Below are 57,671 nucleotides of genomic sequence, written 5' to 3'. Positions count from 1 at the left end.
CAGGGAGGTAAGCGATGTTGACGCAGGCGCCGGGCGCGAACTCGGGGACGTGCGTGGCCGGGCCGTCGATGTGGACGCTGAGCTCCTGCGTGGCGTCGCACTGGAGGTTGCCCGCCTGACAATCGGCGGAGACCGTGCACTGGCGGAAGAGCAGGGTCTGGTCGTCGGGCTTGCCGGTGAACACGGCGTTGACGACGCTCCCGAGGTCGTTGCCGCAAGTGGCCGGCGCCGGCGCGTGGGTGATGCGGACGGCGAGATCGGGGACGTCGGGGATCGTGCACATCGCCGGGTCGTCGGTGGTGGACGAGTCGGTGCCGGTGGTGGTGTCGCTGGTGGTCGAGGTCGGGTCGCTGGTGGTGCCGGTCGTGGTCGTCTCGCCGATCGGATCGGTGGTGCCGGTGGTCGACGTCGTGGTGGTGCCGGTCGGCGGATCGAGGGTCGAGCCGGTCGACGTCGTGGTGGTCGCGGTGGTCGCGTCGGTGGCCGCGACCTGCGGTTGATAGAAGCAGCCGCCGATCGCGAGGACGGCCAGCGCGCCCGGGCGGGCGCGGGGGTTCAGAACCGCTGCTCCCATACGAGTCCCACCATGGTCGGGCCGACCACCGGAACCATCGCGTGGGCCTTCGCGCGGCGCTTGAGGCCGATCGCCAGCATCGCCGCGCCGGCGCCGAGGAGCACGGGGGCGGCGACGAGGCCGACGGTGGCGAGGGTGTTCATGGAGCGGCCGGTGCGATCGAACTCGGCGCAGGCGCCGGTCGCGTCGCTCGGGGGGCACATGTTGGCCGGGTCCTCGTAGCTGCGCTCGGCCTCGCGGGCGCGCACGAGGCCGCCGATGAACAGGCCGAGCGAGGCGACGCCGCCGGCGAGCACGACGCCGCCGCCGATGGCGAGGCCCTTCCACGCGAGGGCGGGCGCGGCGTCGGGTGGTCGTGTACCGGCGGAGACGACCGGGGCGGGCTCGGCGGGCCTGTCCGGCTCGGGGGGCGGGTCGACGGGCTTGGGCTCGGCCGCCTCGACGGCGGCGCGGAGCTGCTGGCGGACGTCGTCGATCTGGGCCCCGAGCGCCTCGCCGGGGTAGGCGGCGGCGTATCCGGTCGCGTAGGCGTCGAGCACCGCGAGGCCCTCGCGCAGCACGCTCTGGCCGGCGCCGTTGACGAGCGTGTGGCGGTAGGACTCGGCGATGTAGTCGAACACGGCCTGGCGGTTGTCGCGGTTGGCGGCCGTCTCGCTCAGGAGGTCGGCGGCGGCGGTCCAGGTGCGCGCGGCGTCGAGGTAACGGCCGCGGTTGTACTGCTCCTGGCCCTCGCGGAACTTGCGGTCGAAGCCGACGAGGTCGTCGGCGGCCGGGGCCGCCCGCGCGGTCGCGTGGGGGCCGAGGGCCGTCGACAGGACGAGGAGTGCGGCGAGGGGCGCTCGCGCCCACCGGTTCACCATCGCCGCACTCTAGCACGCACACGCGGACGTGTGGGCCCGGCGAGTTCGCGCGCGGCAAAATCGCCCGGCGCAGGATCGCGCGCCGGGGTCACATGTCTTTCGCAGCCTGTCGCAGAGAACATGCTGGTATGGGCATGTCCTGATGAACATGCTCATGCGGGCATGTCCTCAGGGCCGGATCTCGTCGGCGATCCAGATCCAGTCGAACTCGCACTGCGCGGGGGCGACGGCGTACGAGCGCAGGTTGAACAGGCTGCCCGCGACGTCGCCGATCTTGTTGTTCTGCTTGTCGAGCAGGGGCAGCTTGAGCGGCTCCTCGGTCTGCATCGGCACCGTGGCCTCGACGCCGGCGGCCTGACCGACGAGGTCGTGGTTGCCGGTGGGCTGGCCGCAGACCTCGCCGCCGAGGCACGGCGCGACCAGCTCGGCGGTGACGGACAACCCGAGGATCTCCGGCCAGGGGGCCGGGAGCGCGCCGGTGGCCGGGACGCCGCCGGCGGCCGCGTACACGCTGGTGGTCTTGATGTTGGCGCCCGTCTTGCCGATCCGCACGAGGGAGCTGCTGCAGGTGCTGGCGTCGGCGAGGCCGGTCGCCTGGTAGGCGAGGTTGATGCAGGTGCCCGGCGCGAGGTCGGGGACGTGCGAGGCGGGGCCGGCGATCTTCAACGTGACGCTCTGCTTGGGCGCGCACTGCTTGTTGCCGGCGAAGCACTCGTTGGTGGCGAGGCACTCGCGGAACTTGAGGGTGTGGTCGTCGGGCTTGGCCTCGACCACCAGGGTGAGCGCGGTGAAGCCGAGGCAGTTGGGCATGGGGCTGTGCTGCACGGCGAGGCCGAGGTCCGGCGCGGCCTGCAGCGAGCAGAGGTCCGGCATGCCGAGGTCGAGGTTGGGCCCGAGGGTGTCGCTCGCGGCCATCGAGGTGGCGTCGCTGCCGTCGCCGGTCGAGGTCGCGGCGGCGGTGTCGTCGGTGGTGCCCGGGCTGGTGGTCGCGGTCTGCGTCGTCGCGGCGGTGTCCTCGGTGTCGCCGCTGGTGGCGGTGTGGCTGGTCGGGGTCGTGGGGCTCGCGCTGCTGTCGGTGCCCTGGCTGTCGCCGTGGCTGGTGGTCGGCTCGCCGGTGGCGCTGCCGGGGCTCTGCGTCGCGCCGTCGGTCGCGCCCGGGGTGTCGCCCGAACTGCTGTCGGAGAGGCCCTGGGTGACGTGGTAGGCCGGGTTCGGCACCGTGCAGGCGGCGAGGAGCACGACGCACGAGCCAGGCGAGCGAGGGGGGCGACGCATGACGCGAGGCTAGTCGGCGCGCGCGTGCGCCCGCAAGGGGTCCGGCAGGGCGGCGGGGCGCTGCGCGAGGCGCGTCAGGACGGGCCCGCCGGGGGGTCCTGGAGGAAAGGACATGGCTGAAAGGCCAGGTGCTTCACGGGGCCGAGCCCGGATCGGCGAAGGCGAGGTGCAGGACCATGCGCGCGCCGCCGGTGTGGCGGGTGTCGAGCGCGAGCCGACCGCCGCTGCCCTCGGTGAGGCCGCGGGCGATCGCAAGGCCGAGGCCGGCGCCCTCCTGGTTCTCCCCGCCGGCGCCGCGGAAGAACGGGGTGAAGATGTGCGGCTGATCCTCGACCGGGATCCCCGGGCCCTGATCGACGACGGCGAGCTCGACCCCGCTCTCGACGACGACGACCTCGATGCGGACCTCGCCGCCGGGCGGGCTGTGCACGACGGCGTTGTCGATCAAATTGCGGAGGGCGCGGGCGAGGTCGGCCGCGGCGCCGCGCACTTCGACGGGAAACTCGGCGAGCGCGTGCGGGACGGTGATCGTGACCCCGCGATCGTCGTCGTGGCCGCGGGCCATCCGCACCGCCTCGCGCACGACGTCGGCGACGCGGGCGCGAGCGCGGGTGGCCGGGGCGCCGCCCTGCGCCCGCGCGAGCCGCAGCAGGTCCTCGGCGAGGGCGATGAGGGCGTCGACCGACGACAACATCTCGGTCAGCGCGGCGCGGTACTCCTCGGCGGTGCGATCGCGGCGCAGGGCCAGCTGCAGCTCGCCGCGCAGCGAGGCCAGCGGCGAACGCAGCTCGTGGGCGGCGTGCGAGATGAAGCGCCGCTGCGACGACACGACCTCGTCGAGGCGGCTGATCATGTGATCGAGGTCGGAGGCGAGGGCGCGCGTCTCGTCGGCGCCCATGGTCCGCGGGTCGCCGAGCCGCGCCGCGAGGTCGCCCTCGGCGACCAACCGGGCGACGCGCGCGACCGAGTGCACGTCGCGCGCGAGGCGTTCGCCGAGGATGCGGGCGATCACGGCGGTGGCCCCGACGGCGAACACGAAGATGGCGAGCAGGAGCTCGAACAGGGTGGCGGTGTCGTCCTCGACGGTGCTCTTGCTGACGGCGTAGAGCAGGGCCTCGCCCTGATCGCCGGTCGGCATGACGACGCCGCGGAGGCGCGTGTCGCCGACCTCGAGGTCGACGGCGACGCCGTCCCACGGGACCGGGCGACGCAGGCCGAGCGCCTCGAGCGAGGGCGGGGCGCGGCCGTCGAAGCTCTCGGAGGCGGTCTCGAGCTCGTGGCCGGGGCCGTACACCGCGGTGTAGCGCGGGGTGGGATCGATGCTCTCGGGCACGTCGGCGTGGCCCTCGTCGAGCGGGTGCCCGGCGGCGTAGGTGCCGGGCAGGTGCTGGGCGAGCGCGGTGGCCTGGCGGAACAGGGCGTGGTCGAGGTCGGAGGTCTCGAGCGCGCGGACCAGGATGTAGAGCGGGACGAACGAGAACGCGAGGGCGACGACGGTGACGCCCGTGACGACCGCGACCAGGCGGTTGCGGAGCTTCATGCCTCGTTCTGCCAGCGGTAGCCGACGCCGCGCACGGTCTCGATGCGGGCGGCGTGCTCGCCCAGCTTGGTGCGCAGGTTCTTGACGTGGACCTCGACGACGTTGGAGCCGGGGTCGAACGACAGCTCCCAGACCTTCTGCAGCAGCTCGGTGCGCGGGACGACGCGCCCGGCCTCGCGCACGAGGTAGCTGAGGAGCAGGAACTCGCGCGGGGTGAGATCGAGCCGGCGGCCGGACAGCGTGACGGTGCGCTCGTGACGATCGATCCGGACCGGCCCGACCTCGAGGTAGCGATCGCCGTGACCGCGGCGTCCGAGCGCGCGCACGCGGGCCAGCAGCTCGCCGAGGTCGAACGGCTTGGGCAGGAAGTCGTCGGCGCCGGCGTCGAGGCCGGCCACGCGCTCCTGGATCTCGGCGCGCGCGGTGAGCATGAGGATCGGCATGGTCGCGCCGGCCGAGCGCAGGGTGCGGCACACGGTCAGTCCGTCGACCGAGGGCAACATCCAGTCGAGGATCACGAGGTCGTAGCTGATGCTGCGGCTCTGGGTGATGGCGACGCCGCCGTCCTCGACGAGGTCGACGACGTAGCCTTCCTCGGCCAGGGCGCGGAGCAAAAAGCTGGCGAGCTTCTTGTTGTCCTCGACGATGAGGATCTTCATCGCGCGGATGATAGCGCCGGTCGTGGCGCGCGTCGGGGTGGCGCGACCGCAGGCGCGGCCGAGGCGCGACCCGGGAGGACCAACCGAGGTGATGCGTGGGCGCGAGCGCAAACTGCGCAAATGGCGGTGAGACCTGACTCGGGCAGCAGCGGGTCCGACTCGCGGCGGCGGTCAAAGCGAGTATGCTTGCAGCCGTGACGCGCGCCTCCAGACGTCTCGCGCTCGCGCTGCTGCTCGCGAGCGCCGCCTGTATCCCCTCCGGCGAGCTCGTCGCCATCGACGGCGGTCACCGCATGGTGGCCCGCGATCCGCAGTCGGGGATCAGCGTGGTGCTGACGACGGGCGCCTGGCAGGGGATCCCGAGCGACCTCGACGAGCAGGTCACGGTGCTCCACGTGCTGGTCGCCAACCTCGGCAACCGGCCGATCCGCCTGGCGCCCGGCGACATCGACCTGATCGACGAGCGCGGATTCCGGCGCGATCTCCTCGACGCCGGCGGCTCGTTCGTCCAGGCCGGGCAGAACGACAACGGCTACCACCCCGGCCGCCAGCTCGACTTCGGCCGCATCGAGTGGGTCGGCGGCGACGTGGCCTCGTCGGCGCTGCCGTGGGGCGTGCTGGTCCCGGGCACGTCGATGCGCGGCTACGTCTACTTCGAGCGCGTCGACCGGGCCAACGCGGCGACGCTGACCTGGCACTTCCACGACAGCGACAGCCGTCCGGTCGTCGACCTCACCTTCGACCTCTACGTCGCCCGTGGCTCGTGAGGCCGACGCTCGCGGCCGCTCGAGCCGCACGCCCCGGGCCTGTCTCTCGGGACTGGTCGTCGTCGGCGCGCTCGCCGTCGGCCTGCCGGCGCGCGAGGCCGCGGCCGGCAACCGCGAGACCAACCCGCTGAGCAACGAGGCGGCGCTGGCCGGCGGGGCGGTGACGGCCCTCGGGCGCGACACCGGGACCATCTACTACAACCCGGCGGGGCTCGGTGCGGTCCGTCGCACGCAGTTCAACCTGTCGACCCAGGCCGGCCAGTTCCGCGCCCGCATCGTCCCGTACGCGGCGGTCGCCGACCTGCCGGGCGGGACGCGCGACGCGGCGACGCTGAGCAGCCTGCAGGCGCTGGTGATGCCGTCGTCGCTGGCGGTCACGCGCCACCTCGGCCGCGGGGTCACGGTCGGCGTCGGCTACTTCGCGCCCGACTACGACTACTACGACTACAACGCGGTGCTGCGCGGGGCCGGCGGGACCACCGAGTACGACGCGCGGGTGCAGGTCGACGGCTGGATCTACCGCTACCACGCCGGCCCGGCGATCGGCTGGCAGCCGCACCCGCGCTTCCGCATCGGCATGACGCTGTTCGGCACCTACGGCTGGCAGCGCGAGGAGACGCGGATCTGGATCGACACGGCCTCGGGCACGCCGGAGTCGCGCACCGACGCCACGCGCACCTACGACTACGACAGCAAGCGCTCGGTGTTCGGCGGCGAGGTGGTGGTCGGGCTGCAGTGGGAGTTCGTCAAGAACCTCCACCTCGGCCTGACCTTTCGGACACCTCGCTTCGTCGCCTTCGAGGCGAGCCGCAGCTACGAGCTCAACACCTCCAACGTCGACCGCCCCGGCGACGGCGACGACGAGTACAAGTTCGAGTTCGACGACTCGCCGGAGCCGTCGGCCCGCGGGCGGGTGGCGCCGATGCGGCTCACGGCCGGGGTGGCCTACGCGCTGCCGCGCCGGCGCGGCTGGATCAGCGGCGAGATGGACTACAGCCCGGGCCTCAAGCTGAGCGCGCGCGACATCAACATCCGCCCGCTGTGGAACGTGCGCGCCGGAGCCCGCCTGCGCACCGCGGAGCGGCTGTACTTCGGCATCGGCGTGTTCTCGGACCGCGACGACGAGGTCCACACGCACAAGTTCCCGCACTTTCGCATCAACTATTACGGGCTCACCACCGGGGTCGAGTTCTTCTCGCCGGTCCGCCTCGGCAAGGGCGAGCGGGCGCGCAGCATCGTGTTCAGCACCTGCATCGCGGTGCGCTACAGCTACGGCCAGGGCTCGGCGGCCCAGATCGCCTTCGATCTGCGCGACGCGCCCGCCGGCAATGTCGGCTACGAGATCGGCACGGTCAACCGGGTGGCCTTCCACCTGTTCGCCGGCCACCTCGGCATGGGCACGTACTTCTAGTCCGGGGGCCAGGTTTCTCGGGACATGTTCCGAGAAACCTGGCTCAAGGGGAAGGCCTGTTCACTTCTTCTTGGCGCCCGGCTGCAGCACCTTGTCGATGACGTGGACCATGCCATTGCTGGCCGGGAGGTCGATCTCGAGCAGCTTGGCGCCGTCGATCGTCATCTCGGAGTCCTGGCTCTGCACGATCGGCAGCTCGGGGCCGGCGGCGGTCGGCGCGGTGCGGTAGTTGCCGATCTTCGCGGTGTCGTTGATGCCCGGGATGAAGTGGTACTTGAGCGCCTTCTGCAGCTGATCCTTGTTCTTCTTCCACTTGTCGAGGGTGCCCTTGGGCAGCTTGGCGAACGCCTCGTCGCTGGGGACCAGCACGGTGAGGTTGACCTCGGGGCTGGCGAGCTCCTTGTCGAGCTCCGCCACGACCAGCAGCTCGGCGAAGGTCTTGCCCTTCTCGAGGCCGCCGACGACGCCGATCAGGTCCTTGGCCGCGGGCGCCGGGGCGGGCTCGGGCTCGGGCTCGGCGGCGGCGGGCTCGGGCTCGGGCTCGGGCGCGGTCTCGGGGGCCGCCTCGGCCACCGGCTCGGGCGTCTCGGACGCGGAGTCCTTCTTGCACGCGACGTTGGTGGTCGCGGTTGCGCTCGCGACGAGCAGGGACAGTGCGATGAGTCTCAAATTCATGGCCGAGGGCCCTCCGAGGTCACGGTAAACCGCGGACGCGGGGGCGGCAACATTTTATGTCGGGCCCCGCTTGACGGGCACGCGACGGGTGAGCTGTGCTGTTGACGATGTTTTGCTCGTCTCGCTGTATTCCTCTCGTGCTCTCCGGTGTGTTCTCTGCGGGCCTCGTGCTCGCGGCCTGCGGTGACTCCGGCGACGGTACGGCGACCGCCGGCGTGACGGCGACGACGCCGACGAGCGAGTCGATGACGGGCGTGACGACGGTCGAGCCGGGCCCGACGAGCTCGAACAGCGACAGCGAGAGCGACGGCACGAGCGAGGGGACGGGCTCCCAGTCGGGGACGACCACGGGGGCTGTGAGCACCTCCGGCCCCGAGCCGACCACAGGCCCGACGACGACGGGGACGACGACGCTGACGACCACGACCTCGCCGTTCACCACCGGCGAGGACACCGACACCGGCTGGTGGGAGACGACCACCAGCGGCGACATGTGCAAGCCCAACATCGACATCGTGTTCGTGATGGACGTGTCGACGTCGATGTCGGCGATCTTGCAGAAGCTGGCCCAGGAGATCCTGGTGGTCGACCAGGCGATCGCGAACCTCGACGTCGACACCCAGCCGAACTACGGCCTGGTGGTGTTCGTCGACGACGCGACGCTGATCAACAACGGCACGCCGTACGCCGACGCGGCCTCGCTGCAGGCCGACTTCATCCAGTGGAGCAACTTCACGCAGAGCAACTCGCAGACCGACGGCAACGGCTCCAACGGCGACTGGCCGGAGAACACGATCGACGGGCTGTACCTGGCCGCGTTCGGGTTCCAGTGGCGGCCCGTCGAGTCGACGCTGCGGATGATCATCCACACCACCGACGACACGTTCGGGGACAAGGGGGCGGTCCAGAGCGGCGAGGTGGTCCAGCACAGCTACGACGAGACGGTGCTCGGCCTGCAGGAGCGCGAGATCCGCGTGTTCAGCTTCGTCGACAACGACAAGACCGGGGGGCCCGGCAACAACCAGGACGTCAGCATGGGCTTTTTCACGCCCTACCAAGGGAAGACCCCGATCCCGCAGGCGACCGACGGCGGGGCGTTCAACATCAACGACGTGTACGAAGGTCAGCTCAGCCTGTCGGCCGCCATCAATCAGTCGGTCGAGGACAGCCTGTGCTCGCAGTACATCCCGATGTGAGGCCGTGCTATAAGCGGCGGCGATGACGGCCGCCGCGATCGCCACTCACCCGCGGATCGACCCCAGCCTGTGCGGCGCGCCGGTCACGGTCGCGCCCGGGCGGGCCGAGGTGCGGCTGGTGGCGACGCCGGTGATGGCCGCCGACGACCACGGCCTGTGTCACGGCGGCTTCGTGTTCGGCGCCGCCGACTACGCGGCGATGCTGGCTGTCAACGACCCCAACGTCGTGCTCGGCTCGGCGACGGTCAAGTTCCTCAAGCCGGTGCGGGTCGGCGAGGCCGTGCTGGCCCGAGCGACATGTTCCAGCGAACATGGCCGAAAGCGCATGGTCGCGGTCGAGGTCGTGCGCGAGGCCGGCGGCGAGGTCGTGTTCAGCGGCGAGTTCGTGTGCTTCGTCCTCGACAGGCACGTGCTCGCCGCGCCCTGAGTTCCACCCGACGAGTTCGAGAGCCGAAGGAGAGCGACGATGGACGGAGGAGACCGGATCGCCGAGGTGCTGCGCCGACACGGCGTGCAGTTCCTGTTCACGCTGTGCGGCGGACACATCTCGCCGATCCTCGTCGGCGCCAAGCGCCGGGGGATCCGCGTCGTCGACGTCCGCCACGAGGTCAACACGGTGTTCGCCGCCGACGCGGTGGCCCGCATCACCGGCGTGCCCGGGGTCGCGGCCGTGACGGCCGGGCCCGGGCTCACCAACACGATCACGGCGGTGAAGAACGCCCAGCTGGCGCAGTCGCCGGTGATCCTGCTCGGGGGCGCGGCGGCGACGGTGCTGAAGGGCCGCGGCGCGCTGCAGGACATCGACCAGATGGCGCTGATGCGGCCGCACGTGAAGTGGGCCCACGCGGCCCGGCGCGTGCGCGAGCTGGTGCCGGCGCTCGAGGAGGCGTTCCGCGTCGCCCAGGAGGGCGTGCCGGGGCCGGTGTTCCTCGAGTGCCCGGTCGACCTGCTGTACAGCGAGGACGTGGTCAAGAGCTGGTACGTGGCCAAGACCAAACCCGGCCAGGCGCCCAGCCTCGGCGAGCGCGCGCTGGCGACCTACCTCGGCTTCCACACCTGGCGGATGTTCGCCGGGGCCGACGACGCCCGCCCGCAGACGCCGAAGCCGGTGCCGCCGCCGCCGCTGGCCCGCGACGAGCTGCGCGCGGCCGCGGAGGCGTTCGCGCGCGCCGAGCGGCCGGTCATCGTGGTCGGCAGCCAGGCGATGAGCATCCCGGGCGAGGCGCGCGGGATCGCCTCCGCGCTCGAGGCGATCGGCGCGCCGGTCTACCTCTCGGGCATGGCCCGCGGCCTGCTCGGTGCCGGCCACCCGTTGCAGATGCGGCACGCCCGCAAGGCCGCGCTCAAGCAGGCCGACCTGGTGGTCCTCGCCGGCGTGCCGTGCGACTTCCGCCTCGACTACGGGCAGAACATCAGCCGCAAGGCGGTGCTGATCGCGGCCAACCGCAGCGAAGAAGAGATGCAGAAGAACCGCAGCCCGGACGTGCCGGTGCTGGCCGACGCCGGGCGGTTCCTGCAGGGGCTCGCCGGTCGCCTCGCGGCCGCGGGGCAGGTCCGCGATCGCACCGGCTGGGTCGCCAAGCTGCGCGTCGCCGACGACGCGCGCGACAACGACATCGCCGCGCAGGCCGCGGCCGCGCCGACCGCCCCGGAGGCGCTGGTGAACCCGCTCCACCTGTGCCGCCGGATCGAGGCCAACCTCGACGACCACAGCCAGCTGGTCGCCGACGGCGGCGACTTCGTCGCCACCGCCTCGTACATCGTTCGCCCGCGGGCGCCGCTGTCCTGGCTCGACCCGGGGGTGTTCGGCACGCTCGGCGTCGGCGCCGGCTTCGCGCTCGGGGCCAAGCTCGTGCGCCCCGAGGCCGAGACCTGGATCTTCTACGGTGACGGGTCCGTCGGTTACAGCCTGAGCGAGTTCGACACCTTCGTCCGCCACAAGGTGCCGGTCATCGCGGTCGTCGGCAACGACGCCTGCTGGGCCCAGATCGCGCGCGAGCAGGTCGAGATCCTGGGCGACGCCGTGGGCACCGAATTGAGCCGGACCGACTATCACCGCGCCGCCGCGGGCTTCGGCGCCGTGGGGCTCGAGATCCGTGAGGCCGCCGCCGTCGACGGCGTGATCGCCGAGGCCAAGGCGGCCGCCAAGGCCGGCTCGCCGGTGCTGATCAACGTCCACCTCGCGGGCACCGACTTCCGCAAGGGCTCCCTGTCGATGTGACGACCGCCGGCACTCGCGCGTTCGCGAGTGCCGATGCTCCGTCGTGAGACGCACGCGGGCGCCGCCGCGGAGCGCCGCGGGCCGGCGCTCATGGGGCTTGCTGTGTGCATGAACCTGCGCAAAAGTTCATGCCAACATGCTCTGTCGCCTCGCTCCTGTGACTCGCGCGCTACTCGTCTCGCTGCTCGTCGCCTGCAACCCCGCCGACTCGGGGCCCTCGGGCGACACCACGGGCGACACGGGCGACACCGGCGACCTCGGCGATCCGGAGGTGTTCCCGGGCCTGTCGGCCCCGGTCGACATCCACATCGATGTGCGCGGCGTGCCGCACATCTACGGCGAGACCGACGCCGACGTGTTCTTCGCGGCGGGCTACCAGGTCGCGGTCGATCGCCTGTTCCAGATGGACCTGATGCGGCGCCGCGCGTACGGGCGCGGGGCCGAGGTGCTGGGCGAGAGCAAGGTCGACGAGGACCGGATCTCGCGCCTCTTCAATTTCCCGCGGTGGGGCAAGCTCGACGCCGAGCGGCTGCTGGCCGAGAGCCCCGAGGACTACCGGCTGTTCGCCGCGTGGATCGCCGGCGTCAACCGCCGCATCGAGGAGGTCAACTCGGGCGCGGCGCCGCTGCCGTACGGGTTCGGCAAGGCCGAGCTGAACTACGCGCCCGAGCCGTGGGAGCCGGTCGACGCGCTGGTGATCGGCAAGATGATCAGCTTCGGCAACTCGAACGTGCTCGAGTACGAGTTCCTCGCCACCGTCGTCTCCCGCTTCCTGCCCGCGGTGCTCGAGATCGTCCAGCTGCCGCGCCCGGGCTGGGAGGCCTACACGGTGCCGCCGGAGGATCGGCCGTCGTCCGGCGCCGCGCCGGCCCCGGGGGCGCCGGAGCCGAACAAGTCTTCGGGACAGGTCGCAAAGAGCAGGTCCCATGAGCCAGACCGCGCGCTGCCGGCCGACGCCGCCGTGCAGCTGCGTCGCCTGCACCAGGCGCTGTCCGGCTTCCGCGTGGTCGGCAGCAACAACTGGTCGGTCGACGGGCGGTTCACCGCCAACGGCAGGCCGATGATCGCCAACGACCCGCACCAGCCGCTGCAGAGCCCCTCGGTGGTCTACGCGGTGCACCTCAACAGCGCCGACGCCGGCGGCGAATTCGACGTCGCCGGGTTCGGCTTCGCCGGCCTGCCGGGCGTGCAGCTCGGCCACAACCGCAAGGTCCAGTGGGCCGCGACCACCGGCTTCGCCGACTGCATGGACCTCTACGAGGTGCTGCTGGCGCCCGACGAGACGACGATCGACATCGGCGGCAAGAAGGCGCCGGTGGTCTGGCGCGACGAGGTGATCAAGGTCGCGGGCATGGGCGACCGCAGCTTCCGCGTCGGCGACGTCGAGGGCTACGGGGTGCTCACCGGCGACGCGCTGCCGCTCGACCCGGCGCTGGTGGTCGCGTCCAACCGCCGGCTGCTGATCAACTGGACCGGCTTCCGCGGCACCAACGAGGCGCAGGCGTTCCTCGGCATGGGCAGGGCGCAGTCGATCGACGAGTGGGAGGAGGCGGTCGACCTCATCGAGGTCGGCACGTTCAACTGGATGGCCGCCGACGCCAACGGCATCACCTACCACCTCAACACCAACGTGCCCGACCGCGGCGCGCCGGGCGGGCGCAAGATGCCGGTGACGGTGGTGAGCGGCGACGACCCCGACTTCGTGTGGACCGGGGCGTTCCTGCCGGCCGACAAGCTGCCGCGCAGCCGGGCGCCGCAGACCGGCTTCATCGTCACCGCCAACAACGACCCGTGGGGCTTCACCGGCGACGGCGACCTCAGCAACGACCCCTGGTACTACGGCGCCTACTACGACCCGGGCTACCGGGCGGGGCGCGTCGAGCAGCGGCTGCAGGAGCTCACGCAGGCCGGCAAGGTCACGGTCGCCGACATGCAGGCGATCCAGTCCGACACGCACAGCCTGGTGGCCGACAAGATGTTGCCGGTGCTCGCCGAGGTGTACGCCAAGGTCGCGACCGACGACACGCTGCTGGCCTACCGCGGGCGCAAGGACCTCGAGGTGCTGAACGAGCTGCTGACGAAGACGTGGAACCGCCGCATGGACCGCCGGGAGTCCGGCGCGCTGGCGTTCCACGCGTTCGCCCACTTCCTGGTCAAGCGGATCTTCGAGGACGACCTGGCGCTGGTGTTCCCGTCGATCATGGACGCGTCGCCGGTGTACGCGCTGAAGTTCGCGGCGCTGGCGGCGACCGGCATGTACCCCAACGCAAACGAGCTGATGCAGCAGGGCCGCGACATCCTCGTGATGGAGGCGCTGGTCGACGCGGCCGACTGGCTGACCGCCGAGTTCGGCGCCGTGTCGCCGCACCGCTACCGCTGGGGCGACCGCCACGGCACCGGCTTCCGCAACGCCTACGGCGGCGAGCTCGACGGCGGCTGGCACCCGACCGACGGCGGCGAGGACACGGTCAACGTCTCGGGCAGCTCGTTCTTCGACGAGAACCTCGACGTGCAGCCGCGGTTCGAGTCGAACGACGGCGCGGTGTTCCGCGTGGTGACGAGCTTCGCCGCCGACGGCGTGCCGCAGGCGGTGGTCAACTTCCCGCCGGGCAACAGCGCCGATCCGGCGAGCCCGCACTTCGCCGACACGCGGTCGGACTGGATCGAGGATCGCTATCACCACTATCCGTTCCGTCGCCACGAGGTCGAGGCGGCCACGGCGGAGACGGTCACGCTCGAGCCGTGAGGGTCGCGCGCGCCCGCGTGTGCGCGCCGGCGGGCGCCCCGCGGGTCGCGCGGGCGCGGGGGAATGCGGGTATAGTCGGCCGGTGTCGTTCCCCCGGACACTCCGTTTGTTCGCCGCCGCCGCGCTGCTGGCGTGCACCCCGAAGGGCCAGACCGACTCGACGCCGCCGGGCGACGTGGCCGGCGAGGACGAGCGCCTGCCCGAGGCGCCGCCGATCGAGCGCAGCGGCCAGCTGATGCACGCCGGCAAGACCGCCGAGGCGATCGCGGTGCTCGACGAGGCCCTGGCCAAAAAGCCAGGTGACAAGGAGCTCCACTACGCCCGCGGGATCGCGCTGGCGCAGGCCGGCCGCCCCGAGGACGCGGTCGCGGCGTGGCAGGAGGCGGTGCGCATCGACCCGAAGTTCTACCCGGCGCACAACGGCATCGGCGCGATCGCGCTCGACACCGGGCGCTTCGACGAGGCGGTCGCGGCGTTCGAGGCCGCGATCGCGGCCAAGCCCGACTTCCCCGACGCGCACTACAACCTCGGCCGGGCCGCGCACGCGCGCGGGCAGAACGATCGCGCCGCGGCGGCGCTGGTCGAGGCCAACCGGCTGGCCCCCGAGGACGTCGACGTGCTGTTCCTGCTGGTCCAGGTCGACCGCGAGCTCGGCAAGCGCGACGAGGCGCTGGCGGCGGCGACGAAGGCGGCCTCGCTGGCCCCCGACGACGCCGAGGTGCGGCGCACGCTCGGGCACCTGTTGATGGAGGCCGACAAGGTCCGGGAGGCGCAGGTCGAGTTCTCGGTCGCGCTGCAGAAGCGACCCGACGACAACGACGCCAAGCTCGGCCTGGCGCGCGCGTTGGTCAAGCTCGAGCGCCCCGACGAGGCGCTGGTGCACCTGGCCGACCTGGCGGCGCGCCTGCCCGATCAGGCGGTCGTGTGGAGCGAGTGGGGGGCCGCGCTGGCCAAGCTCGGGCGGCTCGACGGGCCCGACGGCGCGCTCGGCAAGCTCGACAAGGCGCTGAGCCTCAAGCCCGAGCTGGCGTCGGCGCACGTCCGCAAGGTCGGCGCCCTGGCGCAGGCCAAGCAGTGCAAGCCGGCCAAGGAGGCGCTCAAGGCGTTCGCCGCCAAGAGCCCCAAGCCCGACGCGCTGGCCCAGGCCAAGGCGGCCCTGGGCGCCTGCGGCAAGTGAGCGGGCGCCGGCGCGGCCCGGGTGCGCCGTGGCGGCCCTGGACCGGGTCACGCGTGGGTCGCGTCGCCAGGCTGTCCGTTCGGGCATGATGCTTCGCGCATGTCGCTCCGGACATGTTTGAGCGAGCATGTCGGAAGGGGCATGGCACCAGGGCGGAGAAAGCGGCACAGCCGCCTCCCCGTGGGGAAGGCGGCTGCGACGGCGGGGGCGGGCAGGAGCCCGCGGGGGCTCACTGCGGGATGCCGCAGAAGCCGACGTTCTCGTATCCGGGAGGCGCGGTGCCCTCCTCGTAGAGGGCGATGCACTCGGCGTTGGCGCCGTTGCAGGTGTTGGCCGCGGACAGGTCGCAGAACGGGAGGCAGCAGCCGGCCGAGTCGGGGCTGCACTCGACGGCGTACGGGGAGTTGAAGCAGTACAGGCCCGGGTCGCACGCGTTGGCGTACTCGCACGGGTCGAACTCCTGGCCCTCTTCGCCCGACGCGTCGAGCACGCAGATGAAGTCACCCGTGTCGTTCGGGATGCACAGGTCGCCGCCCTCGCAGTTCTGGATCAGCGGGTCGCACGACGGCAGGCAGAGGATGAGCACGCCCTCGTTGACGATCGTGCACGTGGTGTTGGGGACGTCGCAGGTCGGGGCGTCGGGCGAGCCGCTGCAGAAGCGGATGCAGCTGCCTTCGCCGGTCTCCGGGTCGGTGTTCCAGCACATGTGGCCGACGTCGCAGCTGTCGATGCCGCTGACGCCGTTGCCCTCGACGGTGCACGGGTCACCGGTCTGGCCGGGGTTCTCCATGACCGGCGTGCACTTGAGCGACTCCCACGAGAAGTCGCCGTCGCCCGAGTAGGGCATGCACTTCTCGCCGGCCGGGCAGTCCTGGGTCCACGGATCGCACTCCTTGGTCCCGCCGCCGCCGTCGGGCGGCGTGATGAAGGAGCCCTCGGTCGTGTCGCCGGTGGTGGCGTCGCCGGTCGGGTCCGTCGACGGCATCGTCGGGTTCGTGCCCGGCGAGGTCGACGTGGGCGACTCGGTGGCGTTGCCCGACGACGTGTCACCCTCGGTCTCGTCGCCCGTCTGGTTGGTGTCCATCGTCGTGGGGTTGGTGGCGCCCGTCGCCCCGGGCTTGCCGTCATCGCCGCAGCCGAACACCAGCGCGGTACAGAGCAGGCTAGAAACCAAGCTGAACTTCTTCATGGGTCCCTCGTGAGGTCGTTTTGGAGCTGTCGGGGCGCGGCCCACAGTGTGAGGGGCGCGCACATGTTCGAGTTGGCGGTTGGGCTCGCTCTGGGAGAAATCCTTACCCGCCGATCCTCATTTCCGTGCGGCCAGCATGGCATATCCTACGGAACAAGCGCAACTGGCTAATTGGCTTCGCATGCCTGCGTATGACCGGGTTCGCCCCACTCCGTCGCACGTTTGCGTCCAGCATTGGCGGGTGACGGGCGTTGTTTCAGGGCCCGCTGCGGGCCCGCCGAGGGGGCGAGAACGTCGATCTGGCGGGGCAAGGCCGCGCTTCCGGGCCAGCGGACACGACAACGGCCTGGCGGGTACGCCGCCAGGCCGTTGAATTTTTCGGAGATCGCTCTCCGGGGTGCGAGGTCCGACTACTTGCGGATGTCCACGCCGGGCAGCTGGCGACGCAGGTGGTCGTCGAACAGCACGATGCCGGGGATGGTGACGCCGCCTTCGAGCATCGCCGCGCCCTGGCGGCGGATGCCGTCGAGGCCCAGGCGGCCGATCATGCCCCCGACGTCGTCGCCCTCGACCGCCTGGACGAGCCGCCCGAGGTGGCCGTGGAGCTGGCGCGACAGCGCCTTGGCGGCCGGGCCGTCCCACGGCGACTGGTAGACCATGCGCGCGAGGGCGTCCTGCAGGGCCCGCAGGTGCATGTCGGCGGCGACTTGCAGGCGCAGGCGCAGCACGTCGAGCGGGTCGCGGCCGGTCTCGGCGGCCACCCGCAGGGACGACAGCGCGCCGGTGAGGTGCTCGATCCGCGCCAGGCGGCCGGCCAGCGCCGGGGCGAAGCCGGCCGACTCGAACTCGTGCGCGCGCGCGTGGAGCAGCGGGATCTGGCTGGCGGGCAGGGCGTGCTCGACGTGGTCGAGCAGCTCGCGGGCGCGATCGATCGTCCGCTGATCGATCGAGGCGTAGGCGTCGGCCTCGAGCAGGACCACGGTGGTCTCCTCGAGGGCGGCCTCGACGACGTGCATCGCGCGGTAGACCGCCTCCTGGCGGTTCTTGTCCTCGCTGGCGTAGAGGTCGCGGCGCAGCGCGTCGACGTCGCCGGCGGCGGACGCGGTCATGTACGCCTCGGCGATCGCGTGCGCGGGCCGGCCCGTGCTGGTCATGAGCTCGGGGAAGAAGGTCGCGCCGGCGTTGTCGACGATCCGGTTGACCACCATCGTCGTCGCGATCTCGCGGCGCAGCAGGTGGGACTTCACGGCGCCCTCGGCGGCGTCGACGATCGCGGCCGGGAAGTACTCGCGGACCATGCGGTCGACCAGGCCCTCGGACAGCGGCTCGCCGTCGAGGAGCACGCGGTAGACCAGCATCTTCGCGTAGGCGCACAGCGTCGAGGCGTCGCACTTGAACAGGCCGATGCCCTTGCGGGCGCGGTTGGCCAGCTCGTCCTCGGTCGGCAGGGCGAACGTGTCGGGGTTGAACGGCACGTGCTGCACGAGATAGGACAGCGTGCGCGCGTAGCGGTAGACGTCGACCTTGGAGCGGCGGACGTCGTAGCTGACCATGCGGCTCTGCGAGCGGTTGTTGGCCAGCACCATGTCGCACACCTCGGTGGCGGCGGCCTTGAGGAGCTCGTTGCGGCGCTCGCGGGTGACCTTGCCGCTCGCCAGCAGCGGCGCGAACAGGATCTTGATGTTGACCTCGTGGTCCGAGGTGTCGACGCCGCCGGAGTTGTCGAGGAACGAGGTGTAGTTCTGGCCGCCGATCCGCGCGAAGGCCGGGCGACCGCGGTCGGTGATCGCCAGGTTGGCGCCCTCGCCCATGACGCGGAAGCGCAGCTGGTTGGCGTTGACCCGCACGGCGTCGTTGGCCTTGTCGCCGACGTCGGCGTGGGTCTCGTCCTTGCTCTTCACGTAGGTGCCGATGCCGCCCATCCAGCACAGGTCGACCTTGAGCATCAAGATCGCCCGGATCGCCTCCTCGCCCGAGACGACCTGGGTCGGCGAGAAGCCGAGCAGGCTGCGGGCCTCCGGCGAGAGGTCGAGCGACTTGGAGTTGCGCGGGAACACGCCGCCCCCCGGGCTCAACCTGCTCGCGTCGTAGTCGGACCACTGCGAGCGCGGCAGGTTGAACAGCCGCTCGCGCTCGAGGAAGCTGACCTCCGGGTCAGGCGTGGGGTCGATGAAGACGTGGGCGTGGTTGAAGGCGGCCAGCAGCTTGATGGTGCGGCTGCGCAGCAGGCCGTTGCCGAACACGTCGCCGCTCATGTCGCCGACGCCGACCGCGGTGATGACGTCCGTCTCGGGGTCGATGCCCATCTCGCGGAAGTTGCGCTTGGTCGTCTCCCACGCGCCGCGGGCGGTGATGCCGGTGGCCTTGTGGTCGTAGCCGTTCGAGCCGCCCGAAGCGAACGCGTCGTCGAGCCAGAACTTGTGCGTCATGCTGACGCTGTTGGCGGTGTCCGACAGGTGCGCGGTGCCCTTGTCGGCGGCGACGACGAGGTACGGGTCGGGGCCCTCGGTGTGGAGGATGCCGGGCGGCGTGACGACCTCGCCGTCGACGACGTTGTCGGTGACCGACAACAGCGCCTCGACGAAGATCTGGTAGTAGCGGTCGCCGGCGGCGCGCAGCTCGTTGCGGTCGGTCGGGGCCTGGCGCAGCACGAAGCCGCCCTTGGCGCCGACCGGGACGATCAGCACGTTCTTGACCATCTGCGTGGCCATGAGGCCGTGGATCTCGGTGCGGAAGTCGTCGGGGCGGTCGGAGAAGCGGATGCCGCCGCGGGCGACGCGGCCGCCGCGGAGGTGCACGCCCTCGAAGTCGGGGTGGTAGACGAAGATCTCGCGCAGCGGCTTGGGATCGGGGCCGAACGGGACGCGCTGGCCGTCGAACTTGAACGCCATCGCCGGGGCCTGATCGCGGCGGGCGCCCGGCTGGGCCTTGATGACGAAGGCGTTGGTGCGCAGCGTGGCGCGGACGACGTCGGCGACGGCCCGCAGCACGCGGTCGGCGGTGTAGTCGGCGACGTCGCGCAGCTCGGCCTCGAGGGTCTTGTCGGTGACCTCGGCCAGCTGCGGGCTGGCGCTGGTCGGGTCGTAGCGGGCGTCGAGCCACGAGACCAGCGCGGAGGCGACGGTCGGGTAGGCGACCAGCGTCTGGCGGATCAGCGCCGAGGTGAACGGGCAGCGGACCTGGTGGAGGTAGGCGACGTAGGCGCGCAGGATCTCGACCTCGAGCGCGGTCAACGTCGTCGACACGATCAACTGATTGAGCGAGTCGCGGCCCATGGTGCCGGCGTAGACCTGGCGCAGGGTGGCCCGGATCTCGTCGGCGCGGCTCATCACCGCGGGGATCCGCTCGGGGCGGACGTCGAGGCGGTAGTTGTCGAGCTCGAACGGGGTCGCGTGCGCGATGTGGACCGGGCGCGCGTACTCGTCGACGACCTTGAAGCCGAAGCTGCCGATCAGCGGCAGCTCGTCGCTGAGGTTCATCGCCTTGCGGCTGAACACACGCATGTTGAGGCTGCCAGGGTGGTCGCCGGTGACCGAGACGTAGAGGTCGAAGTCGAACTCGGCGCCGCGGCGGATGTTCTCGATGCAGCGCAGGTCGCCGAGCAGCCGCTGGTCGCCGGCGCGGCGCTTGTGCTCCTCGCTGAAGGCGCCGTGGTACAGCTCGAACAGCTCCTCGACCTGGTCGGGCGGGGCCAGCTCGGACAGCGCCTCGCGCAGGCGCTCGTTCCAGCCCTTGGCCAGCGCGAGCACCTCGGCGCGCACGCGCTCGGTGTCGACCGCCGCGAACGGGGTCGGGCCGGTCATGTAGTAGTGGATGATCGCGTTGTCGTAGCGATCCATGTAGACGCCGAAGTCGGAGTAGGTGGCCCCGAACTCGCGCTGCAGCTTCTCCTGCACCTGCAGGCGCAGCTCGTCGTTGAACTGCTCGCGCGGCAGGCTGACGAACGCGAACACGAAGCGGCCGTCCTCGCCGACGTTGATGTGCACGTCGGAGCCGCCCTCGACCTCGGCCCGCAGGACGCGGTCGGTCAGCTCCCAGATGCTGTCCTCGCTCTGGGTCAGCAGGTACTCGAGCGGCAGCGAGTTGAACGCGTTGGTCAGGCTCTTGCCGCGGTGGCTGTCGATCGAGACGCTGCGCTCGGTGAGGAGCTTGCGCAGCATGACGCGCAGGAACGGGATCTCCTCCGGCGGGGTGTGCAGTGCCTTGTAGGTGAAGAGGCCGTTGATCAGGCAGGTGCCGACCGGCTGGCCGTCGCGGCCGACGCGAGTGACGACGAAGTGGCCCGGCTTGCCGCTGCGGTGGACCGGCGACTCCTCGTTGCTGCGGTGGTAGCGGACGGTGCGATCGAGGTCGCGGGCGTAGGCGGCGAAGCGATCGGCGTCGCGCTCGCTGAGGTTGACCGCCGCGGTGCCGAGCGCGGAGATCCGGTGGCCCTTGTCGTCGTACTCCTCGACGCCGAGCAGCACGAGGTTCTCCTCGCACAGCCAGCGGACCATGCCCTCGGTCTCGCGCAGGGTCAGGCTGCGGTCGTTGCTCTCGGCGTTGGCGGCCCGCAGGTAGTCGTCGGCGAGGTCCTGCAGCCGGCGCTTCATCGGCTGGAAGTCGCGCACCATCGCCTGCACGATCCGGAGGCGGAGGCGGAAGCGGTCCTCGATGTCCTCGGGGACATGTTGGCCGGCGTCGAGCTCGACGCGGATCACCGACTCCGGCGCGCCCATGCCGATGCTGGTCAGGTTGCCGCCGGCGTCGCGCCGGACCTTGATCACCGCGTTCATCAGGCTGGCGATCTCGAGCCGCTCCGCGCCGAACAGCGCGCGCAGCGAGGACACCAGGAACGGCTGGTCTTCGAGGCAGCTCTCGAGGACGACGCTGTCGTCGCGCCGGCGCACGACGGAGTTGATCTCGCCGCGGCCGCGGGTCCTGATCGTGCTCAGGACCTGCTCGAGCTGCTCGACGAGCTCGGCGCTCGCCACCCGCCGGATGTCTCGGAGGTCGACCGAGGTCAGGACCGCCTTGCAGAGGGCCGCCAGGAGGTTGACGTCGGTCCCGGGCAGCTTGGGGACGTACGAGGCGAGGACCTGCTGTACCTCGTGGATCCGCTGATTGCTCAGTTTTTGCGTCGCCATCGGCGGCAACTCTCCGCCGCCCGGCGGCTGGGTGCAATCCCTCCCGTGCCGAGCGCACGCGACCGTTGCCGCGACCCATCGCCGTTTTCGGCAGCCGGCCGCCTGCCGACTCGCGCAAACCCCCGGAAGGCTTCGCGCAGGCCGTTGCGCACCGCGGCAGCATGACATCCCGCACGCGGGATCCGAAGGGGCCGCGGTGCTTGCGGTCCTATTCTTGATTGGTGCCTTCGCCCTCCGTCGCTGCACCGGATCTGGCGGCCTGCGCCGCGCGTCGCTCCCGCCTCGCCGCGCGCCTCGGCGACGCCGCTCTGCTGCTGTCCTCCGGCGCGCCGCCGACCCGCTCCGGCGACACGCATTACCGTTTCCGGCCGGAGTCGAACTTCTACTACCTGACCGGCGCGGCCGAGTCCGGCAGCGTGCTCCTGCTCAGGCCAGGACGCCAGCCCGCGAGCGCGCTGTTCATGCCGGTGCAGGACGAGCGCGACGTGCTCTACCACGGCCGGCGGCCGAGCGCGGACGAGGCCCGCGAGCGGCTCGGCGTCGACGTGGTGTTCCCGATCGCGCAGCTCGAGCTCGAGCTGCCGCGCCTGCTCGACGGCGTCGACGAGGTGTACCTGCCCTTTTCGACATGTCCCACGCTCGAGCGGGCGGCGTTCGCCGCGATCGAGCGCCTGCGTGCCGGCGACCGCCGGGGCGAGGTCGCGCCGACGTGCCTCCGCGACGCGCGGGCGCTGCTGGCCGAGGACCGGATGGTGAAGGACGCGGCGGCGATGGCGGCGCTGCGCCGCGCGGTCGACATCAGCGCGGCCGGGCACGTGGCGGCGATGCGGGCGACCCGGGCCGGGCGGCTCGAGCTCGAGATCGAGGCGCTGCTCGAGCACGAGTTCCGCCGCCGCGGCGCCAGCGGACCGGGCTACGAGACGATCGTGGCGGCCGGCGCGAACGCCAACACGCTGCACTACACGGCCGCCCGCGGGGGGCTGGTCGACGGCGAGCTGCTGCTGGTCGACGCCGGCGCCGAGTGGGAGCTGTTCACCGGCGACATCACGCGCACGTTCCCGGTCAGCGGCCGCTTCTCGCCGGCGCAGCGCGACGCCTACGAGATCGCGCTGGCCGCCAACGAGGCCGGCATCGCGGCCACGACCGAGGGATCGAGCCTCGACGCGATCCACGACGCGTGCCTGCGCGTGCTGTGCGACGGGCTGCGCGCGCTCGGCCTCGTCCGCGCGGGCGTCGACGAGGCGATCGAAGAGGAGCTGTACAAGCCGTACTACCCGCACAAGACCAGCCACTGGCTCGGCGCCGACGTCCACGACGTCGGCCGCTACACTGTGGCCGGCCGGGCCCGGCCGCTGCGCGCCGGCTACGTGCTGACGGTCGAGCCGGGGCTGTACTTCCCGGCCACCGCGGAGGTGCCGGCGGCGCTCCGCGGGGTCGGGATCCGCGTCGAGGACGACGTGCTCGTCACGCCGGCCGGGCCCGAGGTGCTCAGCGCCGGCGCGCCGAAGCGGGTCGCCGAGCTCGAGGCGCTGGTCGGGCAGGGCTGAGCCGGGCTGGCTGAGAGCGCATGTTCGGGGGGGCATGTTCTCGGGAGCATGCCGCAAGGGACATGTCGCCACCGACATGCCCGCCCGGACAGGCGATCACGCGCGCGGCCGGACCGCCCGGGGGCCGCGGATGTCGTGCAGGGCGGCGATCATGAGCTCGCGGACGTGGGTCTGCAGCAGCTCGACGTCGCCGCCGGTGGCGTCCGGATCGACCGGCTCGAGCACGTGGACGTCGACGCGCAGGTCGTCGAGATCCTCGAACACCCAGCCGTCGCGCGGCAAGGCCGCGCCGGTGCCGTCGATGACGATCGGGACGATCGGGACGCCGGCCTCGACGGCCAGGGCGAAGGCGCCGCGGCGGAACTCGCGGATCTGGCCGTCGCGCGAGCGCGTGCCCTCGGGGAACAGGAGGAGCCGCGAGCCGTCGCGCAGGTGCTGGCGGCAGCGCGCCAGCATGCGCGCGCGGCTGTGCGGGTCGCCGCGCCGCACCGGCACGTAGTCGGCCATGGCCATCATCCAGCCGAGGAAGGGCACCCAGAACACCGACTCCTTGGCGACCCACTTGAACGGGGTGCGCAGGGCGTAGAGGACGAAGATGTCGCCGAACGACTGGTGGTTGGCGACCAGCACGCACGGGCGATCGCCGAGCAGCCGCTCGCGGCCGCGGATGTGGATCCGCGAGGCGCCGAACAGGCGGATGCAGTGGTTTGCCCACGTGATCGCGTACCAGTGCGAGAACCGCCGCCGCGGATCGAAGGGCGCGACGAGCACCCAGATCGGCGCGACGGCGATCCAGAAGACGACCAGGCTGGCCGCGAGGTAGGACCAGAAGAGGGCCGAGCGGAGCCGCTGCACAGCGGCTCACTTGTAGCGGCGCGCGGCCGCCTGTGGCAAGCGGCCGCGCACGCCGCGGACGGCGGCGGGCTGGCGAGGGGGCGCGATCGTGGCATGATGACGCGGTGCCGTCCGCCCGTCGCCGCTCCGCTCCGCTCTCGCTCGCGCTCATGGGCACGTTCGCGTGCGCGGAGCCGGCGAGCCCGCCCGCGGCGGCTCCGCCCGCGAAGGCCGAGCCGGACCCGATCGTCGCCGCCAAGCCGCGCCTGATCGCGGCGCCGGAGACCGGCGACCTGGCGGCGATCGTGCGCGAGGAGGCGGCGCGCGAGGCCGGCCCGCTGGTGGTCACCGTGGGCGCGGGCTGGTGCGAGCCGTGCGTGGCGTTCCACGACGCGGTCAAGTCGGGCCGGCTCGACCAGCCGCTCGCGGGGGTGCGCTTCCTCGAGTTCGACATCGATCGCGACAAGGAGCGCCTGGCCGCGGCCGGCTACAAGTCGCGCTTCATCCCGCTGTTCGCCTTGCCGGATGCCGAGGGGCGCGCCAGCGGCAAGCAGATCCAGGGCGGGATCAAGGGGCCGGAGGCGGTCGAGCACATCATGGCGCGGCTGGGCCCGCTGCTGGCCGAGACGCCTTGAGCGCGGGTCGGGCAGCTCGTATGTTCGCGGGGTGCTGCGGATCGCGGCGGTCCTGCTCTTCGCGCTCTACTTCGTGCTCAGCCAGCCGCTGTGGTTCGCCGGCGCGCTGGTGATCACGCTGGTGACGGCGCCGTTCGATCGCCGGCGCGCGCTGCTCCACCGCTACACGTGCCTGTGGGGCGGACACTACGCGCTGCTCATGCCGGGCTGGGACGTGCGGGTGCTCGGCCGCGAGCACATCGCCCCGGGCGGGGTGTACGTGCTGTGCTCGAACCATCAGTCGCACGTCGACACGCTGGTGCTGTTCACCCTGTTCCGCCACTTCAAGTGGGTCGCCAAGGCGAGCGTGTTCCGCGTGCCGTTCATCGGCTGGAACATGAGCCTGAACCGCTACGTGGCGCTGCGTCGCGGTGACAACGCCAGCATCGCGGCGATGATCCGCAGCTGCCGCGCCAACCTCGACGCGGGCTCCTCGGTGTTCATGTTCCCCGAGGGCACGCGCTCGCGCGACGGCCGGATCCACGGCTTCAAGCACGGGGCGTTCTCGCTGGCGGCCGAGGCCGGCGTGCCCGTGGTGCCGATCGTGCTCGACGGCACCAGCGCGGCGCTGCCGAAGTCGTCGTGGCGGATCGGCCTCGATCGGGCGCGGCTGCCGATCATGGTCCAGGTGCTGCCGCCGGTCGCGCTCGCCGACCTGGCCCCGGGGGCAGGTGCGGCGGAGCTGCGGGCCGAGGTGCGCGCGCGCATGATCGCGGCGCTGGCGGCGTCGCGGGGAGTGACGCCGGCCGAGGTCGACGGACAGGCAGGGAGCGGGCCGCGCCGCGAGGACGCGAGCTGACGGGAGTCAGGCTCGGACGATCAGCCGAGGCCCGCGCCGGGATGGGCCACCGAGCGAGCGAGGGTCAGGTGCGAGGACATGACCCGAGGGGCAGGCGAGGGCCGCGCCGGTGCGGCATGTCGCAACGGTCAGGCCGGGGACCGTCGCGACATGTCCTGCAGGACAGGCGGCGCTCAGGCCTCCAGGCCGGAGTCTTCGATGGTGACGGTCTGGCTGGTGGCGCCGTTGCGCGAGCCGACGCGCTCCATGGCGTCGACGACCTCGGAGCCGGACACGACCTTGCCGAAGACGACGTGCTTGCCGTCGAGCCAGGGGGTCTCGGCGGTGGTGATGAAGAACTGCGAGCCGTTGGTGTTGGGGCCCGCGTTGGCCATCGACAGCAGGTACTTGCCGACGTGGCGCAGCTTGAAGTTCTCGTCGGCGAACTTCTCGCCGTAGATCGACTCGCCGCCGGTGCCGTTGCCGCGGGTGAAGTCGCCGCCCTGGCACATGAACTGCGGGATGATGCGGTGGAAGCTCGAGCCCTTGAAGTGGAGCGGCTTGCCGGAGCGACCGACGCCCTTTTCGCCGGTGCAGAGGGCGCGGAAGTTCTCCGCGGTCTTTGGGACGACGTCGGCGAACAGCTCGAAGACGATGCGGCCGGCGGGCTTACCGCCGATGGAGATGTCGAAATAGACGCGCGGGTTTGACATGAGGCCGCGGACTCTACCACAACCCGGCGCCGGCGCCTCCCTCACGGGGGCCCACGTCAGCGACGGCGATCACGGAACGACGTGAACGCTCGCGGGGGACGAGGGCCGCGTCGCGGTCGCGGTGGACGACACCTGAACCTGCGTTAGAAAGGCGAGCGGGTCGCCCGGCATGATGTGGCCGAAGTTCAACCCCTACATCAAGTAGGTGGGATCTATGTTAACCGCGTCGGGCTTCTCGTCGGACGAGCCTGCGCACCAGCGATCAGAGACGGACCCCTGGCTGAACGGTGTAGGTAGAACTTTGGGCCTCATGCCGAGCGTCCCGCTCGCACCATCCACTGTAGCACCACTTCGCCGGCGTGGCGACGTGCGCGGCGCCCGACATCGTCTGGATCACCTCACTGCAGCGGGTACGGCGTGAGGACGTAATCGGCCCCGTCCGCGTGGCAGCCGGTGCACAGCTTGACGCCCGTGCCGTCGGCGTACACGGTGGTGTCGAGGCGCTCGTACCAGTACCAGCCGTCGCCGTCCGCGCTGTCGGGGGCGAGCTTGACCATCACCGCGTAGCCGACGATGACGTCGGTGCCGTCGCCGTACAGCTCCTTCACGGCGGCTGCGCCTTGCGGGTGCATTCCGTCGGCGTCGGCGAGTGACTGCGCGAGCGCGGCGGTGACGAAGGTGCGCACGTTGCCGCCGTGGGGGCCGGCCGACGGGTGGATCTGCGACTCGGCCGGCCAGCTCCTGTAGAGCCCGGCAGCGAGCCACTGCTCGAGCTGCTCGGCCGAGTCGGTCGGCGGCGAGGCTTGCTCGTCGCCGGTGGTGCTCGCGGCGGACGTCGTGCCGGGGTCGCTCGTGCTCGTAGGTTCGTCCGCGGTCGGATCGGGGTCGGTCGTCGCGCCCGGAGGCGCCGCGGTCGACGTCGTGTCGTCGCCGCCGCCGGCGGCGTCGGGGGTGGCGACGCTGTCGCCGGGGTCGCCGTCGTCACCGCAGGCGGGGGCGAGGAGGGCGAGGAGGAGGAGGCGAGCGCGGCAGGACGGCATGCGCGGCGTCAACGGAGCGCCGCCGCGGGTGTTACAGCCGGCCGGCCTCGATCGCGCGCTCGGCCTGCGAGGCGAGCGCGCGCACGCCTTCGATCATGATGGCGAACCGCGGATCCCTGGTGTGGCCGCGGACGAAGCGGACGTAGATCTGCTGGGCGACGACGGCGGTCTTGAACAGGCCGAAGGCGTAGTAGAACGTGATCGCGTCGAGGCTGCGGCCGGTGCGACGGGCGTAGTGCCCGGCGAACTCGGCCCGGGTGAAGCTGCCGGGCGCGTTGGTCGGTCCGAACGCGAACGCTTGCAGCTCGGGGGGGTCGTCGGCCTGCACCCAGTAGCAGAGGGCGGTGCCGAGGTCCATGAGCGGATCGCCGACGGTCGCCATCTCCCAGTCGAGGATCGCGGTGACGCGCGTGAGGTCGTCGGGCGCGAGCACGAGGTTGTCGTACTTGAAGTCGTTGTGCAGCAGGGTGGGCGCGCCCGAGGCCGGCATGTGTCCCGCGAGCCAGGTCGCGACGGCGTCGACGGCGGGGATGTCGTCGGTCTTCGCGGCGGCGTAGCGCTTCGTCCAGCCCTCGACCTGGCGCTTGACGTAGCCGTCCGGGTGGCCGAGCTCGACGAGGCGCGAGGCCTCGATGTCGATGGCGTGCAGGTCGGCGAGCGCGTCGGCGGCGGCGGTGGCGAGGCCGCGCGCGAGCTCCGGGGTGAAGACGACGTCGCGCGGCGGGGTGCGGCGGATGACGACGCCCTGGCGCCGCTCCATCAGGTAGAACTTGGCGCCGAGGATCGACTCGTCGAGGCAGAGGTGGACCGGCCGCGGCGCCCGCTCGCACACCGGCGCGAGGCGGGACAGGAGCGCGTGCTCCCGCTCCATGTCGTGGGCCGTCTTGACCTGGGTGCCGAACGGGGGCCGACGCAGGACGTAGGCGTCGGCCCCGACGTTGACGAGGTAGGTGAGGTTGGAGTGGCCGCCGGGGAACTGCTGCGCGCTGACGTCGGCGTCGGCGGGGGCGCCGAGCGCGTCGCGCAGGTACGGCGCGAGGCGCCCGAGGTCGAGCTCCTCGCCGGGGCGGACGGGGCGCGGGTTATCGATCGCAGTCATGAGTCCTCCGGGGCAGGTCGGTGAGCGAGGGGAGTGGTCGAAGGGACAGGTCTGGAAGGGCAGGTCGAAGCGGAAATGTCGGTGAGGACAGGTCCGAGAGAGCAGGGCGGAAGGGCCAGGTGGCGTCAGCCGGGGCGGCCGGGGCGGTGGCGCGCGAGGATCCGGCGGGCGGCGGCGACCTTGTGGACCTCGTCGGGGCCGTCGTAGATCCGGGCGCCGCGCTCGCGGGTGTAGAAGAAGGCGAGCACGGTGTCGTCGGTGAGGCCGAGGGCGCCGTGGACCTGGATCGCGCGGTCGAGGACCTCGGACAGGACCTCGGCGACGTGGAACTTGATGAGGGAGATGTCGTCGCGCGCGGCGGCGAAGCCGTGCTGGTCGATGAGCCAGGCGGTGCGCAGGACCAGCAGGCGGGCCGCGTCGATGCGGGCGCGGCACTCGGCCAGCCAGGCCTGGACGATCTGCTTGTCGCCGAGGCGCTCGCCCGGGGCGAGCTCGCGGGTGGCGGCGCGCGCGGCCATCAGCGCCAGGGCGCGCTCGCAGATCCCGAGCCAGCGCATGCAGTGGTGGATCCGCCCGGGGCCGAGGCGCTCCTGGGCGATGACGAAGCCGCCGTGGGCCGGTCCGAGCAAGCTGTCCTTCGGGACACGACAGGCTGCGAACCGCAGCTCGGCGTGCGAGTCCCAGCCGGCGCCGGCGTGGCCGAAGATCGGGACGTTGCGGACGCGCTCGAAGCCGGGGGTGTCGGTCGGGACGAGCAGCATGCTGGCGCGCCGGTGGGCCTCGGCGGCGGGATCGGTGACGGCCATGACGACGGCGAAGGCGGCCCCGTCGGCGCCGGTGGTGAACCACTTGCGGCCGTCGATGACGTAGTGGTCGCCGTCGAGGCGGGCGGCGCAGGCGAGCTGGGTCGGGTTGGAGCCGGCGGTGTCCGGCTCGGTCATGGCGAAGCAGCTGCGGATCTCGCCGCGCAGCAGCGGCTCGAGGAAGCGCTCGCGCTGGGCCGGGGTGGCGTAGCGGTGGAGGATCTCCATGTTGCCGGCGTCGGGCGCCTGGCAGTTGCAGGCGAGGTGGCCGAGCGGGCTGGCGCCGAGGACCTCGCTGAGCATGCCGTGGTCGAGCAGCGACAGGCCGAGGCCGCCGGCGTCGGTGCCCATCTGCGGCAGCCACAAGTTCTCGGCCCGGGCCGCGGCGCGCAGGCCGGCGATGATGTCGGCGCTGGCGTCGACGCCCCGCGCGAGCACGACGGGCTCGGCCGGGAGGACGTGGGCGCGCATGAAGGCGCGGGCGCGGTCGAGGAGGGCGGCGGTCGCGGGCGGGATCGCGAAGTCCATGGGTGGCGAGGCTACCGCAGGCGGTGCGCCCGCGGCCACGGCGAGGCGCTGCTCGGCGAGGGTCGAGGTCGGTCGCGCGCGGGGGGTTCGTGCGTCCCCGGTCTCTGTTGACCGAGGCGGTGTCGCCCGAAGTCCGCGAGCGCGCGCGGCCCGACGGGCGGCCGCGGTGACCGCTCAGCGCAGGGTGACGTGGGCGCGCTCGTGGATGTGCGGCAGGGCGTTGAAGACCCGCAGCTGCAGCTCGCCGGGCCGGTAGGCGAGCTCGGTGACGGAGGCGTTGTGGACGATGAAGCTGGTCTTGAGGCCAGCCCAGGTGTCGAGCCCGAGCGCGAGCGCCGTGATGACGCCGACCGGCCCGGCCGAGCTGACGACCACGACGGTGCTCTTGCGCGGGTGCTGCTGCATGACCCGCTCGAGGCCGCGGGCGACGCGGGCCTGGAACTCGCGGAAGGGCTCGACGGCCGGGTGCTCGAGCGCGCCGGTGTGCCAGCGCTGCATGGCGGCCTGAAACACCAGCTCGAAGGCCCGCTGGTGGCCGGGGGTGCCGCGCTCGGCGCTCATCCACGCGGTCGCCAGGGCGGCGAGCTCGGGGTCGCGGGCGGCGAGCTCGGGCACGGCCTCCTTCATCAAGACGATCGCGGGGTACTCGTCGAACTCGAGCAGCTCCTGCGGCGCGGGAAATTCGGCGCCGGCCGAGCGCGCGGCGGCGACGAGGTGCGCGGCGGTGTCCCGCTGGCGCTTGCGCGGCCCGGCGTAGATGGCGTGCGGCGGGTCGATCATGCGCGCCATCCAGGACCCGAGCGCGCCGGCCTGCTGCTCGCCGAGCGGGGAGAGGACGTCGTAGTCCGCGGCGCCGAGCGAGGCCTGACCGTGGCGGATGAGCAGCAGTCGACTCACGCGGCGATCGTGCCCGCGAGCGCGCGCGGGATCAATGCGGGCCGTGAAGACGCCTCGCGTGCACGAGCGTGCGCCCCGGGTGGGCGCTCGCGTGGGGCCGACCGGCGACCACCGGGCGGGAGTCGTGCGGGAGCGGGCGAAGCGGTGCCCTGCGAGGCCGGCCGCGACGGCGGTGGCGCGCGGATGTTGCGGAGGACAGGTCCGTTCGGGCCTGTTCTACAGGACATGTACGAACGACCAGGCCCTCAGCGCTTCGAGATCTCGGCGTCGAGGCGGCGCTCGATCGCGTCGAGCTCCCGCATCTTGCGCTCGAAGTCGTCGCCGCCGCGCTTGCGGCCGGGGCCGAGAGCGCGGGCGCTGCGGCCGCCGGTGACGGCCTTGCGCTCGCCGCTGCCGGCGACCAGGCGATAACCGATGTAGCCGGCGCCGGCGAGCGCGCCGACGAACAGGACGTTGCCGAGGACCGCGAAGAACAGGCCGAAGACCATCCGCGCGGCGATCATCAGGGCGAACAGGCCGCCGAGGACGAGCAGCGAGCCCTTGGCGAACCGGGCAGCGGCGCTGGGGCGATCGTCGTCGTCGTGTTCGTATGAACCCATGGACATCATGGATAGGCGATGGCGGAGGCGGTGGCAAACCCTCCGCCGCGGTCGGCCCCGGATGCGCCCGGCGTGCCCGGAGGGGCGGTCGCCGCGGCACGCGGGACCGTAAAGTCACACGCCTGTCAGTCGGTCGGGCCGGCGGGCTCGGGCGCGGCCGGATCGGGCAGGTCGTGCTCGCTGCCGGAGACCCTCTTGCGCGGCTGCGGAGCCGACTTGCGTGGCTTGAGCGACGGCGGCCGGTCGTGGACCTCGGCGTCGACGCCCGGGACTGGAGGGGTCGTGGGGAGCGCGGCAGGGACGCGAGGGGACACGGGGGGAGCGCCCGCGGGCCTCGCTCCGGCGGTCGGGCCGGAAGCGGGATCGGCCCCGGGCGACGCGGCGCCCTGGGGGCCGGTGGACGCGGTCGCGTCGACGGGCGGCGACGGGTCGACCGGCGAGGCCTCCGGGAGGTGTCCGGACCCGAGCGCGTCGAAGCGGACGGAGGCGGGGACCAGCGGGCTCGGGCGGCTCGACCGGGAGTCGGAGGGGGAATGGGCGACCGGATCGCCGGCGCTCACCACGGTCGGAGGGGGCGCGCCGTCGGATGCAGGGCGCAGGCCGACGCTGACGACGCCGGCGGTGAAGATCGAGAGGCCGCAGGCGAGCAGCCACGGGGCGAGCCGACGCGGGGCGATGGCTGGCGGCGCGGCCGACGAGGGGGCGGCCCAGCGGGTCGCCGAGTCGTACGCGAGGGCCGGGGAGCTCTCCTCGACGCCGTCCGGGCGCGACAGCGAGGCGCTGCTGCTGGCCGACGCGAGGCCGAGGCCCGACTCGCCGGCGTCGAGGAGGTCGCGCAGGGCGTGCTCGCCGGTGCTCCCGGGATCGGCGGCCCACACGAGACCTGCCCTTCCGGACAGGCGCGCGCGGTCGACCCGCATGCTGGTGGCCGGAGCCTGCGGCTCGAGGTGCTCGGCGGGGTCGTCGGCGTCGCCGGTGTCGAGCATGCCGCTGAACTCGCAGCGCCCGACCTCGATCGCGGCCATGGCGTTGGCGAGCGCCATCACCGTGGGCCAGCGATCGTCGGGCGACTTGGCGAGCGCGCGCAGGACGATCGCCTCGAGCTCGGCGGGGAGCTTGCGCCGGACGGCGGCGGTGAACGGCGCGGGCGGGGTGATGAGGTGGGCGGCGAGGACGTGGGCCGGGCGGGCGTCGGCGAACGGGACGCGGCCGGTGAGGCACTCGTAGAGGATGACGCCGAGGGCGTAGACGTCGGTGCGGCGATCGACGACGCCGGTGCTGATCTGCTCGGGCGCGGCGTAGCGGGCCAGCATCGCCGCGGCGCGCGGCTCGGGGCACGACCACACGCGACCGCCGCCGGCGACCATCAAGCCGGGGCTGACGACCTTGAGCGTGCCGGGGTCGTTCTTGTCGCGCACCGGGTAGAGCGCGCTGGTCGAAAGATCCTGGCGGATCATTCCGTGCTCATGGGACAGGTGCACGATCTGGCAGGCGCGCACCAGCAACGCGCGCAGCCGCTGCCACGGCGGCGGGCCCTCGCGCGCGAGCACGTCGGCGAGGTTGTGGCCGGGGAACACGTCGGTGACGAGGAACAGCTGCCCGCGCTCGTCGCGGCCGACGTCGAGGAGATCGACGAGATCGGCGAGCAGCGGGACGTCGCCGCGCGGGAGGCGGAGGTTGCGGGTGCACCGCAGCTCGAGCCGCGCGTACAGGTCGTCGCCGCCGGCCAGCTCGGGGGGCACGAACCTCACCGCGACGGGGCGCGCGAGCTCGAGATCCTCGGCGCGCATGAGCTCGCCGAGCGGACCACGGCCGAGGTCGCCGACGACGCGCCAACGCCCGGCCAGGATCGAACCTGGCCTCGAGGTCATCACGCCGTGGTCGGTGCTCGCCATGTGCCGCGAGGAGCATAGTGACCAGCGGGCGGTCGAGCGCAAGGTTTTTGCGATCTCGAGGCTGGCCCATAGGTCAGATCGATGGCGGCGGCGATCGGGCCCCGATCCTCGGTCACCGGCGAACGGCGTCGCTACGGGCCCGTCACGGCGACGCCGACCACGCGGGGGATCGTCGGTGCGCCGCCGGGTGCGGCGCGCCGCGTGATTTGCGCGAAAACGTGCGAGGCGGCCCCGGGACGGCGGATTTCGCGGCACACGCGGCCGGCCTGCGAATCCATTGGCTCCCGGATCGGGCATACTCGCGTCACCGTGGCGCAGCAAGACGACAAGGGTGGAAAGCCCCCGAGCTCTCCTGGTCGGCCTCCGATCACTCTTCCCGGCGGACCGCTGACCGAGGACGAGATTCCGCGCGATCCCGCGGATCTGTTCGACGCGATCATCGTCGACGAGCGAGCGACCGGTCTGGGCGTGGCGACCCGACCCGGCGCGATCCCGCCGATGCCCACGATGCCGCCGCTCGAGGTCGAACTCGACGAGGACATCGAGCTGCAAGAAGCACCGGCACCACCACCGAAGGCGCCGCCGGTGCCGCCGGCGCCGCGACCGCCAGAAGTGAAGGCGGAGCCGCCGAAGCCGGCGCCGGCGCCGGTGCCACCGAAGGCGAGCGAGCCGGTGCGACCGTTCGCGAAGCTCAGCGAGCCCAAGCCCGCGGCGGCCGAGCCCGGCAAGCCGGCGCCGCCGAGCCTGGGGCTGTCCGGACTCGGCAAGGGGCTCGGCTCGATGCCGATGCGAGGCTCACGACCGACGCCGGGGTTCGGCAGCACCACGCTGATCGGCAGCGGCCCCAGCCTGAAGGCGCCGTCGCAGCCGCAACCGGCCGCGCCGGCGGCTGCCACGCTACCGGCCGCGCAATCGGCCGCGGCAGCGCCCCCGGCGAGCCGCACCGGCAAGACCGACGAGGGGCCGAGCGCCAGCGGGGTGAAGACGATTCCGGTCGAGCTCGAGGTCGACATCGACGCCGAGGCGCCGCAGCCGCCGCCCGCGGCAGCGAAGGTGGACGCGCTCGCGGTGACGGCCCGTGACGGAGAGATCGATCCGAACGTGGTCTCGGCGGCCAGAGCGCCCGTCGAGGCGCCGCGCGCCTCGGACTCGGCGACGCGCCTGTCCACCAACCCCGACACCACGCCGCGCCCGGGCGCGCCGGCGCCGATGCCCGAGGCGCTGCGCACCCGCCTGCTCAGCCGCGGCGCGCCGCCTCCCACCGGCCCGCGAGGACAGGTCCCTTCGGACAGGCCCCCGGTGCCAGGTGCTCCGGGACAGGTCCCCGGGGACAGGTCCTCGGGGCCAGCGCCGGCGACGCCCGGCGAGCCGCCGCGGACCCGCACCACGCCGATGTCCGGGCCCTCGGGCGTCCCGGCGGCGCAGCAGGGCGCTCGCGGGCCGTCGGGGCCGGTGACGCGCACGATCTCGAGCCCGGCGATGGCGGCCGAGAACCCGTTCCTGCGCGCGGCGCAGGCCCAGATCGAGGCGTGGGAGGCCGAGCTGGCGACCCAGCCCGACCTGTTCCGCGCGGCCCGGCTGTCGTACGAGATCGGGCGGCTCTACGAGTACCCGCTCGGCGACGTGGCGCAGGCGGGGACCTACTACCTGCGCGCGCACGGGCTCGCGCCCGAGTTCCTGCCGGTGGTCCGCGGGGCGCGGCGGACGCTGCTGGCGCAGAAGAACTGGTCGCGCGCGCTGCCGCTGTTCGACACCGAGATCCGGCTGACGTCGGAGCAGAAGCGCAAGGCGGCGCTGCTGGCGGCCAAGGCGTCGGTGCTGCTCGACGGGCTCGGCAACGAGGGCGAGGCGCGGGCGACGTTCGCCCAGGCCCGCGACCTCGACCCGAGCAACGTGGCCTACCTGCGCTCGCTCGAGCAGCTCGACACGCGGGCAGGGTCGTGGGATCAGCTCGAGCGCACGGTGGCCCAGCTGGCCAGCGCGGTCGAGAAGGACCCGCGCCTGCGCTCGGCGCTGGTGGCCCGCCGGGCGCACCTGGCCGAGGTCCGGCTGAAGAGCGTCGGCTCGTCGGTCGAGCTGCTCGAGACGGCGCTCGACCTCGACCCGGCGGCGTCGGGGGCGTTCGCGGCGCTCAAGCGCCTGCACCACGGGCAGAGCCGCTGGCGCGAGCTCATCAGCGTGCTCGAGCGCGAGGCGCAGCAGCTGAACGACGCCGACGTGCGGGCGATGGCCTACTACCGGATCGCCCGCATCCACTCGGAGCGGCTCGGCAGCCGCGACAAGGCGATCGCCGCGCTCGAGCGCTCGGTCGCCGAGAGCCCGCGCTACCGCCTGGTGCTCGAGGAGCTGATCCGCCTGTACGAGGCGGCCGAGCGCTACGACGCGATGACGCGCACGCTGCAGGCGCTGGTCGAGCTGCTCGAGCTGCCCTCGGAGAAGATCAGCGTCCTCTACCAGATCGGCGACATCGTCGAGAACCGCCTGCACAACGAGGACGAGGCGATGCGCTGGTACGAGCAGGCGCTGGCGATCGAGCCGGCGTACCGCCCGGGCCTGCGCGCGCTGTCGAAGCTGCTGACGCGCAAGAAGCTGTGGGACCGGCTGCTGCACATGCTGCAGGCCGAGGCCGAGGCGGTCAACGACGCCCAGCGCGCGGCCGCGGCCTACACCAGGATGGCGGAGATCCACGAGATCCAGCTCGAGGATCCGGAGCGGGCGATGGAGTACCACTCGCGCGCGCTGACGCTGCACCCGGGGCTGGCGACGTCGTTCAAGGCGCTGCTGCGGCTGTTCGCCGCCGCCGGTCGCCACCACGAGCTGATCGAGCTGCTCGAGCGCGGCATCGACTCGGCGGAGGAGGACGACCGCCGGATCGCCTACCTGACGCGGATCGCCGACCTCTACATCGACTACCTCAACGAGCCGGTCCAGGCGGCCCACACGTACCGCCGGATCCTCAAGATCGACCCCGACCACATCGGGGCGATCCACGCGCTGCAGCGGGCCTGCGAGGTTGCGGGGCGCTACAAGGAGCTGGTCGAGGCGATCGAGCTCGAGGCCAGCAAGACGCTCGACAAGCCGCGCATCGTCCAGTTGCTGCACCGCGCCGGCGAGGTGCTCGACGAGAAGCTCGACGACCGCGACGGCGCGCTGGTCCGCCTGCGCCGCGTGCTCGAGGTCGACCCGAAGTACGCGCCGGCGCTGGCGAGCATCGGTCGCCTGTACCATCGGACAGGTCGCTGGGACGAGCTGCTCGGCACCTACGAGCGCGAGCTGGCGATCACGCCGCCGGGCAAGGCCGCGGTGGCGCTGCTGCACACGATGGGCGGGCTGTGCGAGAGCCGCCTGGCCGACACGCGGCGGGCGATCGGCTGCTACCGCAACGCGATCGAGATCGACGCCAAGCACGGGCCGTCGCTGCACGCGCTGCAGCGGCTGCTCGAGCGCAACAAGAGCTGGCAGGAGCTGGTCGACGTGCTCGAGACCGAGCTGCGCGGGCTGTCGGAGCCGCGCGCCCGGGCCCAGGTCGCCTACCGGATCGGCCGCGTCTACGAGGAGCACCTGACCGACGCGCCGCGGGCGGTTGTCGCCTACCAGGCGGCGCTGCAGGCCCTCGGCGACTACCGGCCGGCGCTCGACGGCCTGGCCCGCGTGCGCGCGGCGCTCGAGGCGTGGCCCGGGGTGGTCGAGGACCTGGCCCAAGAGGCAGCCATGTCGAAGGACGCCTCGCTGGCGACCGCGGCGCTGCTGCGCGCGGGCGAGGTGTTCGCCGAGCAGCTCGGTCAGCCCGAGCGCGCCATCGCGGCCTACGAGCGGGTGCTCGAGCGCGAGCAGGGCAACCTGGCGGCGATGCTGGCCCTCGACGCGCTGTACCGCCAGCAGGGCATGTGGAAGTCGCTGGCCGACCTGCAGCTGCGGCTGGCCAAGCACGTCGGCGACGACGGGGCGAAGGTGGCGGCCCTGCGCGAGCTGGCGCGGCTCTACGAGGGCCCGGTCGGCGCCGACGTCGACACGATCCGCAACACCTACGCCTCGGTGCTGCAGAAGTCGCCGAGCGACCCGTTCGCGCTCTCGGGGCTCGAGCGGCTGGCGATCGCGGCGCGCGACGACCAGACGCTGGCCCGCATCGACGCCCAGATCGTCGGCACCGAGGGCGAGGACCCGACGCTGCTCGGCGCCTACTACACGCGCCTCGGCGAGACGCTCGAGCGGGCCGGCTCGCTGCAGTCGGCGGCCAAGTCCTACGAGATGGCGCTCGTCGGCGATCCGGAGAGCCTCGGCGCGATCCTCGGGCTCGTGCGGGTGTCGACGCTGATCGACGACCCGCGCGCGCTGGCGGCCGCGAAGGCCCGCCTGGCCGCGGCCGAGCGCAGCGGCGAGACGGCGGCCAACCTGCTGGTCGAGACGGCGAAGATCCGGCTGCAGCGGCTCGACGATCCGGAGGCGGCGACGCGGGACCTCGAGCTCGCGCTCGAGCGCTACCCGGATCACGCCGAGGCGGCCGACATGCTCTACAAGATCCTGCTCATGCTCGAGCAGGGCACGCGCCTGCTCGAGAAGCTGTCGCAGGCGGCCGCGGCGGCCCGCGGGGCCGAGCGCTCGGCGGCGCTGTGGCTGCGGATCGCCGAGCTGTACGCCGACGAGCTCGGCAACCTGGCCGGCGGCATCAGCGTGTTGCGACGTGTCCTTCGGGACAGGCCGCGGCACGTGCCGATGCTGCTGTTTCTGGCCGACCTCTACAACCGCAACGCGCAGTGGGGCGACGCGGCCGAGATCTACGGCGAGATCCTGCAGGTCGCCAGCAGCCCCGAGGCGCTGTTCACGGCCAACCGCAACCTCGCCGGCCTGCTCTCCGATCACATCGGCGACCTGCCGCGCGCGCGCGCCTGCCTCGAGGCGGCGCTGCAGGCCCGGCCCGACGATCGCGGCGCCCTGCTGGCGCTGACCGACGTCTACGCGCGCATGGGCGACGGCTCGGCGGCGGCCGAGACGGCGCGCCGGTTGCTGCGCGCGTCGACGACGATCGACGATCGCGTGGCGGCGATCGTCCACCTCGCGCACATCGAGCTGCACCAGGGCCGGCGCGCGCAGGGCCTCGAGGCGCTGCTCAGCGCGGTCGCGCTCGAGGGCCCCGACGGGGTGGCCGCGAGCGAGTACGCCAAGCAGGTGCAGACGGCCGACGACTGGGAGCTGTACGAGCAGGCGCTGATGCGGCACCTGCAGCAGGTCGCCGGCGACGACGCCAAGCTCGGGCGCGCGTACCTCGAGCTGGCGCGCGTGCAGGGCGAGGCGATGCAGCGCTCCGACAAGGCGATGGCCACGCTCGAGTTCGGCATCGCCGAGGTGCGGCAGAACCTGCCGCTGCGGCTCGCGCTCGGCGAGCGGCTGCGGGCCCAGGGGCTGGCGGAGCAGGGCGGCACCGTGTTCCGCCAGGCGGCCGCGCTCTACCCGGCTTCGCCCGATCCGTGGCGCGGCCTCGTGCAGTGCTACGTCGACCGCGGCAAGATGGCCGAGGCCGCGCTCGGGCTCGGGCCGCTGTGCGTGCTCGGGGCCGCGAGCGAGTCGGACATGCGGGCGCTGACCCGCATGACCCCCAAGCCCGCCTCGGCGATCCCCAACTCGTTCGCGCCCGAGGTCCTGCGCACCCACCTCGATCGCAGCCCGCAGGGGGCGGTCGCCGAGAAGCTCATCAACGCGATCAGCCTCAGCCTCAGCAAGCTGTACCTCGGCGACCTCAACCGCTTCAGCGTCAACGTGAAGGAGAAGATCACGGCGCGCTCGGGCAACCCGCTGCGCGGCTTCGTCGACAAGATCGCGGGGCTGTTCGGCCTGCCGGACTACGACCTCTACGTCTATCGCGGCGCCGGCACCACGGTCAGCCTCGAGTTCGGCGCGCTGCCGGTGGTGCTCGTGCCGGCGACGGTGCTGCGGCTGTCCGAGCCGCAGCAGGCGTTCGTGATCGCCCGGGCGCTGGCGTACGTGCAGCGCGGGCTGCAGGCGGTCACCCGCTTCAAGGCCTCGGAGCTGATGCTGATCCTCGCGGCGGCGGCCCGCACGGCGGCGCCGAACTACGGCTCGAACCTCGCCGATCCGAGCGCGCTCGACGACCTGCAGCGCAGGATCGTCAAGGTGCTCGGCCGGCGCGAGCGCCAGGTGCTGCAGGAGGTCTCGGCCGAATACGCCCAGTCGGCGCCGGTCGACTTCCATGCGTGGTACGCCGACCTCAAGACGACGTCGCTGCGCGCGGCCGCGTTGATCGCCGCCGACCTGCCGTCGTGCGCGGCGTTGCTGCGCCAGGAGGATCAGGCGCTGCTCTACCTCGAGGGCGAGGAGCTCGTCTTCAACTCGGAGGTCATCGCCGACCTGCTGCGCTTCTGGTGCAGCGAGGGCGCGATCGAGCTGCGCCGTCGCACGGGCCTGCTGACGCAGTAACCGGCCCGCCGACGCGGTACCATGCCCGGCCATGAGGAGGCCGGACATGGTTCAACGGGTGATGTGGGCAGCGGCGGCGACCCTCGCGGTCGCGTGCGGGGGCGCAGGCGGAGGTACGACGGACACGGACGGGACGGGCTCGACGAGCCCGAGCCAGACCGAACCTAGCCCGACGACCATGTCCTCGGAGACATCCTCGACGAGCGGGCCGACGACGTCGACGACGAACGAGCCGACCACGGCGGGCCCGACGACGAACGAGCCGACCACGGTGGGTCCGACCACCGAGACCACGACGACCACCGCCACGACGGACACCGGCGGGATGACGACCGAGCCGCCGGACACCACGACCGAGACGCCGGACACGACCACCGGCGCGGGCGACGACAGCACGCTGTGCGCGTCGCAGGCCGAGGGCCTGTTCTTCCCGCCGGACGCGATCTGGTACCAGGACGCCTCGAACGACCCGGTCGCGCCCGACTCGGACGCGATCACGGCGTGGATGGTGCAGAACGCCCCGCCGAACGGGTGGGGCACCGGCACGATGCGCATCGACTTCAGCATCACCGCCGTCGACGCGCCCGCCGGCACCGAGAAGCGCGCCTACGCGCTCGACAACGACTACTACTACTCGCCCGACTGCGACGTCGCCCCGATCCCGCTGCCGCCCGGCGGCGTGGTCGAGGACTACCCGCAGGAGCTCCCGCCGGCCGACAGCTTCGAGGGCTACGACTGCAGCGGGTACGACGACGGCGCCGACTGCCACATGATCGTGGTGTCGCGCAGCGAGCAGCGGCTCTACGAAGTTTATCACGCGACCCTCGACGCGCAGTCCGACCAGTTCACCGCGGGTTGCCTCGCGCTGTGGGACACCTCGAAGACCTACGACCTCGACGGCCGCGGGCAGCAGTGCACCAGCGCCGACGCGGCCGGCTTCCCGATCGCGCCGCTGCTGTTCTCGGCCGAGGAGATCGAGGCCGGGGAGATCAACCACGCGATCCGGTTCATCCTGCCCAACTCGATGATCCGCGCCAAGAAGTACGTCGCCCCCGCGACCCACGGCACCAACACCACCGGGCCGATGACCTCGATCCCGTACGGCGGCCACATGCGCCTGCGCGCCGACTACCCGATCGAGACCCTGAGCCCCGGCGCGCAGGTGATCGCCAAGGCGCTGCAGAAGTACGGCATGTACATGTCCGACGGCGGCAACATCGCCCTGACCGCGCAGAGCGACGTGCTCGGCTGCGCGACCTGGGCCGACGTCGGCGTCGACGCGTTCTCGCTCGAGGACCTCAAGGCCACCGACTTCGAGGTCATCGATCACGGGCCGACGATGGACGTGACCTACGAGTGCGAGCGGACGCCGATCATGGAGTAGGGCGCCCGCTCGCGGCGAGGCGGGTTCACGGCGCGCCGTGGACCCACTTCGACCAGGCGATCAGGATGTCGGCCGCGGCGTCGATCCTGGCGAAGGTCTCGACGCCGAGCGAGTTGGTCTCCTCGTAGTGATCGCCCTCGGCCTCGCTGACCCACGGCGGGTCGCCGAGCTCCCAGTCGTACTCGGGCACGATGTAGCCGAGCTCGTCGTTGCCCATGCCGACGATGAAGCGGTAGGTCCCGTGCATCTTGTCCTTGAGGTACGGGCCCTCGGGGGCAGCCAGCAGGTCGGGCGGGTTGGTGTTGTTGGGGTCGACGAGCGGCTTGGTCGGCACGTTGAGGTGGCTGCCGTCGTAGCCGCCGATCGCCAGCTCGGGGAACAGCTCGCCGGGCACGCTGAGGAACTGCGCGGGGCCGAGGTTGATCAGCGCGGTCTCGGTCTCGATGTACATGCCGTCCTCCTCCATGAACGTCTCGCGATCGAAGATCCCGAGCTGGAACATGGCCTGGAAGTTGGTGTTGTCGACGCGCAGCATGAACCGCTGCGCCTGCAGGTCGAGCTGCGGGGCGGCGACGACGTCGCCGTTGGCGAGCGCGTCGAGGGCCATCTCGCCGAGCAGCTGGCCGATCGCGTCGGCCTTCTCGAAGGTGCCCGACTGGTAGGTCTCGCCGTCGGGGGTCTTCACCGCCATGCCGAGCGGCGTCATCAGGCCGCCGACGGCCGCGTTGATGTAGAGGCAGGTGCCGCCGACGCCGGGCTTGCCGGGCGAGTTCAGCCACGTGCTGCCCTGCTCGAGCGTGCGCCGCAGGCCGTGGGCGAAGTCGCTGGTCATCAGCGTGTTCTCGTCGGACAGCGCCTCGGGGTGGTTGCCGAAGCTGACGACGCTGGCGATCGTGTTGTCCTGCCCGTCGACGAGGCGGAGCGCGCCGATCATCTCGTCGACGACGAACGGGTCGCGGCTGTCGTTGATGACGTTGCCGACGCCGTTGCTGTGGTACGTCGAGGCGTCGACCTCGCCGACGACGAGCTGCGCGACCTCGACCTTGGCGGCGTCGGCCTCGGCGATCGCGTCGACGATCGCCTGCCGCACCTGCGCCCGGTAGGCCGGGTCGTAGCCGCTGACCAGCTGCTGCTCGCCCCACAGGCCCATGCTGTCGGGGCCCTCGTGGTTGTGCAGCGCGTGCAGCAGGACGTAGTCGACCTCGAGGCCCTGGTCGGCCAGCGTGTCGCGGATCGCCAGCGTCTCGTTGTTGAAGAAGCCGACGAGGTCGAGGGTGACGATCGCCAGCTTGGTGTTGCCCTGCTCGAGCACCAGCGCCCGCGCCCACAGGCCGTCGCCCTCGCCGACGAGGCCGAGGTTCGCCCCGCGCACGCCGGTGGCCGGGCGGCCGTTGTGGAAGCCCGCCAGCCAGCTGGCCTGGAACTCGCCGTCGTCCTCGCCCATGTCGGCGGCGACGTAGCCGGGGTCGCCGGGACACAGGCGATCGCAGCCGCAGTCGAGGAACGTCTCGCCGGCCTCGTACTCGGCGTCGGCGTCGAGGTCGGTCCACGACTCGAAGCAGGTCGGCACGATCGACTTCACCGAGGTGCCCGCCAGCAGCGCGGCGCCGTCGACCGGATCGCACTGACCGTCGGGATCGCCGGGGCACACGATCTCCGGCATCTCGTCCGGCGGCGGCTCTCCGGTGTCGGTGTCGCCGGTCGTGGTCGTGCTCGTGCCGGTCGTCGTGTCGGTCGTCGAGGTGGTCGTCGAGGTGTCGGTGGTCGCGGTCGTGTCCGTAGTCGTCGTCGTCGACGTGATCGCCTCGGTCGTCGTCGGCGTCGTCGTCGGTCCTTCGGTGGTCGTGTCCGTCGAGGTCGAGGTCGTCGGCGGCGCCTCGGTCGTCGGCGGCGGGTCGTCGCCGCTGGTCGAGGTGGAAGAGGAGGTGGATGTGTCGCTGTCCGAGGTCGCGGCGGTCGAGTCGCCGCAGGCCAGCGGAAGCACGGCCAGGGTGAGGAGGAGCGGGCGGGATATCACGACGTCACAGCGTAACCGAGCGGGCGCGCGCCCGGGCCGCGCGCGCGTGAGGACAGGCGTGGACTGCCGGCGAGGACCGGTCCGATCGCACATGTCGTGAAGGACATGTGGAACCGCTGAGCTTGCGCACGCCCGCGGCTCGGTCACGGTTGAGCGGCCATGCACCGCCCCGCGCTCCTGATCCTCTGCGGCCTGTTCGCCTGCCAGCCCAAGCCCGAGCCGGGCGGCGCCGACGACCCGGCGCCGAGCGGCGGGATGAGCCTGCAGTCCGACGCGTTCGCGCCGGGCGCAGAGATCCCGACGGAGTACACCTGCGAGGGCGCCGACATCTCCCCGCCGCTGCGCTGGTCGGGCGTGCCGGCGACGGCCAAGAGCCTGGCCCTCATCGAGACCGATCCCGACGCGCCCGACCCGGCCGCGCCGAAGACGGTGTGGACGCACTGGATTCTCGTCGACCTGCCGCCGGCCGACGGCTCGCTGCCGGCCGGGGTGAGCGCCGAGCAGCTGCCCGCCGAAGCACGCCCGGGCATGAACGACTTCAAGCGCCTCGGTTACGGCGGTCCGTGCCCTCCCGTCGGTCGCCATCGCTACTTCCACACGCTGTACGCGCTCGACACCACGCTGCCCGCGCTGCAGTCGGCCACCCGCGCGGAGCTCGAGCAGGCGATGGCCGGTCACATCCTCGGAAGGGCGGAGTTGATCGGCACGTACCAAAAGCAGAAGGCCCAGTGACGGCGTGATCGCGCGTGTGACGGGCTGGCGCGCCTGGCCGGGCGTGGCGGACAAACTGTCACACGGGGCGATGGCTGAAGGCGAGGCAGTCCGCGGAGATCGAGGCGAGCGGGCTGGTGCGGTTCTTGCGAGGGCGGTCGACGTGACGCCTCGCCCCGCGCCGCTGCTCGTCTGCCTCGCCCTGCTGATCGGCTGCGGCGACGCGACCGCCGAGCCGGAGGTCGCGATCGAGGCGGCGGCCGCGGCGGTCGAGGCGCCGGCGCTCGCGGCCGCGCCCGCAGAGGCGACGCCGCCGTGCGAGGGCTGTTCGAACGGACAGGTCCCGGAGGACAGCATCGAGGACACCGAGCTGCCGCTGACGCTGCTCGCCACCACCACCGCGACCGACCCGGCGAGCAGCCAGGCGACCATCCGCGACGATCCGAGCGGGGTGATCCGGGTGTTCCGCGTCGGCGACCTGGTGTGGGAGGGGACCACGATCGCGGCGGTCGAGCGCGGCGCGGTGGTGCTGGCGCGCGCGGGCCAGCAGGAGCGCCTGTCCATCGGGACAGGTACGGTCGAGCTGCGCGCGACCGACGTGTACTACCCCGACCTGTTCGCCGACGAGGACTTCGCCGGCGTGCTGGCGCAGGGCGTGAAGCTGCCCCCGGGGCCAGGTTACGTGGTCAAGAACGAGGACCACGCGTGGGGCACCCCGCGCACGATCCGGCTGCTCCAGGAGTCGATCCGCGCCTACACGCGCGGAGGTCGTGGCGGCCCGAAGGTCCACGTCGGCGACATCAGCCTGCACGGCGGCGGCGTGTTCCCGCCCCACCTGTCCCACCGCCACGGCCGCGACATCGACATCGGCTACGTGCTGCGGGGCACCGACGCCGACGTGACGCGGTTCATCACCGCCGATCGCGACAACCTCGACGTCGCGCGCTCGTGGGCGCTGATCGAGGCGGTGCTGGCGACCGGACAGGTGCACTACGTGTTCATGGACTACGGGCTCCAAAAGCTCTTCTACGAGCACGCAGTCGCCGCGGGCGTCGCTCCGCAGCGGTTGAACGACGTGTTCCAGTACCCGCGCGGGGAGGGTGCGTCGGCCGGGGTGATCCGCCACTGGCGCGGACATCGGAACCACTTCCACGTCCGCTTCCGCGAGTGAGCCCCTCGCGGACAGGGACTTGCTCGCCACGCCCGGGCTCGGCAACACTCGAGCGCAGCGGCGCCGAGCCTCGCGCCGTGAGACCGAGCGCACGACGGTCGCGTCGCGCCGGTCGCGCGAGACCACGAGAGCGTCCATCTTCAGAGCACGATGACCAGCGTCGACGTCCACGCGCTCGCCCTCGAGAAAGTCGGGCGGATCTTGGGTCCGCAACGGGCACGGACGCTGCTGCAGGCGTTCCTGGCCCGCTCGGAGAAGCTGGCGCTGGCGACCACGAGCGACCTGCAGGAGTTCGGCGAGGCGCTCGGGGCCTACGGGGGGATCGAGCAGGCGGTCGGCGCGCTGCTGATGGTCCAGGCGGTGCTCATCGAGACGGCCGAGCCGGCTCCGGTGCCCGCCGCGACGCCTCGTGACCCGCGCTGACGGCGAATCGTCGGCCGCGCGGTCACGGGCTTGCCGCCGGCGGTCGGCAGCGTCAGTCTGTCGCCCCCATGTCCGAACGACCAGCCCACCGGCCGACCGCGATCCTCGTCGGCGTCCAGCTGCCCGGCGTCGGCGACGCGGAGCACGCCGCCGACCTCGCCGAGCTCGCGCGCCTCGTCGACACGCTCGGTTACGAGGTCACCGACACGGTGACCCAGCGTCGCGATACGCTCAGCAAGTCGGTGGTGCTCGGCGAGGGCAAGCTCAAGGAGCTGGCCGAGCTCACCGGCGGCAAGGGCTACGTGCCCTCGGCCGTGCCGGTGAAGAAGGACAAGGCCCGCATGCGCCGCGCCGAGGAGAGCGGCGAGGCCGACGACGACGAGTTCGAGGCGGCCGACGACGACGACGACGGCCAGGTCCCCATCGTCGGCAGAGATGTCCCCGAGGACAGCAAGAGGCGGCCGGGGCTGATCGCCGTCGATCACGAGCTCGGCCCGAGCCAGGCGCGTAACCTCGAGAAGGCGACGGGGGTGCAGGTGCTCGACCGCACCGGCGTGATCCTCGAGATCTTCCACCGCCACGCGCGCAGCCGCGAGGCCAAGCTGCAGGTCGAGCTGGCCCGCCTGGCCTACGTCTCGCCGCGCCTGCGCGAGACCGGCGCCCGCGGCGAGCGCCAGGCCGGCCGCGGCGCCGGCGAGACCGAGCTCGAGCTCGATCGCCGGCGGATCCGCGACCGCATGGCCGAGATCCGGCGCGAGCTCGAGGCGGTCCACCGCGAGCAGGACCACCGCCGCGAGCACCGCGCGGGCCAGCCGACGGTCGCGCTGGTCGGCTACACCAACGCCGGCAAGAGCTCGCTGATGCGCGCGCTGACCGGCAGCCAGGTGCTGGTCGCCGACCAGCTGTTCGCCACGCTCGACACCACCATCCGCGCGCTGCACCCGGAGGCGCACCCGCGGATCCTGGTCTCCGACACCGTCGGCTTCATCAAGAAGCTGCCCCACGACCTCGTGGCGTCGTTCCGCTCGACCCTCGACGAGGCCCGCCACGCCGGGCTGCTGCTGTTCCTGGTCGACGCCTCAGATCCGACGTTCCGCGAGCAGTACGCGGTCACCCGCGAGGTCATCGGCGAGATCGGGGCGATGCAGGCGCCCACGCGCCTGATCCTCAACAAGGTCGACCGCCTCGACGAGACCCAGCGCGAGGAACTCCGCCGCGAATTCCCCGAGGCGATCCAGATGTCGGCCCTCGACAAGGACGACGTCGCCCGCCTCCGCGCGACCATCGTCGCGTTCTTCGGCCAGGCCCTGGTCGAGGCCGAACTGCTGGTCCCGTGGCCGCAACACGCGCTGGTCGCCCAGCTCCACGGCGAGGCGCAGGTGCTGTCCGAGGCCCACGAAGAGGCAGGGACGCGCGTGCGCGTGCGCATCGAGCCCGACACGCTCAAGCGCGTGCAGGCGGCGCTCGCTAGCTCGTCGCCGGGGGCGTGAACTCGCCGGCCGCGAGCGCGTCGCGGATCTCGTCGAAGGTCCGCCCCGCGTCGCTCTGCTCGCGCACCCACGCGGCCTGAGCCGCCGCGTGCGCGGGCCAATAGGTCCGCTTGCCTTTGCGCGCGCCATAGACGACGCGGAACGGCGGGGTGCTCGCATTCGAGTCCGGGAGGAGGTCGCAGCATTGGCGTTGAAGATCCGCAGGCGCGCGTGCGGCGAGGATGCGCGACCGCCGGGGCGTATTGATCATTGACGGTATTCCCCACCGCTCCGAGCTCACTGTTGATTATTCGTACCTCTCGCGCCGATACAAGGTGCGATTCGCCGGACGCACGCGAATCGACGGAGTCGAAGATGCCACCAGGCGAAGGCGTACGCCGAGGAGCACGCGTCGGCGTGGCGGGCCGAACACGAGGCGGACCTGGGGCGAGGCGGTGGAGCTCGTAATCACGCGCCTGCGGGCCGTCGCCGGCGCAGGTCCGCCGCGATTGCCGGCGGGGCCGGCGAGCCCGTACAATGGCCGCGTGTCCGACGGGACAGGCGCGAGCGAGCTGGCCGCGAACGCGAGCGCGAGCGCGTGGCGTCGCGGCGCGGTGATCGAGGTCCGGCCGCTGCGATCGCTGCGCTCGATCGACGAGGCGTCTCCGGATGAACTCTCCGACATATTCTCGCTCGTCGGCGCCGTGCAGCGCGAGCACATGCCGGACGGCGGGCGGGTGGAATTCGTCCATGGCGCTGGAAATACGCTGGTGATTCGCGTCCACCCGATCGCGCCTGCCCACCCGCTCCGGGCGTTGCGAGGCTTCGTGCCGGGGCAGGAGGTGCCGCTGGTCGACGTGCTCCGCGCGGGGCTACGGCTGGCGACGAAGGTGGATATCGTCGCGGCGTTCGTGATGCTGTCGGGGCTGCGCGAGATCAAGGACGATCTCGAGGACGCGCTCGAGCGCGGCGCGCACGTCCGCCTGTTGACGGGTGACACCCTGTCGATCACAGATCCCGCGGCGCTGGGGGAGCTGCTCGCCCTGGCCGGCGAGCACGAGCGCCTGGAGGTGCGAATGTACTGCTCTCCCAAGGGACAGACGTTCCACGCCAAGGCGTACGTGTTCGTCGCCCACGACGACGTCGGGATCGCGTACGTCGGCAGCAGCAACCTGAGCCGGTCGGCGCTGAATCAGGGGATCGAGTGGAACCTGCGCGCGGTCGCGGAGCAGGCCGCATTCGCCGAAATCCGGGCACGTCTCGCGGCGCTGTGGGAAGATCCGCGCTCGCAACGGTTGACGCCGAAGCTGCTGGCGGATTACCGCGAGCGTCGTCCAGCCGCGCCGCCGGCCGTCGAGGCGTTCGACGTGCCACCCTTGCCGCCGACTCCGCACGCGATCCAGGTCGCGGCGCTCGCCAAGCTCAAGCTGTCCCGAGAGTCAGGCGACCTGGGCGGTTTGGTGGTCCTGGCCACCGGGCTGGGCAAGACGCTGCTGTCGGCGTTCGACTTCGCGACGACCGGCTGGTCGCGGGCGCTGTTCGTCGCGCACCGCGAGGAGATCTTGAAGCAGGCCCGCGCGGCGTGGGGCAGGGTGCTGCCGGGTCGCTCGCTCGGACAGTGGTTCGCCGGCAAGCGCGACGAGGGCGCCGATGTCGTGTTCGCGTCGATCCAGGCGATCACGCGGGCGGACGCGCTGGCGGCGGTGGATCCCGAGCGCTTCGATTATGTCGTGATCGACGAGTTTCACCACGCCGAGGCGGCGACCTACAGGCGCCTGATCGACCATGTGCGTCCGAGGTACCTGCTCGGCCTCACGGCCACGCCCGAGCGCGGTGACGGGGCCGATCTGCTCGAGTTGTGCCACCAGAACCTGGTCTTTCGGGCAGGTCTCGTCGCCGGCCTCGAGGCGGGGCTGCTGGCGCCGTTCCGCTACCACGCGATCCGCGATGGCGTCGATTACGCGCAGATCCCGTGGCGATCGGGGCGCTTCGACGAGGCCCTGTTGACACAGGCGCTCGCCACCCGCGAGCACGCGAGCGCGGCGTTGCGGGCGCTCGACGAGCACGCGCCGCGCGGGGATCGGCGGGTGCTGGTGTTCTGCTGCAGCGTCGCGCACGCGGACTTCATGGCGACGTTCCTGCGCGAGCAGGGCGTCGCGGCCGCGGCGGTGCACAGCGGTCCGACGTCGGCGCCGCGGGCCGAGTCGTTGCGCCGCTTCGCCGCGGGCGAGCTCGCGGCGTTGACGGCGGTCGACCTGTTCAACGAGGGCCTCGACGTGCCCGACATCGACGCGGTGTTGATGCTGCGTCCGACCGAGTCGCCGGTCGTGTTCCTGCAGCAGATCGGCCGCGGGCTGCGGCTCGGGCGCGATCGACCGAAGTCGCACCTCACGGTGGTGGACATCGTCGGCAATCACCGCTCGTTCCTCGACAAGCTCGACGCCCTGCGCGCGCTGCTCGACAGCGGCCTCGGGCGGGTCGAGGTGCTGCGGGCGCTCCGCGGCGAGACGCTGGCGCTGCCGCCCGGCTGCGCGGTCGAGCTGCCGACCGTCGTCATCGATCTGCTCGAGCAGCTGTGCGTGCGCGAGCGGGAGGCCGACGCGCGCCCGGCGGTGCTGGGGCTGGTGCCGCCGATCCAGCTCAAATTGAACCACAACCACGCCGATCCGATCCTGATGCTGAATCGGGAGCGCCGGCCCGACACGCCGCAGGGCGAGGTCGAGGTCGAGGTCGACGGCGAGCCGTACGTGCTCAGGTTCGTCAAGATCGCGGTGAATGTGGCGACAAGGCCAGGTTCGAAGGACAATGTCCTTCCGGACATCTTGCGCCGGTGGTTCGGGGCGCGCGCCGGGTGGGGCAAGGAATTCGTGACGCTGGCGCGCCGCCACGGGCGCTGGCGGCTCGAGCCCGTGCGCGAGGAGGTGGCGCCGATCCGCCGCGGGGTGCCGTTTTACCGCGAGCTGGCGGTGGCGGCCGGCCTCGGCCCGCTGAGCCACGCGGAGCCGCGGGCGGAGGTCGCGGCCATCCGCGCGGCGATCGCGGTCGACGCGAAGCGGCACTTCGTCGTCCAGATCGAGGGCGACTCGATGGACGGCGGCGAGACGCCGATCCGCGACGGCGATCTGGTGCTGTGCGAGTGGGTGCGCGAGCGGTCGCTGCGCGAGGTCGAGGGCCAGCCGTGTGTGCTGGCGATCGCCGACGGGCCGGAGCTGGCCGAGGTCGTGCTCAAGATCCCCGTCCAGGACGGGCCAGGCTGGCTGCTGCGGAGCCGGAACCCGAGGGAGCCCGATCGGCGGCTCGCCGCCGGCGTGGATGTGCGCGTGGTCGCCCGGGCGCTCGGACCGGTCGCGCTGGCCTGATATCATCTCGCCCGCGATGGTCGACGATCCCGAGGCGCGACGGGTGTCCGAGCTGCTCGACCGGCTCACGCGCGGTGAGCTGTCCGAGGCCGAGGCCGAGGAGCTCGAGCTGTACGCGCAGGCCGATCCGCAGCTGCGGGCGGCGATCGAGGCGAGGAGCAGCCAGGCGGCGCTCGGCGGCGGGTGGCTGGCGCGGGTCGAGGCGGACCACCGGATCGCCCACGCGGAGCGGTCGCCACGCGTGCTGCTCGAGCGCGGGATCGGCGGCCTGCTGGTGGCGGTCGGCGTGGTCGCGTGGGCGGCCATGCCGCTGCTCGGGCCGGGGATGGTCGTGGCCGGTCTCGGCGTGCTACTGCTGTCGTGGATCCGCGTCAATCACCGCCAGGACCCGTACAAGGACATTCAGCGATGAGCAGCACCCCCGCCGTCCTCCACGCCGCCGACCTCGCGCACCGCCGCGCCGGCGACATGCTGCTGACGACCACCGAGTCGGTGCCCGGGTACCGCGTCGTCCGCGTGCTCGGGTTGGTCCGCGGCAACACGGTCCGCACGCGCAACCTGGGGCAGGACTTCCTGGCCGGGCTGCGCAACATCGTCGGCGGCGAGGTGACGCAGTACACGGCGATGCTGTCGCAGAGCCGCGAGCAGGCGCTCGACCGCATGCGCGCCGAGGCGCTCGCGCTCGGCGCCAACGGGATCATCGGCATGCGCCTGGCGACGTCGACGGTGATGGCCGGCGCGGCGGAGATCCTGGCCTACGGGACCGCCGTCGTCCTCGCGCCGGTGGAGTAGGGCGCCCGCCGCGACGTCGGAGGCCGCCCGGCGCCATCACGGTCGCGCTCGGCCGCTGCGCGATGCGACCGGCATCTCGGCGACGGGTCCCGCCGGTCGTCCGTGCCGTGGTCATGAGATGGCCAATCAGACATGGGCACATGGACATGATGCATGGGAAATGTCGCATGAAGCATGTTTGAAAGAACATGGACGGATAGCCATGTTCATGGAGACATGGTCGATGAGACACTGTATATAAAACATGTTTACATGGACATGTCCTTCGCGTACACGAACAGCGACGGCGTCGACGCCGTGGTCCGAGGGCGCGTGTGCCGGCGCGTCGTCTGTCCCGGGGAGGGCTCCTGGGTCCTGGCTCGCGGTCGCGGCGCCCGCGGTCCTGGCGAGCCGGAGGCCGGCGAGGGGCGCGGCCTGGGCCGCCGCGGGCGGGCGATCCGGGCGCGGCCCGGCGGGCGGAACTGTGGCATCCTGCGCGCGTGACCTACGCCGCCTGGTTCCAGTGCTTTCGCGGTTGTCCCGGCCGATTCGGCCTCACCGAGGTGATCTATCGCTGCCCGCGGTGCCAGGGCCTGCTCGAGGTGCAGCACGACCACGCGGCGCTGCGCTCGCGCTCGGCGGCGGCGTGGATCCGGCTGTTCGACGAGCGCTACGGGCGGACGCAGTGGCCGTTCGGCAGCGGCGTGTGGTCGAAGCTCGAGTGGGTGCTGCCGCAGATCGATCCGGGCAACGTGGTGTCGCTGTTCGAGGGCAACTCGAACCTGCTGTGGGCCGAGCGCTACGGCAAGTCGATCGGGCTCGACGACCTGTGGGTCAAGCAGTGCGGGATCAGCCACACGGGCTCGTTCAAGGACCTGGGGATGACGGTGCTGGTGTCGGCGGTGAAGCAGGCGATCGCGGAGGGGCGACCGATCCGCGCGGTCGCCTGCGCGTCGACGGGCGACACGTCGGCGGCGCTGGCGGCCTACGGCGCGGCGGCCGGGATCCCGGTGGTCGTGCTGCTGCCGGCCGGCAAGATCAGCGCGGCGCAGCTGATCCAGCCGGTCGCCAACGGGGCGATCGTGTGCAGCCTCGACACCGACTTCGACGGCTGCATGCGCGTGGTCCAGCGCCTCACCGAGGACCCGGGCATCTACCTCGCCAACTCGATGAACTCGCTGCGCGTCGAGGGCCAGAAGACGGTGGCGGTCGAGATCGTGCAACAGTTCGACTGGGAGGTGCCCGACTGGGTGCTGATCCCGGGCGGCAACCTCGGCAACGTGTCGGCGCTGGCCAAGGGCTTCGAGATGATGCTCGAGCTCGGGGTGATCGCGAGGCTGCCGCGGCTCGTGTGCTGCCAGGCCCAGCGCGCCGATCCGTTGTACCTGGCGTTCGCGCGCGCGCAGGCGGAGGGGCGCGCGATGACGGAGGAGGACTACGCGCCGCAACACGCGCAGTCGACGCTGGCGTCGGCGATCCAGATCGGAGCGCCGGTGTCGCTGCCGAAGGCCGTGCGCGCGCTACAGCGCTGCGACGGGCTGGTCGAGGAGGCGAGCGAGGCCGAGCTGGCCGACGCGGCCGCCCTGGCCGACCGCTCGGGGATGTTCAACTGCCCGCACACGGGAGTGGCGCTGGCGTGCCTGCAGAAGCTGGCCCGTCGCGGGGTGATCGGCCGGCGCGAGCGCGTGATCGTCATCTCGACGGCCCACGGGCTCAAGTTCACCGAGTTCAAGGCCCGCTACCACGAGAGCAAGCTCGAGTTCCCCAGCACGTACGCCAATCAGCCGGTGGCGATGGGCAGCGAGCCCGACGAGGTGGTGGCAGCCCTGCACCGCGTGCTCGATGCGCGCGCGAGCCAGGGGATATGTCCTTCGGGACAGGTGTGAGTCGGGCGCGGCTCGCCGGCGCTCAGGCGAGCAGCTTGTCGAGCTCCTCGTTGACCCGATCCTCGACCCGACCCTTGAAGGCCCGCAGCAGCAGCGGGAGGGCGACCTGGACGCGGACGCCGGCGTCCTCGACGCTGATGGTGCCGGTGGTGCCCTTGGCGGGGCCCTGGGGGGCGTTGAACGAGAGGTCGTCGCCCTTCCACTGCCAGCGGATGCCGAACTTGGTCTCGAGGCGGCGCGCGAGCGCCTCGGTGCGCTCGCGCGCGGTCGCCTTGCCGAGCGAGTTCGCGCGACGGATGTCGATCTGGGCCATGACGGTCTACCTCCGGACGAGAGACCAACATGAACGGGGCAGGCGGCGCTGTCCAGGCGGCGCCGCCATAGGCTGTCCCTCGGGACATGTGGTGAGGTGCAGGGGCCGATGAGCCGCCGGCAGAGCGAGCCGCGGCGGAGGTCGGAGGCGACGGGCTGTGGTTCCGCTGCGGCTCGGGAATGCGCGGCCGGGTTCGCGCGTCGTGCCGCCATGCGCCGGTGGCTCGGCCTCGCTCTGTTCGTCGTACCTGCGTGCGCCCGGCCGGCGGCCCCGGTCGCGCCGCCTGCCGTGGCGGCGGTCGCTGCTCAGGCGCGGGGCGCCGAGAGCCCGGCGCCCGCGGTGGTCGAGCGCGTCGATGCGTCGGCGCAGGAGTTGTTCGCGGCGGCGCAGGTCGAGGGGGTGTTCGTGCTGCGCTCGCTGACGACGGGCGAGCAGATCGTGAGCGATGCGCGGCTGGCAGGGGTCGGCGAGCTGCCGGCGTCGACCTTCAAGATCCCCAACGCGCTGATCGCCCTCGAGCGCGGGGTGCTGGGCGGCGCCGACGCATCGCTGCCGTGGGACGGGGTCGAGCGCGAGGGCCCGCGGGAGTGGAACCGCGACCACACGCTGGCGTCGGCGCTGCGTGACTCGACCGTGTGGTTCTTCCAGGAGGTGGCCCGGCGTGTCGGGCCGGAGGCGATGCAGGCGTCGCTGAAGGCGTTCGCGTACGGCAACGCGGACATCGGCGGGGGGATCGATCGCTTCTGGCTCTCGGGTCAGCTGCGGATCTCGCCGCGCGAGCAGGTGGAGTTCATGAGCCGCCTGCACCGCCGCGCGCTGCCGGTGGCCCCCGCGCACTGCGCCCTGGTCGAGCACATGCTGACGCGCGCCCAGGCCCCCGGCTGGTCGTGGCGTGGCAAGACGGGGCTCACGGAGCACGACGGGCTCGCGGTCGGCTGGCTGGTCGGATTGGCCGAGCGCGGCCCGTCGACCTGGGCCTATGCGCTGATGATCCGGACGCCCGAGAAGGAGCTCGAGCGCCTGATCCCGCTGCGAGTCGACCTGGCGCGGCGGCTGCTGGTCCGCTTCGGGGCGCTGCCCGAGGCGGCGGGGCAGTGACGCGACCTTCGGGACAGGTGTCGTCAGGACGCGCGGCGGGGGCGGGCGATGTGGAAGTCGGGGCAGGTGTCGGCGTCGGTGGCGATCCAGGTGTGCGGTCCGGCGGCCGACTCGCGCAGGCGGGCGTCGACGGCGCGCCACAGTTGATCGAGGTTGGGCGGCAGCAGGCAGGTGGGCACGAACTCGGCCGGGTCGGCGAGGTCGCGCCAGATCTGCTGGCAGTAGGCGAGCAGGTCGTTCTCGTAGAAGCGGGCCAGCGGCGCGGGGACGAGCGGGCCGCGGTGCCAGCGGCGCAGGCCGGCCGCGAGGGCGCGGCCGAGGTCGAGGAGCAGCGGGCGCGGGACGAGGTGGGTCAGCAGCAGGTGCTTGGTGATGTCGTGCTGGACGCCGAAGAAGTGGTAGTCGCGGCCGGCCCGCACGCGCCGGGGCTCGGGCAGGCGCAGGCGGGCGGCCGCGCCGAGCGCGGCGTAGTAGGCGGCGCTGCCGAGGGCGAGCGGGACCTCGCCGCGCAGGTTGCCTTCGAGCCATGTTCGTTTGTTCATGGCCGAATAGGCAGCTTGATAGTAGCGCGGGCGCGGGCCGAGCGCGGGGACGCGGGCGAGCAGGCTGGCGGGGGCGGGCGTGGCGTCGATGAAGCCGCGGGCGTCCCAGCCGAAGCCGAGCTGTCGCAGGTACGCGCGGACGGCCGGGTGGCCGCCGAGGACGTCGACGCGGCCGACGACGACGGCGTGCGCGGGCGCGTCGTGGGCGGGGAAGCGGAGCAGGAGGCCGTGGGCGTCGCGGGTGGTCGCGGGCGCGACGCCGAAGCGGCGGCGGTAGGCGGCGAAGAACGGCGCGAGCAGGGCGGCCTCGGCGTCGGGGCCGGCGGGGTCGGGCAGCGGCGCGGTGGCGGCGTCGAGGAGCATGCGCGGCCTCGCGGGGGTCGGCGGGCGGACGTCAGGCCACCGGGGCGAACTCGTCCCAGCCGTAGCGGCGGAGGTAGTTGCCCCACACGCCCTCGCACACGCGATCGTAGCGGCAGCCGGCGCACTCGGGGCGCTTGTGGCGGGCGCTGTCGTCGAGGTCGGCGCGGCGCACGGCGACGAGGCCACCGTCAGGACCGGAGCGCCGCTCGGCCAGGCGGTCGGCGGGGATCAGATCGGTGTGCACGGCCACGGGCGGCTCGAAGTGGACGTAGTCCTCGACGTAGCCGCGGTTGTGATCGGGCAGCCGGGTGGTGGTGCACAGCGGGATGTCGACGAAGAAGGCCTGGACCTGGCGCTCGCGCGCGCTCGCCTGCTGCAAGAAGACCTCGGCGGCGCCGGCGATCTCGGTGTACGTCGGGAACAGCTGGTCGAAGAAGGTGTTGGCGCGGCCGTTCGCCTGCATGACGTTGAAGACGACCTGGTCGACCCCGCGCTCGCGCAAGAACACGTAGATGTCGTGGAGGTGCGGCAGGTTGCGCTTGGTGACGACGGTGCTGGTGTGCAGCGCGACGCCGAGGCGCTTGTAGCGGGCGATGGTGGCGATGCCGGCGACGGTCTGCTCGTAGCTGCCGGGCGTGCGGGTGAGGCCGTCGTGCAGCTTGGCGGTGTGGCCGTGGATGCTGACGTAGACCTTGTTGAGGCCGGCCGACAGCAGGAGGCGCGCGTAGCGGTCGTAGCTCAGCGCGCGGCCGTTGGTCATCATGCTGATCTGGCGCGCACCTGCCTCTTTCGCCATTTTCACCCAGACGGGCAGCCGCTGGTTGGTGGTCGGCTCGCCGGAGGTGAAGCACACCTCCTCGAAGGCGTCGTGCTGGCCGAGGATCCAGCGCACGGTCTCGTCGGTGGTGGCGGAGTTGACGACGTAGCGGCCGTCGCGGTCCTCCTCCATGCAGAAGATGCAATTGTTGTTGCACACCGCGCCGGTCAGGATATGCACCCGCGGGGCCTTGCCGGCGATCCGCGCCTCGATCGCGCCGGCAGGCGAGCGCTCACCAGGAGCCGTGGGAGCCGTGCGATCCATGCGAGCCGTGGGAGCCGTGCGAACCGTGCGAGCCGTGGGAGCCGTGCGAACCGTGCGACGCGTGGCCCGGATCGCCGGGCGCGAAGGTTGCCGCGGCGACGAGGTCGCCGCTCGGTACGCCCGTCTCCGCGTACTCGAGCGCCTTGTCCGAGATCTCACGATGCTCGGGACCTAGCACTGCGCTGGCCTTCTTGCGAAAGGAGACAAGGTCGTCAGGATCAGGGGCGGCCATGGCTGCACCATAACCGAACTCCGCGCGCGTCGCTGGACGGGCCTGTGAGCTCGCGCGTGTCGGTGCGAAGCGGCGGTAGCACCAGACAGGCGGCTCCAGAAGGCGGCCTCGCCGACAACTTGACACCGGCAACGACGCTCCGTAGCGTCGCAGAAGAGCTCTTCGCATGCAGATTCGGGCACTTTCCCTCGCATTCCTGGCCGCTGCGGGCTGTAGCGACGACTGGCTGCCGGCGGGTTCCGGGGTGCCCACGAGCATGCCGGAGAGCACGTCGACCGGCACGGGAGAGTCGCCGACGACGTCCACGGAGGGGACGACCGCCGCCGAGGCGACGACGGGCGAGCCGACGAGCGGCGATACGAGCGGGACGACGGCCGATCCCTCGGGCGGGGGGATGTGCAACCTGTACGACCAGGACTGTCCCGAGGGCCAGAAGTGCACGGCCTACGCCAGCCCCAACACGTTCATCCCCGAGGGCATCAAGTGCGTGCCGGTGCAGGACGACCCCAAGGCCCCCAACGAGCCGTGCTCGGTCGGGGGCGACGGCCTCGGCGACGACAACTGTGCGCTCGGCACGGTCTGCCTCGACCTCGACTACGACGGCTCGGGCTTCTGCCTGCCGTACTGCACGGGTGACTCGCAGAACCCGATGTGCGAGGGCAGCGACACCACCTGCGTGAAGCTGTTCTTCGGCTACGACTTCGGCAACTGCTTCAAGCAGTGCGACCCGCTGCTGCAGAACTGCGCCGACGGCGAGGGCTGCTACATGGACGCGATCAAGGTCGGCAACACGAACTTCGTGTGCCTGCCGGTGGTGCAGGGCGGCGCGGAGGCGACCTACCAGGACCCGTGCATCGGCTGGTCGTCGTGCGCGCCGGGCTTCGCGTGCATCTTCGACGCGCTCGTGCCCGAATGCACCTTCTCGTACTGCTGCTCGCCGTGGTGCGACACCTCCGAGGGCGACGCGACGTGCCAGGAGCTCGACGAGAAGATGTCGTGCATCGCCTGGTACAGCGAAGGACAGGCGCCCCCCGGGTTCGAGAACGTCGGTGTGTGCGGGATCCCTTGATGCGTGGGGCGCAAACGGGCGGCTCGCGCGCGTTCGACGCTTGAATGGCCGGGAGCGGCCCTGAAATCGGCGAATCCTGGCGAATTCGGGGATTCGACCAGGTTGTTGGCGAATTGGCTCGAGTCGGTAAAGCTGCCGTAAACTCACCGCCCGGGCCGTCCCGGCGGTGTATCAAAGCCGCCGGGGCCCACTGCGGCCCCACGGAGGAGACTCAGATGCCAATGTCTCGGACAACTCGACTCATCCTGCCGACTCTGCTCGCGGTGTTCGCGTCGCAGGTCGCCGCCTGCGCGCCGACCGTGTTCGACGACGCGACGGCGCTGGCCGTGATCGGGGACCCGCCGCCGTTGCCGGCGCCGCCGCCGCCGCCACCACCTCCCGAGCCGGAGCCGGAGCCGCCGAAGCGCGTGGTGGTCGAGGACAACAAGATCTCGATCGGAGAGAAGATCCAGTTCGACCTCGACAAGGCGACGATCCGCCCCGAGTCGGACGGGCTGATGGCCGAGATCATCTCGGTCATCAAGGAG

General features: G+C 72.2%; 45 protein-coding genes and 1 other RNA gene (2 of these 46 cut by a window edge). 23 read left to right on the top strand and 23 right to left on the bottom strand.

Annotated elements, in window-relative coordinates; translation table 11 throughout:
- The 5 genes from K7C98_RS28190 to K7C98_RS28170 all read right to left on the bottom strand — a co-directional run.
- A protein-coding gene (locus K7C98_RS28190) for a hypothetical protein (RefSeq protein ID WP_224194883.1) crosses the window boundary here: on the bottom strand, positions 1-574 show its 5' portion. The gene continues 422 nt to the left of window position 1, outside the view; only the first 574 of its 996 coding nucleotides appear in the window; it begins with the start codon at positions 572-574; its stop codon lies off the left edge, out of view.
- A complete protein-coding gene (locus K7C98_RS28185) occupies positions 556-1,434 on the bottom strand; it encodes a hypothetical protein (RefSeq protein ID WP_224194882.1) in 879 nt (292 codons plus the stop codon). Before K7C98_RS28185 ends, K7C98_RS28190 begins: the two co-directional genes overlap by 19 nt.
- Positions 1,435-1,602: 168 nt before the next feature.
- Positions 1,603-2,709, bottom strand: a complete 1,107-nt coding sequence (locus tag K7C98_RS28180) for a hypothetical protein (protein WP_224194881.1) — start codon at positions 2,707-2,709, stop codon at positions 1,603-1,605.
- A gap of 133 nt (positions 2,710-2,842) precedes the next feature.
- On the bottom strand, positions 2,843-4,249 hold the full coding sequence (locus K7C98_RS28175; RefSeq protein ID WP_224194880.1) for a HAMP domain-containing sensor histidine kinase: 1,407 nt from the start codon (positions 4,247-4,249) through the stop codon (positions 2,843-2,845).
- Complete coding sequence (locus K7C98_RS28170) at positions 4,246-4,908, bottom strand: response regulator transcription factor (protein ID WP_224194879.1); 663 nt, start codon at positions 4,906-4,908, stop codon at positions 4,246-4,248. The genes K7C98_RS28175 and K7C98_RS28170 overlap by 4 nt, the downstream gene beginning before the upstream one ends.
- A 194-nt stretch (positions 4,909-5,102) precedes the next feature.
- On the opposite strand from K7C98_RS28170, the gene K7C98_RS28165 reads away from it, so the two are divergent.
- Together K7C98_RS28165 and K7C98_RS28160 are read left to right on the top strand one after the other, a co-directional pair.
- Positions 5,103-5,675, top strand: coding sequence for a hypothetical protein (locus tag K7C98_RS28165; RefSeq protein WP_224194878.1), 573 nt, complete (start codon positions 5,103-5,105; stop codon positions 5,673-5,675).
- Entirely contained in the window at positions 5,665-7,086 is a 1,422-nt protein-coding gene (locus tag K7C98_RS28160; RefSeq protein WP_224194877.1) for an OmpP1/FadL family transporter, read from the top strand. Before K7C98_RS28165 ends, K7C98_RS28160 begins: the two co-directional genes overlap by 11 nt.
- Before the next feature lie 60 nt (positions 7,087-7,146).
- On the opposite strand, the gene K7C98_RS28155 is transcribed toward K7C98_RS28160, so the two are convergent.
- Entirely contained in the window at positions 7,147-7,761 is a 615-nt protein-coding gene (locus tag K7C98_RS28155; protein ID WP_224194876.1) for a fasciclin domain-containing protein, read from the bottom strand.
- Between the two features lie 137 nt (positions 7,762-7,898).
- Between K7C98_RS28155 and K7C98_RS28150 the strand changes: the two genes are divergently transcribed.
- The 5 genes from K7C98_RS28150 to K7C98_RS28130 all read left to right on the top strand — a co-directional run bounded on the left by K7C98_RS28150 (position 7,899) and on the right by K7C98_RS28130 (position 15,101).
- Positions 7,899-8,957, top strand: coding sequence for a hypothetical protein (locus K7C98_RS28150; protein ID WP_224194875.1), 1,059 nt, complete (start codon positions 7,899-7,901; stop codon positions 8,955-8,957).
- 22 nt (positions 8,958-8,979) lie between these two features.
- On the top strand, positions 8,980-9,384 hold the full coding sequence (locus K7C98_RS28145; protein ID WP_224194874.1) for a PaaI family thioesterase: 405 nt from the start codon (positions 8,980-8,982) through the stop codon (positions 9,382-9,384).
- Between the two features lie 39 nt (positions 9,385-9,423).
- Entirely contained in the window at positions 9,424-11,178 is a 1,755-nt protein-coding gene (locus K7C98_RS28140; protein ID WP_224194873.1) for a thiamine pyrophosphate-binding protein, read from the top strand.
- Between the two features lie 157 nt (positions 11,179-11,335).
- Positions 11,336-13,924, top strand: coding sequence for a penicillin acylase family protein (locus tag K7C98_RS28135; RefSeq protein ID WP_224194872.1), 2,589 nt, complete (start codon positions 11,336-11,338; stop codon positions 13,922-13,924).
- An 82-nt stretch (positions 13,925-14,006) separates the two neighbouring features.
- Entirely contained in the window at positions 14,007-15,101 is a 1,095-nt protein-coding gene (locus tag K7C98_RS28130) for a tetratricopeptide repeat protein (RefSeq protein WP_224194871.1), read from the top strand.
- Positions 15,102-15,330: 229 nt separating this feature from the next.
- Here K7C98_RS28130 and K7C98_RS28125 read toward each other — a convergent pair whose 3' ends face one another.
- Both K7C98_RS28125 and K7C98_RS28120 read right to left on the bottom strand, forming a co-directional pair.
- A complete protein-coding gene (locus K7C98_RS28125; protein WP_224194870.1) occupies positions 15,331-16,290 on the bottom strand; it encodes a ribulose phosphate epimerase in 960 nt (319 codons plus the stop codon).
- Positions 16,291-16,700: 410 nt separating this feature from the next.
- Positions 16,701-21,416 carry an NAD-glutamate dehydrogenase domain-containing protein gene (locus K7C98_RS28120; RefSeq protein ID WP_224194869.1) on the bottom strand — a complete coding sequence of 1,572 codons (4,716 nt, stop codon included), beginning with the start codon at positions 21,414-21,416 and terminating at the stop codon, positions 16,701-16,703.
- Positions 21,417-21,637: 221 nt separating this feature from the next.
- On the opposite strand from K7C98_RS28120, the gene K7C98_RS28115 reads away from it, so the two are divergent.
- On the top strand, positions 21,638-22,963 hold the full coding sequence (locus K7C98_RS28115) for an aminopeptidase P N-terminal domain-containing protein (RefSeq protein ID WP_224194868.1): 1,326 nt from the start codon (positions 21,638-21,640) through the stop codon (positions 22,961-22,963).
- A 96-nt stretch (positions 22,964-23,059) separates the two neighbouring features.
- On the opposite strand, the gene K7C98_RS28110 is transcribed toward K7C98_RS28115, so the two are convergent.
- Positions 23,060-23,818 (bottom strand): lysophospholipid acyltransferase family protein, encoded by a 759-nt coding sequence (locus tag K7C98_RS28110; RefSeq protein WP_224194867.1) that lies wholly within the window; start codon positions 23,816-23,818, stop codon positions 23,060-23,062.
- 104 nt (positions 23,819-23,922) lie between these two features.
- On the opposite strand from K7C98_RS28110, the gene K7C98_RS28105 reads away from it, so the two are divergent.
- A complete protein-coding gene (locus K7C98_RS28105) occupies positions 23,923-24,432 on the top strand; it encodes a TlpA family protein disulfide reductase (protein ID WP_224194866.1) in 510 nt (169 codons plus the stop codon).
- A 31-nt stretch (positions 24,433-24,463) separates the two neighbouring features.
- Entirely contained in the window at positions 24,464-25,270 is an 807-nt protein-coding gene (locus K7C98_RS28100) for a lysophospholipid acyltransferase family protein (RefSeq protein ID WP_224194865.1), read from the top strand.
- Between the two features lie 173 nt (positions 25,271-25,443).
- Here the strand turns inward: K7C98_RS28100 and K7C98_RS28095 are convergent, their stop codons facing one another.
- The 8 genes from K7C98_RS28095 to K7C98_RS28065 all read right to left on the bottom strand — a co-directional run bounded on the left by K7C98_RS28095 (position 25,444) and on the right by K7C98_RS28065 (position 32,823).
- A complete protein-coding gene (locus K7C98_RS28095) occupies positions 25,444-25,962 on the bottom strand; it encodes a peptidylprolyl isomerase (RefSeq protein ID WP_224194864.1) in 519 nt (172 codons plus the stop codon).
- 156 nt (positions 25,963-26,118) lie between these two features.
- Positions 26,119-26,286: non-coding RNA, 6S RNA (gene ssrS / locus K7C98_RS45540), on the bottom strand.
- A gap of 74 nt (positions 26,287-26,360) precedes the next feature.
- Complete coding sequence (locus tag K7C98_RS28090; protein WP_224194863.1) at positions 26,361-27,002, bottom strand: hypothetical protein; 642 nt, start codon at positions 27,000-27,002, stop codon at positions 26,361-26,363.
- Between the two features lie 31 nt (positions 27,003-27,033).
- Entirely contained in the window at positions 27,034-28,101 is a 1,068-nt protein-coding gene (locus K7C98_RS28085; RefSeq protein WP_224194862.1) for a phosphotransferase family protein, read from the bottom strand.
- A gap of 125 nt (positions 28,102-28,226) precedes the next feature.
- The gene (locus K7C98_RS28080; RefSeq protein WP_224194861.1) at positions 28,227-29,432 is read right to left on the bottom strand and encodes an acyl-CoA dehydrogenase family protein; all 1,206 of its coding nucleotides are present in this window, start codon (positions 29,430-29,432) and stop codon (positions 28,227-28,229) included.
- 174 nt (positions 29,433-29,606) lie between these two features.
- Positions 29,607-30,329, bottom strand: a complete 723-nt coding sequence (locus tag K7C98_RS28075; RefSeq protein ID WP_224194860.1) for a histidine phosphatase family protein — start codon at positions 30,327-30,329, stop codon at positions 29,607-29,609.
- 245 nt (positions 30,330-30,574) lie between these two features.
- Positions 30,575-30,928: a hypothetical protein gene (locus K7C98_RS28070; protein WP_224194859.1), complete on the bottom strand. Its 354-nt coding sequence runs from the start codon at positions 30,926-30,928 to the stop codon at positions 30,575-30,577.
- A 125-nt stretch (positions 30,929-31,053) separates the two neighbouring features.
- Entirely contained in the window at positions 31,054-32,823 is a 1,770-nt protein-coding gene (locus K7C98_RS28065) for a serine/threonine-protein kinase (protein WP_224194858.1), read from the bottom strand.
- Between the two features lie 309 nt (positions 32,824-33,132).
- Here K7C98_RS28065 and K7C98_RS45070 point away from each other — a divergent pair, with 309 nt between their 5' ends.
- Both K7C98_RS45070 and K7C98_RS28055 read left to right on the top strand, forming a co-directional pair.
- Entirely contained in the window at positions 33,133-39,255 is a 6,123-nt protein-coding gene (locus tag K7C98_RS45070) for a tetratricopeptide repeat protein (RefSeq protein WP_224194857.1), read from the top strand.
- Positions 39,256-39,433: 178 nt separating this feature from the next.
- Positions 39,434-40,639, top strand: a complete 1,206-nt coding sequence (locus K7C98_RS28055; protein ID WP_224194856.1) for a hypothetical protein — start codon at positions 39,434-39,436, stop codon at positions 40,637-40,639.
- 25 nt (positions 40,640-40,664) lie between these two features.
- Here K7C98_RS28055 and K7C98_RS28050 read toward each other — a convergent pair whose 3' ends face one another.
- Positions 40,665-42,656: a hypothetical protein gene (locus K7C98_RS28050; protein ID WP_224194855.1), complete on the bottom strand. Its 1,992-nt coding sequence runs from the start codon at positions 42,654-42,656 to the stop codon at positions 40,665-40,667.
- 255 nt (positions 42,657-42,911) lie between these two features.
- Here K7C98_RS28050 and K7C98_RS28045 point away from each other — a divergent pair, with 255 nt between their 5' ends.
- The 4 genes from K7C98_RS28045 to hflX all read left to right on the top strand — a co-directional run bounded on the left by K7C98_RS28045 (position 42,912) and on the right by hflX (position 46,451).
- Positions 42,912-43,388, top strand: a complete 477-nt coding sequence (locus K7C98_RS28045) for a YbhB/YbcL family Raf kinase inhibitor-like protein (protein WP_224194950.1) — start codon at positions 42,912-42,914, stop codon at positions 43,386-43,388.
- 142 nt (positions 43,389-43,530) lie between these two features.
- Complete coding sequence (locus K7C98_RS28040) at positions 43,531-44,538, top strand: penicillin-insensitive murein endopeptidase (protein ID WP_224194854.1); 1,008 nt, start codon at positions 43,531-43,533, stop codon at positions 44,536-44,538.
- A gap of 150 nt (positions 44,539-44,688) precedes the next feature.
- Positions 44,689-44,961 carry a hypothetical protein gene (locus K7C98_RS28035; protein WP_224194853.1) on the top strand — a complete coding sequence of 91 codons (273 nt, stop codon included), beginning with the start codon at positions 44,689-44,691 and terminating at the stop codon, positions 44,959-44,961.
- A gap of 68 nt (positions 44,962-45,029) precedes the next feature.
- Positions 45,030-46,451, top strand: a complete 1,422-nt coding sequence (gene hflX / locus K7C98_RS28030) for a GTPase HflX (protein WP_224194852.1) — start codon at positions 45,030-45,032, stop codon at positions 46,449-46,451.
- Here the strand turns inward: hflX and K7C98_RS28025 are convergent.
- Positions 46,429-46,731 carry a hypothetical protein gene (locus K7C98_RS28025; RefSeq protein WP_224194851.1) on the bottom strand — a complete coding sequence of 101 codons (303 nt, stop codon included), beginning with the start codon at positions 46,729-46,731 and terminating at the stop codon, positions 46,429-46,431. The two genes, hflX and K7C98_RS28025, sit on opposite strands and share 23 nt — an antisense overlap.
- 244 nt (positions 46,732-46,975) lie before the next feature.
- Here K7C98_RS28025 and K7C98_RS28020 point away from each other — a divergent pair, with 244 nt between their 5' ends.
- From K7C98_RS28020 to thrC, 4 genes are all read left to right on the top strand, one after another.
- A complete protein-coding gene (locus tag K7C98_RS28020; RefSeq protein WP_224194850.1) occupies positions 46,976-49,789 on the top strand; it encodes a DEAD/DEAH box helicase family protein in 2,814 nt (937 codons plus the stop codon).
- A 16-nt stretch (positions 49,790-49,805) separates the two neighbouring features.
- Positions 49,806-50,201 carry a hypothetical protein gene (locus K7C98_RS28015; protein WP_224194849.1) on the top strand — a complete coding sequence of 132 codons (396 nt, stop codon included), beginning with the start codon at positions 49,806-49,808 and terminating at the stop codon, positions 50,199-50,201.
- Positions 50,202-50,257: 56 nt separating this feature from the next.
- Positions 50,258-50,581 (top strand): YbjQ family protein, encoded by a 324-nt coding sequence (locus K7C98_RS28010; protein WP_431312843.1) that lies wholly within the window; start codon positions 50,258-50,260, stop codon positions 50,579-50,581.
- Between the two features lie 479 nt (positions 50,582-51,060).
- Positions 51,061-52,446 (top strand): threonine synthase, encoded by a 1,386-nt coding sequence (thrC, locus tag K7C98_RS28005; protein ID WP_224194847.1) that lies wholly within the window; start codon positions 51,061-51,063, stop codon positions 52,444-52,446.
- A 22-nt stretch (positions 52,447-52,468) separates the two neighbouring features.
- Here thrC and K7C98_RS28000 read toward each other — a convergent pair whose 3' ends face one another.
- Complete coding sequence (locus tag K7C98_RS28000; RefSeq protein ID WP_224194846.1) at positions 52,469-52,759, bottom strand: polyhydroxyalkanoic acid system family protein; 291 nt, start codon at positions 52,757-52,759, stop codon at positions 52,469-52,471.
- 210 nt (positions 52,760-52,969) lie between these two features.
- Here K7C98_RS28000 and K7C98_RS27995 point away from each other — a divergent pair, with 210 nt between their 5' ends.
- Complete coding sequence (locus K7C98_RS27995) at positions 52,970-53,857, top strand: penicillin-binding transpeptidase domain-containing protein (protein ID WP_224194845.1); 888 nt, start codon at positions 52,970-52,972, stop codon at positions 53,855-53,857.
- Between the two features lie 23 nt (positions 53,858-53,880).
- Here the strand turns inward: K7C98_RS27995 and K7C98_RS27990 are convergent, their stop codons facing one another.
- The 3 genes from K7C98_RS27990 to hxsA4 are packed head-to-tail and all read right to left on the bottom strand — an operon-like array spanning position 53,881 to position 56,075.
- Positions 53,881-54,762 (bottom strand): hypothetical protein, encoded by an 882-nt coding sequence (locus K7C98_RS27990; RefSeq protein ID WP_224194844.1) that lies wholly within the window; start codon positions 54,760-54,762, stop codon positions 53,881-53,883.
- A 31-nt stretch (positions 54,763-54,793) separates the two neighbouring features.
- Entirely contained in the window at positions 54,794-55,843 is a 1,050-nt protein-coding gene (gene hxsC4 / locus K7C98_RS27985; RefSeq protein ID WP_224194843.1) for a radical SAM protein HxsC4, read from the bottom strand.
- On the bottom strand, positions 55,812-56,075 hold the full coding sequence (gene hxsA4 / locus K7C98_RS27980) for a His-Xaa-Ser repeat protein HxsA4 (protein ID WP_224194842.1): 264 nt from the start codon (positions 56,073-56,075) through the stop codon (positions 55,812-55,814). Before hxsA4 ends, hxsC4 begins: the two co-directional genes overlap by 32 nt.
- A gap of 166 nt (positions 56,076-56,241) precedes the next feature.
- Between hxsA4 and K7C98_RS27975 the strand changes: the two genes are divergently transcribed.
- Both K7C98_RS27975 and K7C98_RS27970 read left to right on the top strand, forming a co-directional pair.
- The gene (locus K7C98_RS27975) at positions 56,242-57,144 is read left to right on the top strand and encodes a hypothetical protein (RefSeq protein ID WP_224194841.1); all 903 of its coding nucleotides are present in this window, start codon (positions 56,242-56,244) and stop codon (positions 57,142-57,144) included.
- A 221-nt stretch (positions 57,145-57,365) separates the two neighbouring features.
- Positions 57,366-57,671, top strand: the 5' portion of a protein-coding gene (locus K7C98_RS27970; protein WP_224194840.1) for an OmpA family protein. Its footprint extends 423 nt past the window's final position; only the first 306 of its 729 coding nucleotides appear in the window; its start codon is at positions 57,366-57,368; the stop codon falls past the right edge of the window.

The sequence above is a fragment of the Nannocystis pusilla genome (genome assembly GCF_020073745.1).
Taxonomy (GTDB): domain Bacteria; phylum Myxococcota_A; class Polyangia; order Nannocystales; family Nannocystaceae; genus Nannocystis; species Nannocystis radixulma.
This window is presented reverse-complemented; position numbering and strand designations above follow the sequence as displayed.

What these genes read in the sequence shown, in the direction of transcription:
- K7C98_RS28185 (WP_224194882.1), bottom strand. Translation starts at nt 1,434, where the DNA reads ATGGTGAACCGGTGGGCGCGAGCGCCCCTCGCCGCACTCCTCGTCCTG.
- K7C98_RS28180 (WP_224194881.1), bottom strand. Translation starts at nt 2,709, where the DNA reads ATGCGTCGCCCCCCTCGCTCGCCTGGCTCGTGCGTCGTGCTCCTCGCC.
- K7C98_RS28175 (WP_224194880.1), bottom strand. Translation starts at nt 4,249, where the DNA reads ATGAAGCTCCGCAACCGCCTGGTCGCGGTCGTCACGGGCGTCACCGTC.
- K7C98_RS28170 (WP_224194879.1), bottom strand. Translation starts at nt 4,908, where the DNA reads ATGAAGATCCTCATCGTCGAGGACAACAAGAAGCTCGCCAGCTTTTTG.
- K7C98_RS28155 (WP_224194876.1), bottom strand. Translation starts at nt 7,761, where the DNA reads ATGAATTTGAGACTCATCGCACTGTCCCTGCTCGTCGCGAGCGCAACC.
- K7C98_RS28145 (WP_224194874.1), top strand. Translation starts at nt 8,980, where the DNA reads ATGACGGCCGCCGCGATCGCCACTCACCCGCGGATCGACCCCAGCCTG.
- K7C98_RS28140 (WP_224194873.1), top strand. Translation starts at nt 9,424, where the DNA reads ATGGACGGAGGAGACCGGATCGCCGAGGTGCTGCGCCGACACGGCGTG.
- K7C98_RS28125 (WP_224194870.1), bottom strand. Translation starts at nt 16,290, where the DNA reads ATGAAGAAGTTCAGCTTGGTTTCTAGCCTGCTCTGTACCGCGCTGGTG.
- K7C98_RS28120 (WP_224194869.1), bottom strand. Translation starts at nt 21,416, where the DNA reads ATGGCGACGCAAAAACTGAGCAATCAGCGGATCCACGAGGTACAGCAG.
- K7C98_RS28095 (WP_224194864.1), bottom strand. Translation starts at nt 25,962, where the DNA reads ATGTCAAACCCGCGCGTCTATTTCGACATCTCCATCGGCGGTAAGCCC.
- K7C98_RS28090 (WP_224194863.1), bottom strand. Translation starts at nt 27,002, where the DNA reads ATGCCGTCCTGCCGCGCTCGCCTCCTCCTCCTCGCCCTCCTCGCCCCC.
- K7C98_RS28085 (WP_224194862.1), bottom strand. Translation starts at nt 28,101, where the DNA reads ATGACTGCGATCGATAACCCGCGCCCCGTCCGCCCCGGCGAGGAGCTC.
- K7C98_RS28080 (WP_224194861.1), bottom strand. Translation starts at nt 29,432, where the DNA reads ATGGACTTCGCGATCCCGCCCGCGACCGCCGCCCTCCTCGACCGCGCC.
- K7C98_RS28070 (WP_224194859.1), bottom strand. Translation starts at nt 30,928, where the DNA reads ATGGGTTCATACGAACACGACGACGACGATCGCCCCAGCGCCGCTGCC.
- K7C98_RS28065 (WP_224194858.1), bottom strand. Translation starts at nt 32,823, where the DNA reads ATGGCGAGCACCGACCACGGCGTGATGACCTCGAGGCCAGGTTCGATC.
- K7C98_RS28055 (WP_224194856.1), top strand. Translation starts at nt 39,434, where the DNA reads ATGTCCTCGGAGACATCCTCGACGAGCGGGCCGACGACGTCGACGACG.
- K7C98_RS28045 (WP_224194950.1), top strand. Translation starts at nt 42,912, where the DNA reads ATGAGCCTGCAGTCCGACGCGTTCGCGCCGGGCGCAGAGATCCCGACG.
- K7C98_RS28035 (WP_224194853.1), top strand. Translation starts at nt 44,689, where the DNA reads ATGACCAGCGTCGACGTCCACGCGCTCGCCCTCGAGAAAGTCGGGCGG.
- hflX (WP_224194852.1), top strand. Translation starts at nt 45,030, where the DNA reads ATGTCCGAACGACCAGCCCACCGGCCGACCGCGATCCTCGTCGGCGTC.
- K7C98_RS28015 (WP_224194849.1), top strand. Translation starts at nt 49,806, where the DNA reads ATGGTCGACGATCCCGAGGCGCGACGGGTGTCCGAGCTGCTCGACCGG.
- K7C98_RS28010 (WP_431312843.1), top strand. Translation starts at nt 50,258, where the DNA reads ATGCTGCTGACGACCACCGAGTCGGTGCCCGGGTACCGCGTCGTCCGC.
- K7C98_RS28000 (WP_224194846.1), bottom strand. Translation starts at nt 52,759, where the DNA reads ATGGCCCAGATCGACATCCGTCGCGCGAACTCGCTCGGCAAGGCGACC.
- K7C98_RS27995 (WP_224194845.1), top strand. Translation starts at nt 52,970, where the DNA reads ATGCGCCGGTGGCTCGGCCTCGCTCTGTTCGTCGTACCTGCGTGCGCC.
- K7C98_RS27990 (WP_224194844.1), bottom strand. Translation starts at nt 54,762, where the DNA reads ATGCTCCTCGACGCCGCCACCGCGCCGCTGCCCGACCCCGCCGGCCCC.
- hxsC4 (WP_224194843.1), bottom strand. Translation starts at nt 55,843, where the DNA reads ATGGATCGCACGGCTCCCACGGCTCCTGGTGAGCGCTCGCCTGCCGGC.
- hxsA4 (WP_224194842.1), bottom strand. Translation starts at nt 56,075, where the DNA reads ATGGCCGCCCCTGATCCTGACGACCTTGTCTCCTTTCGCAAGAAGGCC.
- K7C98_RS27975 (WP_224194841.1), top strand. Translation starts at nt 56,242, where the DNA reads ATGCAGATTCGGGCACTTTCCCTCGCATTCCTGGCCGCTGCGGGCTGT.